Annotated in this window: 56 protein-coding genes (1 of these 56 running past the window's edge); 24 read left to right on the forward strand and 32 right to left on the reverse strand. The window is 66.8% G+C overall.

The genetic code is table 11. The annotated features are described in order from the left end of the window. The first annotated feature begins 242 nt into the window (after window positions 1-242). The 4 genes from AC1DSF_RS22120 to AC1DSF_RS22135 are packed head-to-tail and all read left to right on the forward strand — an operon-like array spanning window position 243 to window position 4,628. The gene (locus AC1DSF_RS22120) at window positions 243-1,115 is read left to right on the forward strand and encodes a Tll0287-like domain-containing protein (protein ID WP_478127870.1); all 873 of its coding nucleotides are present in this window, start codon (window positions 243-245) and stop codon (window positions 1,113-1,115) included. A gap of 13 nt (window positions 1,116-1,128) precedes the next feature. Beyond that, window positions 1,129-2,619 (forward strand): serine/threonine-protein kinase, encoded by a 1,491-nt coding sequence (locus tag AC1DSF_RS22125; protein WP_478127869.1) that lies wholly within the window; start codon window positions 1,129-1,131, stop codon window positions 2,617-2,619. An 18-nt stretch (window positions 2,620-2,637) separates the two neighbouring features. Continuing rightward, a complete protein-coding gene (gene tagH, locus AC1DSF_RS22130; RefSeq protein WP_478127868.1) occupies window positions 2,638-3,906 on the forward strand; it encodes a type VI secretion system-associated FHA domain protein TagH in 1,269 nt (422 codons plus the stop codon). After that, entirely contained in the window at window positions 3,888-4,628 is a 741-nt protein-coding gene (locus tag AC1DSF_RS22135; protein WP_478127867.1) for a PP2C family protein-serine/threonine phosphatase, read from the forward strand. The genes tagH and AC1DSF_RS22135 overlap by 19 nt, the downstream gene beginning before the upstream one ends. Here the strand turns inward: AC1DSF_RS22135 and tagF are convergent. From tagF to AC1DSF_RS22185, 10 genes are all read right to left on the reverse strand, one after another. Then, the gene (gene tagF / locus AC1DSF_RS22140; RefSeq protein ID WP_478127866.1) at window positions 4,592-5,179 is read right to left on the reverse strand and encodes a type VI secretion system-associated protein TagF; all 588 of its coding nucleotides are present in this window, start codon (window positions 5,177-5,179) and stop codon (window positions 4,592-4,594) included. The genes AC1DSF_RS22135 and tagF overlap by 37 nt on opposite strands. Window positions 5,180-5,193: 14 nt before the next feature. Next, a complete protein-coding gene (tssM, locus tag AC1DSF_RS22145) occupies window positions 5,194-8,493 on the reverse strand; it encodes a type VI secretion system membrane subunit TssM (protein WP_478127865.1) in 3,300 nt (1,099 codons plus the stop codon). After that, window positions 8,490-9,587 carry a DotU/TssL family secretion system protein gene (locus tag AC1DSF_RS22150; protein WP_478127864.1) on the reverse strand — a complete coding sequence of 366 codons (1,098 nt, stop codon included), beginning with the start codon at window positions 9,585-9,587 and terminating at the stop codon, window positions 8,490-8,492. The genes tssM and AC1DSF_RS22150 overlap by 4 nt, the downstream gene beginning before the upstream one ends. Further along, the gene (tssJ, locus tag AC1DSF_RS22155) at window positions 9,584-10,798 is read right to left on the reverse strand and encodes a type VI secretion system lipoprotein TssJ (protein WP_478183436.1); all 1,215 of its coding nucleotides are present in this window, start codon (window positions 10,796-10,798) and stop codon (window positions 9,584-9,586) included. Before tssJ ends, AC1DSF_RS22150 begins: the two co-directional genes overlap by 4 nt. 139 nt (window positions 10,799-10,937) lie before the next feature. Continuing rightward, a complete protein-coding gene (locus AC1DSF_RS22160; RefSeq protein WP_478183437.1) occupies window positions 10,938-11,600 on the reverse strand; it encodes an OmpA family protein in 663 nt (220 codons plus the stop codon). Window positions 11,601-11,660: 60 nt separating this feature from the next. After that, window positions 11,661-12,383 carry a GIN domain-containing protein gene (locus AC1DSF_RS22165; RefSeq protein ID WP_478127861.1) on the reverse strand — a complete coding sequence of 241 codons (723 nt, stop codon included), beginning with the start codon at window positions 12,381-12,383 and terminating at the stop codon, window positions 11,661-11,663. A gap of 38 nt (window positions 12,384-12,421) precedes the next feature. After that, window positions 12,422-12,844 (reverse strand): hypothetical protein, encoded by a 423-nt coding sequence (locus tag AC1DSF_RS22170; protein WP_478127860.1) that lies wholly within the window; start codon window positions 12,842-12,844, stop codon window positions 12,422-12,424. Continuing rightward, window positions 12,828-14,405: a DUF4384 domain-containing protein gene (locus AC1DSF_RS22175; protein WP_478127859.1), complete on the reverse strand. Its 1,578-nt coding sequence runs from the start codon at window positions 14,403-14,405 to the stop codon at window positions 12,828-12,830. Before AC1DSF_RS22175 ends, AC1DSF_RS22170 begins: the two co-directional genes overlap by 17 nt. Window positions 14,406-14,431: 26 nt before the next feature. Continuing rightward, a complete protein-coding gene (locus tag AC1DSF_RS22180; RefSeq protein WP_478127858.1) occupies window positions 14,432-14,761 on the reverse strand; it encodes a hypothetical protein in 330 nt (109 codons plus the stop codon). A 72-nt stretch (window positions 14,762-14,833) separates the two neighbouring features. Continuing rightward, a complete protein-coding gene (locus AC1DSF_RS22185; RefSeq protein WP_478183438.1) occupies window positions 14,834-15,406 on the reverse strand; it encodes a hypothetical protein in 573 nt (190 codons plus the stop codon). A 148-nt stretch (window positions 15,407-15,554) separates the two neighbouring features. Here AC1DSF_RS22185 and AC1DSF_RS22190 point away from each other — a divergent pair, with 148 nt between their 5' ends. Next, entirely contained in the window at window positions 15,555-16,514 is a 960-nt protein-coding gene (locus AC1DSF_RS22190) for an alpha/beta fold hydrolase (RefSeq protein WP_478183439.1), read from the forward strand. Between the two features lie 10 nt (window positions 16,515-16,524). On the opposite strand, the gene AC1DSF_RS22195 is transcribed toward AC1DSF_RS22190, so the two are convergent. From AC1DSF_RS22195 to AC1DSF_RS22205, 3 genes are all read right to left on the reverse strand, one after another. After that, complete coding sequence (locus AC1DSF_RS22195) at window positions 16,525-17,370, reverse strand: caspase family protein (protein WP_478127855.1); 846 nt, start codon at window positions 17,368-17,370, stop codon at window positions 16,525-16,527. Window positions 17,371-17,374: 4 nt separating this feature from the next. Next, a complete protein-coding gene (locus tag AC1DSF_RS22200) occupies window positions 17,375-17,992 on the reverse strand; it encodes an anti-sigma factor family protein (protein ID WP_478127854.1) in 618 nt (205 codons plus the stop codon). Between the two features lie 142 nt (window positions 17,993-18,134). Continuing rightward, a complete protein-coding gene (locus AC1DSF_RS22205) occupies window positions 18,135-18,731 on the reverse strand; it encodes an RNA polymerase sigma factor (protein WP_478127853.1) in 597 nt (198 codons plus the stop codon). 117 nt (window positions 18,732-18,848) lie between these two features. On the opposite strand from AC1DSF_RS22205, the gene AC1DSF_RS22210 reads away from it, so the two are divergent. Beyond that, complete coding sequence (locus AC1DSF_RS22210) at window positions 18,849-19,082, forward strand: hypothetical protein (RefSeq protein ID WP_478127852.1); 234 nt, start codon at window positions 18,849-18,851, stop codon at window positions 19,080-19,082. 36 nt (window positions 19,083-19,118) lie between these two features. Here AC1DSF_RS22210 and hmpA read toward each other — a convergent pair whose 3' ends face one another. Further along, window positions 19,119-20,312 (reverse strand): NO-inducible flavohemoprotein, encoded by a 1,194-nt coding sequence (gene hmpA, locus AC1DSF_RS22215; protein WP_478127851.1) that lies wholly within the window; start codon window positions 20,310-20,312, stop codon window positions 19,119-19,121. 199 nt (window positions 20,313-20,511) lie between these two features. Between hmpA and norR the strand changes: the two genes are divergently transcribed. Beyond that, entirely contained in the window at window positions 20,512-22,113 is a 1,602-nt protein-coding gene (gene norR, locus AC1DSF_RS22220) for a nitric oxide reductase transcriptional regulator NorR (RefSeq protein ID WP_478183440.1), read from the forward strand. Here the strand turns inward: norR and AC1DSF_RS22225 are convergent. Beyond that, complete coding sequence (locus tag AC1DSF_RS22225) at window positions 22,092-22,436, reverse strand: hypothetical protein (protein ID WP_478183441.1); 345 nt, start codon at window positions 22,434-22,436, stop codon at window positions 22,092-22,094. The two genes, norR and AC1DSF_RS22225, sit on opposite strands and share 22 nt — an antisense overlap. A 172-nt stretch (window positions 22,437-22,608) precedes the next feature. On the opposite strand from AC1DSF_RS22225, the gene AC1DSF_RS22230 reads away from it, so the two are divergent. From AC1DSF_RS22230 to AC1DSF_RS22265, 8 genes are all read left to right on the forward strand, one after another. Next, a complete protein-coding gene (locus AC1DSF_RS22230) occupies window positions 22,609-22,797 on the forward strand; it encodes a hypothetical protein (protein ID WP_478127848.1) in 189 nt (62 codons plus the stop codon). Window positions 22,798-22,931: 134 nt separating this feature from the next. Beyond that, a complete protein-coding gene (locus AC1DSF_RS22235) occupies window positions 22,932-23,537 on the forward strand; it encodes an ABC transporter ATP-binding protein (protein ID WP_478183442.1) in 606 nt (201 codons plus the stop codon). Next, the gene (locus tag AC1DSF_RS22240) at window positions 23,534-24,340 is read left to right on the forward strand and encodes an ABC transporter permease (RefSeq protein WP_478183443.1); all 807 of its coding nucleotides are present in this window, start codon (window positions 23,534-23,536) and stop codon (window positions 24,338-24,340) included. Before AC1DSF_RS22235 ends, AC1DSF_RS22240 begins: the two co-directional genes overlap by 4 nt. 88 nt (window positions 24,341-24,428) lie before the next feature. Next, the gene (locus tag AC1DSF_RS22245; RefSeq protein ID WP_478183444.1) at window positions 24,429-25,052 is read left to right on the forward strand and encodes an alpha-ketoglutarate-dependent dioxygenase AlkB; all 624 of its coding nucleotides are present in this window, start codon (window positions 24,429-24,431) and stop codon (window positions 25,050-25,052) included. A 30-nt stretch (window positions 25,053-25,082) separates the two neighbouring features. Next, window positions 25,083-25,322 carry a hypothetical protein gene (locus AC1DSF_RS22250; RefSeq protein ID WP_478127844.1) on the forward strand — a complete coding sequence of 80 codons (240 nt, stop codon included), beginning with the start codon at window positions 25,083-25,085 and terminating at the stop codon, window positions 25,320-25,322. Window positions 25,323-25,387: 65 nt separating this feature from the next. Further along, the gene (locus tag AC1DSF_RS22255; RefSeq protein WP_478183445.1) at window positions 25,388-26,884 is read left to right on the forward strand and encodes a sensor histidine kinase; all 1,497 of its coding nucleotides are present in this window, start codon (window positions 25,388-25,390) and stop codon (window positions 26,882-26,884) included. Next, complete coding sequence (locus AC1DSF_RS22260) at window positions 26,881-27,501, forward strand: response regulator transcription factor (protein WP_478146199.1); 621 nt, start codon at window positions 26,881-26,883, stop codon at window positions 27,499-27,501. The genes AC1DSF_RS22255 and AC1DSF_RS22260 overlap by 4 nt, the downstream gene beginning before the upstream one ends. A 116-nt stretch (window positions 27,502-27,617) precedes the next feature. Beyond that, window positions 27,618-28,133, forward strand: coding sequence for a GlcG/HbpS family heme-binding protein (locus AC1DSF_RS22265; RefSeq protein ID WP_478146200.1), 516 nt, complete (start codon window positions 27,618-27,620; stop codon window positions 28,131-28,133). Window positions 28,134-28,145: 12 nt separating this feature from the next. On the opposite strand, the gene AC1DSF_RS22270 is transcribed toward AC1DSF_RS22265, so the two are convergent. Genes AC1DSF_RS22270 through AC1DSF_RS22280 form a run of 3 tightly spaced genes read right to left on the reverse strand, consistent with a single transcriptional unit; the run spans window position 28,146 to window position 31,317 of the window. Continuing rightward, window positions 28,146-28,571 carry a GlcG/HbpS family heme-binding protein gene (locus AC1DSF_RS22270; protein WP_478127840.1) on the reverse strand — a complete coding sequence of 142 codons (426 nt, stop codon included), beginning with the start codon at window positions 28,569-28,571 and terminating at the stop codon, window positions 28,146-28,148. Between the two features lie 16 nt (window positions 28,572-28,587). Continuing rightward, window positions 28,588-30,327, reverse strand: a complete 1,740-nt coding sequence (locus AC1DSF_RS22275) for a thiamine pyrophosphate-binding protein (RefSeq protein WP_478183446.1) — start codon at window positions 30,325-30,327, stop codon at window positions 28,588-28,590. Between the two features lie 3 nt (window positions 30,328-30,330). Continuing rightward, window positions 30,331-31,317 (reverse strand): Bug family tripartite tricarboxylate transporter substrate binding protein, encoded by a 987-nt coding sequence (locus AC1DSF_RS22280; protein ID WP_478183447.1) that lies wholly within the window; start codon window positions 31,315-31,317, stop codon window positions 30,331-30,333. 129 nt (window positions 31,318-31,446) lie between these two features. Here AC1DSF_RS22280 and AC1DSF_RS22285 point away from each other — a divergent pair, with 129 nt between their 5' ends. Together AC1DSF_RS22285 and AC1DSF_RS22290 are read left to right on the forward strand one after the other, a co-directional pair. Next, window positions 31,447-32,367, forward strand: coding sequence for a helix-turn-helix domain-containing protein (locus AC1DSF_RS22285; RefSeq protein WP_478183448.1), 921 nt, complete (start codon window positions 31,447-31,449; stop codon window positions 32,365-32,367). Between the two features lie 33 nt (window positions 32,368-32,400). Then, entirely contained in the window at window positions 32,401-33,507 is a 1,107-nt protein-coding gene (locus tag AC1DSF_RS22290) for an SGNH/GDSL hydrolase family protein (protein WP_478183449.1), read from the forward strand. Window positions 33,508-33,534: 27 nt separating this feature from the next. Here AC1DSF_RS22290 and AC1DSF_RS22295 read toward each other — a convergent pair whose 3' ends face one another. The 5 genes from AC1DSF_RS22295 to AC1DSF_RS22315 form a co-directional block, all read right to left on the reverse strand. Next, window positions 33,535-33,747 (reverse strand): hypothetical protein, encoded by a 213-nt coding sequence (locus AC1DSF_RS22295; protein ID WP_478127835.1) that lies wholly within the window; start codon window positions 33,745-33,747, stop codon window positions 33,535-33,537. A 40-nt stretch (window positions 33,748-33,787) separates the two neighbouring features. Next, entirely contained in the window at window positions 33,788-35,437 is a 1,650-nt protein-coding gene (locus tag AC1DSF_RS22300) for a GMC family oxidoreductase (RefSeq protein WP_478183450.1), read from the reverse strand. Next, window positions 35,427-36,071 (reverse strand): gluconate 2-dehydrogenase subunit 3 family protein, encoded by a 645-nt coding sequence (locus tag AC1DSF_RS22305; protein ID WP_478183451.1) that lies wholly within the window; start codon window positions 36,069-36,071, stop codon window positions 35,427-35,429. Before AC1DSF_RS22305 ends, AC1DSF_RS22300 begins: the two co-directional genes overlap by 11 nt. After that, window positions 36,064-36,867, reverse strand: a complete 804-nt coding sequence (locus tag AC1DSF_RS22310) for a hypothetical protein (protein WP_478183452.1) — start codon at window positions 36,865-36,867, stop codon at window positions 36,064-36,066. The genes AC1DSF_RS22305 and AC1DSF_RS22310 overlap by 8 nt, the downstream gene beginning before the upstream one ends. Window positions 36,868-36,951: 84 nt before the next feature. Next, window positions 36,952-38,127, reverse strand: a complete 1,176-nt coding sequence (locus AC1DSF_RS22315; protein WP_478183453.1) for an alpha-hydroxy acid oxidase — start codon at window positions 38,125-38,127, stop codon at window positions 36,952-36,954. A gap of 254 nt (window positions 38,128-38,381) precedes the next feature. On the opposite strand from AC1DSF_RS22315, the gene AC1DSF_RS22320 reads away from it, so the two are divergent. Next, window positions 38,382-39,425, forward strand: a complete 1,044-nt coding sequence (locus AC1DSF_RS22320; protein ID WP_478146208.1) for an SDR family oxidoreductase — start codon at window positions 38,382-38,384, stop codon at window positions 39,423-39,425. A gap of 22 nt (window positions 39,426-39,447) precedes the next feature. On the opposite strand, the gene AC1DSF_RS22325 is transcribed toward AC1DSF_RS22320, so the two are convergent. From AC1DSF_RS22325 to AC1DSF_RS22335, 3 genes are all read right to left on the reverse strand, one after another. Beyond that, window positions 39,448-40,230, reverse strand: coding sequence for an SPW repeat domain-containing protein (locus tag AC1DSF_RS22325; RefSeq protein ID WP_478183454.1), 783 nt, complete (start codon window positions 40,228-40,230; stop codon window positions 39,448-39,450). A 63-nt stretch (window positions 40,231-40,293) separates the two neighbouring features. Next, the gene (locus AC1DSF_RS22330) at window positions 40,294-40,698 is read right to left on the reverse strand and encodes a hypothetical protein (RefSeq protein ID WP_478183455.1); all 405 of its coding nucleotides are present in this window, start codon (window positions 40,696-40,698) and stop codon (window positions 40,294-40,296) included. Window positions 40,699-40,777: 79 nt separating this feature from the next. Beyond that, window positions 40,778-40,987 carry a hypothetical protein gene (locus AC1DSF_RS22335; RefSeq protein ID WP_478183456.1) on the reverse strand — a complete coding sequence of 70 codons (210 nt, stop codon included), beginning with the start codon at window positions 40,985-40,987 and terminating at the stop codon, window positions 40,778-40,780. Window positions 40,988-41,328: 341 nt separating this feature from the next. Between AC1DSF_RS22335 and AC1DSF_RS22340 the strand changes: the two genes are divergently transcribed. The 6 genes from AC1DSF_RS22340 (at window position 41,329) to AC1DSF_RS22365 (ending at window position 47,834) form a co-directional block, all read left to right on the forward strand. Further along, window positions 41,329-42,216 (forward strand): helix-turn-helix domain-containing protein, encoded by an 888-nt coding sequence (locus AC1DSF_RS22340; protein ID WP_478183457.1) that lies wholly within the window; start codon window positions 41,329-41,331, stop codon window positions 42,214-42,216. A 62-nt stretch (window positions 42,217-42,278) separates the two neighbouring features. Then, entirely contained in the window at window positions 42,279-43,337 is a 1,059-nt protein-coding gene (locus AC1DSF_RS22345; protein WP_478183458.1) for an ABC transporter substrate-binding protein, read from the forward strand. Window positions 43,338-43,381: 44 nt separating this feature from the next. Beyond that, complete coding sequence (locus tag AC1DSF_RS22350; RefSeq protein WP_478127824.1) at window positions 43,382-44,203, forward strand: ATP-binding cassette domain-containing protein; 822 nt, start codon at window positions 43,382-43,384, stop codon at window positions 44,201-44,203. After that, on the forward strand, window positions 44,200-45,459 hold the full coding sequence (locus AC1DSF_RS22355; protein WP_478183459.1) for a sugar ABC transporter permease: 1,260 nt from the start codon (window positions 44,200-44,202) through the stop codon (window positions 45,457-45,459). The genes AC1DSF_RS22350 and AC1DSF_RS22355 overlap by 4 nt, the downstream gene beginning before the upstream one ends. Before the next feature lie 21 nt (window positions 45,460-45,480). Next, a complete protein-coding gene (locus tag AC1DSF_RS22360) occupies window positions 45,481-46,209 on the forward strand; it encodes an SDR family oxidoreductase (RefSeq protein WP_478183460.1) in 729 nt (242 codons plus the stop codon). Continuing rightward, window positions 46,209-47,834 carry an FGGY-family carbohydrate kinase gene (locus AC1DSF_RS22365; protein WP_478183461.1) on the forward strand — a complete coding sequence of 542 codons (1,626 nt, stop codon included), beginning with the start codon at window positions 46,209-46,211 and terminating at the stop codon, window positions 47,832-47,834. The genes AC1DSF_RS22360 and AC1DSF_RS22365 overlap by 1 nt, the downstream gene beginning before the upstream one ends. 22 nt (window positions 47,835-47,856) lie before the next feature. On the opposite strand, the gene AC1DSF_RS22370 is transcribed toward AC1DSF_RS22365, so the two are convergent. The 6 genes in view from AC1DSF_RS22370 to AC1DSF_RS22395 are tightly spaced (at most 42 nt apart) and all read right to left on the reverse strand, a layout consistent with a single transcriptional unit that may run on beyond the window. After that, complete coding sequence (locus AC1DSF_RS22370; RefSeq protein ID WP_478183462.1) at window positions 47,857-49,287, reverse strand: amidohydrolase family protein; 1,431 nt, start codon at window positions 49,285-49,287, stop codon at window positions 47,857-47,859. 1 nt (window position 49,288) lies between these two features. Next, a complete protein-coding gene (locus AC1DSF_RS22375; protein WP_478146217.1) occupies window positions 49,289-50,392 on the reverse strand; it encodes a BMP family ABC transporter substrate-binding protein in 1,104 nt (367 codons plus the stop codon). 42 nt (window positions 50,393-50,434) lie between these two features. Further along, window positions 50,435-51,367, reverse strand: coding sequence for an ABC transporter permease (locus AC1DSF_RS22380; protein WP_478183463.1), 933 nt, complete (start codon window positions 51,365-51,367; stop codon window positions 50,435-50,437). After that, window positions 51,352-52,443 (reverse strand): ABC transporter permease, encoded by a 1,092-nt coding sequence (locus tag AC1DSF_RS22385; protein ID WP_478183464.1) that lies wholly within the window; start codon window positions 52,441-52,443, stop codon window positions 51,352-51,354. The genes AC1DSF_RS22380 and AC1DSF_RS22385 overlap by 16 nt, the downstream gene beginning before the upstream one ends. Continuing rightward, window positions 52,433-54,001, reverse strand: coding sequence for an ABC transporter ATP-binding protein (locus AC1DSF_RS22390; protein WP_478127816.1), 1,569 nt, complete (start codon window positions 53,999-54,001; stop codon window positions 52,433-52,435). Before AC1DSF_RS22390 ends, AC1DSF_RS22385 begins: the two co-directional genes overlap by 11 nt. A 1-nt stretch (window position 54,002) precedes the next feature. Next, window positions 54,003-55,211, reverse strand: partial view of a nucleobase:cation symporter-2 family protein gene (locus tag AC1DSF_RS22395; RefSeq protein ID WP_478127815.1) — the 3' portion only. Its footprint extends 189 nt past the window's final position; the window shows 1,209 of its 1,398 coding nt (coding positions 190-1,398); its start codon lies off the right edge, out of view — the gene reads right to left on this strand; the stop codon is at window positions 54,003-54,005.

Genomic DNA, 55,211 nt, shown 5'->3' on the forward strand with positions numbered 1-55,211 from the left:
CGCCAAACGCGCGGCTGCCGCCGCCGCTGCCGCTGCCGCTGCCGCTGCTGGCTCGGCTTCGGCGGCACCCGCACCCGCACCCGCGTCCGCACCCGCAGCGGCGCTCAGGTTGACGCCGGCACCCGGACCCGCGCCGGCAGCCTCGGACACGAGCGCCGGGCGGGGCGGCGGCAAATCTCAGTGAACCGGACCCCGTCGTAGCGCAACTCAGCGACGAACGACAGCCAGGACTGGAGACTCCCATGCGCCTTCTATTCAAGTTCAACCTGATCTTCCTGGTGGTCTTCGTGGCCGGCGTCTTGGGCACCGGGAAGATTTCGTATGACCTGCTGCAAAGCAATGCCAAGCAGGAAGTGCTGAACCAGTCGCGCCTGACCATGGAAAAGGCGCTGGCGATTCGCGCCTACACCAACGACCAGATCCGGCCGTTGCTCGAAACGCAGATGAAGTACACCTTCCTGCCCCAGACCGTGCCCGCGTATTCGGCCACCGAAGTGCTGGCGACGCTGTCCAAGAGCTTTGCCGACTACACCTACAAGGAAGCGACCCTGAATCCGACCAATCCGCGCGATCGTGCGGTGGACTGGGAAGCCGACATCGTGAATCGCTTTCGGAGCCAGGCAGACCAGAAGGAGTTCGTCGGCGAGCGCGAATCGGGCACCGGGCGGACGCTCTACATTGCACGCCCGATCCGCATCACGAACGCCGCCTGCCTGGCATGCCACAGCACGGTCGAAGCCGCGCCGCACACGGTGATCGACAAGTACGGCCCGGCCAACGGCTTCGGCTGGCAGATGAACGAGGTGATCGGCGCGCAGGTCGTCTCGGTGCCCATGTCGGTGCCGCTGGCGCGCGCCGAGCAGACCTTCAAGGTCTTCATGGCTTCACTCATCGGCATCTTCGTGGCCATTGGCATCGTGCTGAACCTGATGCTCTACCTGCTCGTGATCCGGCCCGTGGTGGCGCTCTCGAAGGTGGCGAACCGCGTCAGCCTGGGCGAGCCCGACGTGCCGGAGTTCGACACCCGTGGCCGCGACGAGATCGGGACGCTGGCGCATTCGTTCACCCGTATGCGACGCAGCCTCGACCAGGCCATCAAGATGATCGACACCTGAAGCACGCATCCCTATGTCGACGCCCACGCATGTCGGTCCGTACCCCATTCGCGGGGTGATCGGCTCGGGCGCGATGGGCATCGTCTACCTCGCGCACGATCCGGGGATCGACCGCGAGGTGGCCGTGAAGACGATCCACCGCCGCCTGCTCGATTCAAGCGACGACATGAGCGTCGCGGCGCGCTTCCGGGTCGAAGCCAAGGCGGCCGGACGGCTGACTCACCGCAACATCGTGTCGATCTACCAGTTCGGCGAAGACGAGGACTTCGCCTATATCGTCATGGAGTACGTTGCCGGACGCAACCTGCGCGACTACCTGCAGGCGCCGCGCAAGCTCGACGTGCCGCAAGTGCTGTGCGTGATGACGCAACTGCTCGACGGCCTGCACTATGCGCATGAGCGCGGCATCGTGCACCGGGACATCAAGCCGGCGAATCTGCTGATTGCCGACGATGGCCGCCTCAAGATCACCGATTTTGGAATCGCGCGGACCGAAACGTCGAACCTGACCCGCGCCAGTTCGATCGTCGGCTCACCGGGCTACATCGCGCCCGAGCAATACACCGACCGGGAGATCGATCGCCGCGTCGATGTCTTCTCGGCGGGCGTGCTGCTCTACCGGATGCTGAGCGGGACCACGCCCTTCGTCGGCACGGACGACGCCATCATGTACAAGATCGTCTACGAGCCGCACAAGCCGCTCAGCGAGCTGACGAACAACCCCGCACACAAGCCATTCGATGCGGTGCTCGACCTGGCACTGGCGAAGGACCCGGCGCAGCGCTTTGCGACCGCGATGGCCATGCGAACGGCGCTGCATGCGCTCGCCACCGAGACGCTGCCTGAAGTGCTCCCGGCGCAGATCCTGATGTCGCCTCTTCTGGAGGACATCAGGGAGAGCCCGACGCTGCGGGACCGGCCGGAGGGTCCCGATGCGTATCCGCCCATCGTGCCAACGGTGCCCGACTCTGCGCGGGTTCCCCAAGCCGCCGCGAAGTCGCTGCCGGGTAGCAGCCCCCCTTCGATTCCCACGCCGACCGGATGGGACAGCGCCGCGCTGGCCGAGGTCGAACGCGAACTCGCCCAGCATGTGGGCGCAGTCGCGCGCGTGCTGGTGCGTCGCGCCGCGCGTGGGTTGTCCACGCTGGCGGAAGTGCGCCATGCCGTCGCGAGTGCCATCGTCGACATCGAAGCGCGAGAGCGCTTCCTCGCCAAGGCCGGCGCGCTGCCGACGCATGGTGCGGTCTCTTCAGGAGCCTCCGGCTCCCAAGCCCCGCAAACCCGCGGCACGATGCTCAATGGCTCTCCGATGCGTGAAGGCGACGTGGAAAAGGCAGCCGCCGCGCTGCTTTCCTCACTCGGGCCGATTGCGCGCGTCGTTGCCAAGCGCTGTGCGGCGACCTCGAACACGCGCGAGCAGTTCGTTGCCAGCGTGATGGAACAGCTCACGCCAACGATCGATGCCCGCCGTGTGCAGGCCGACCTGTGGCGCGCGCTGGGCTGAATGCGGACGGAGCCGCACTTGATCGCGCTGCACGTCATGCGCCGCCCCGGGACCAGCGAGCCCGACGCGACGGCGCTCGCGCTGCCGCCGCAGGGCCTCGTCATCGGCCGATCGCCCGATTGCGACCTCGTGCTGGCGGATCCGTTGCGAAGGGTGTCGCGCCAGCACGCGGAGGTGGCCATGCTCGGCCAGGACGCGCTCGTGCGCTGCATCAGCAGCACCACGCCTTTGTGGGTCAACGACGCGCAGCTCGCCCCGGGTGACCAGCGGGTCCTTGCCGTCGGCGACTGCCTGCGCATCGGCGCGTTCGAAGTGGCCGTCGAGTGCGTTGCGGCGCCGGAACCGCCGCGCGCGAGGCTGGATCGCTGGTTCGATCTGGACGGCGCGCACGATCCGCTTGCCGCTCAATCGCCTCTTCCCGCGCTGGCGCCGGGGCTTGCTCCCGCACTGGACCCGCCGGAAGAAGTGACACCGGCGAGCGCAAGCGCAAGCGCCGTGGTGTCGTGGAAGACCGACCTCCTGGTCGTGCGAACCGGCACGCCGATGGTCCACAGCGCTTCAGCCGAGCCGCCGGCGGCCGCTGCCGCGTCCGCGACCGGATCGATGACGCCGGAGTCTGTTCCATCGAGCTCGGCTGCGGCCGCGGAAGCCGGGTCGCCGGACCTGACCGAGCTTGCTGCCGCGTTCTGTCGTGGCGCCGAACTGACCGGCCCCCAGGTGCCGCCGTTGACGCCGGAGTTGATGGAGCACCTCGGCGCGCTGCTGCGCGCGACCGCCGAAGGAACGCTCGCCTTGCTGAAAAGCCGTTCGGTCGCCAAACGCCACATGCGCGCCGAAGGCACGGTGATCGCGCCGCGTCACAACAACCCGCTCAAGTTCTCGCCGGACGCCACCGAAGCGTTGACCCGAATGTTGCAGCGCGTACCGAGCCCCGGCTTTCTCGGCCCGGTGGCGGCATTGCGCGATGCGAACCGCGATCTCCTGGTGCACCAGGTCGCCATGGTCGCCGGCATGCGCGCCGCGGTGTTCGAGCTTTTCTCCCGCCTGGGCCCTGAAGCCGCCGAGAACGCGGAGGGGCCGCCGCGCGACATTCTTTCGCGTCTTCCCAAGCGTCGCGCGGCCGCCTTGTGGGAGCGCCATCGGCTGCAGCACGCCCATCTGCTCGAACACCTGGACGACGACTTCGAGGCCATCTTCGGGCGCGAATTCCTGCGTGCCTATGAAGCCCAGTCGCGCGGCGACGCCGACGCGCCACCACCGGAGTCGCCATGGCACAGCGTGCGTTGAACGTCTCGGTCGCTGCGCTGTCGCAAACGGGCCGGCGCGGGTGCAACGAAGACGCCTTCGGCTATTGGCAGGGCGCCGACTCCCTCATCGCTACGCTGTGCGACGGCGCAGGTGGCCACGGCGGCGGGCAGACGGCGTCGCGCGCGGCCGTGACGCATGTGCTCGAGGCCTTCGCCCTGCGCCCCGAAGTCAGCCCGGGCGCACTGAAACGGCTCGTTCAGGGCGCCAACGACGCGGTGCTCGCGCAGCAGGTTGCGGGCACCATGACAGCGGACATGCGCACCACCATCGTCGTGCTCCTGGTCGACCTGCGCAGCGGCGCCGCCATCTGGGCGCATGCCGGCGACTCGCGCCTGTACCGTTGGCACGATGCCCGGTTGCTCGGACGCACGCGCGATCAAAGCCTCGCGCAGAGCCTCTGGGATGCGGGATTGAACGCGAGCGATGCCGCCCCGGGCCAGCTGACTTCGGCACTCGGCTCGCGCGAAGGCTTCGATGTCGAGGTCCTGGAGACGCCGCAGGTGCTGGCGTCGCGCGATGCGCTCCTGCTGTGCAGCGATGGCCTCTGGTCGGTCTTCGACGATCTGGCGATGGAGCGCAGCCTCGATGGCTGCAGCGGCATCCAGGCGTGGCTCGACCGCCTCGAAGCGGGTGTGCGGCGAGCCGATCGCATCGACCAGGACAACTATTCGGCGCTCGCGATCTGGTGCGAGGCGGGTTGAAGGTCGAGCAGTTCAAGCAGGAGTGCGGGTTCCGGCGGCCAGGCTGATGGCCGTGCAACGGCATCATCTGCAGCGGTGAGCGGCCACCAGAGGCTGGCAGGCTCCGGAGGCCACTCCCGTGTGGGTCCGGATGCCTTCTCGGGACGCGGCGGCAAGACGGCGATCGCAGCCTCCAGCGCTTCCGGTCCTTCTGCGATGGCGTCAAGGAGCGACGCCAGCCGTGCGGCGCTTTCTTCGGATGAAGACGGCGCGTCGAGTCGTTCCACCAGCGTCATCGGAAACACGCGTCCGACCCGATCGCGTGACGCCGTGATGATGCCGCACCAGAATTCGCCGGGCATCGGATGCGCCAGGTATCGCCACGGCGCAAAGCTGCCCAGACGATCACGCAGCGTGGCGGCGTCGACGTGCGTGGCGGCGAGGGCGATACCAGCCTGCAGCCAGCCATCCCACTCATTGCGCCAACGCGCAGGGAGGCCACGGCCCACGAAGTCGCCGCGCGCGGGCAACTTTCCATACCAGGAGACGCGACGCGACAGCGATCTGGCCATGTTCTTCACCATGTTCACCACGAGGCCTGCGGGCAACGAAAACGTGCCAGCTCCCGGAGGGTCCAGATGTCGGAGCCGGGCGTTCCCGCCGCGCTTGCCTCGACTTCGAGCGCGCGCGTATCGACGACGAATGTCAGCCGCGCCGGCCCGCCGTGCTCGCCTTTCCAGTCGCCGCGCAGCAATACCCGGACCCAGGCGAACGGACCTTCGTGGACTTCGGCGGCAACCCCGCTTGGCCCGGGTGGCAGCACGCGCATCAGGACCTTTTGCGTCGAAGCCGGTCCCGGCCAGACCAATTCCTTGGCGCGTCGCGGGCCGTTCTCGAAGCGCAGGAGCTGGCCGTCGACGTCGATGCTGAACTGCAGCAGTTCGGCATCCATGCGCTGCGGCGTCAGGCGCAGCCTGAGTTCAGGCAGCGGCGCGCCTTGGGGAAAGAACAGGCTGCCGATTGCCGCTGCCCGCTCGAATGCATCCGAATTGTTCGCATTGGCGCCTGCGCCGCGCCCTTTCAACTCCTTCAATTGATTGCGCCGGAAGTCGTCGAACAGGCCACCCGGGCCGAACAGGCGTGCAAAGTCGGAGGGCGCCATGTCCCGTGTCGCCGTGGTGCTGAACGGAAAGCGCTCGCGCGTCAACGTGCTGCAGGCTTGCGAGAGTTCGATCAGCGCGGCGTCGAAGCTCTGCTTCGCACCGCCGCGCGAGCGGATCAGTGTCCCGAGATCCAGGTAGAGCCTTCGCAGAGCCGCCGGCGCTTCGGCCGCCTCGGTGCGCAAGAGCGCATCGAGCTTGGCACTTTCAGTCTGGCCGCGCCCGCCTGCGGCGAGGGCCTGGAGCCTGTCGAGCGCTTGCGGGCCCGGCCCTGCCGCGTAGTCGCCGAGAGAACCGAAGCGCGCCCGCAGTGCGGTGTCGAAGGCAATCTCGGCCGCGCTGTTGCCCTGCGAGGTGGCGCTGAAATCGTCCGCGAGCCTTGTCAGCAGGCGGCGCAGCGGTGAATCGGGTGCCGTGAGCTCGGACGCCTGTCGGGATGCGTCGATTGCATCGCTGTCGGGCGCCAACGCCAAGGCATCGAGTTGGCGCGACCATGTGGCGATCACCCGTTCGGCCTGGCGTCGGCCGACCTGGGTGGCGATTTCATCGCGCCATGCGCGGTCTTTCTGCAGGCGTCGTACATCGCCGCCGCTGTCGCCGAGCACCCAATCCGCTTCACTCGCGAGGTCGTCCATGGAGGATTCGAGGGCAGGCGCCAGATTGCGCCGCCAGTCGCTGGCGCTCGAATGCGCCGGCATCGTCCCGGCGCTCGAGGCCGCGAACAGAAGCGCGCTGGCCGCGCCAAGCCGCGTCGGCAGATCCTGGGGCGGTTCGGGATCGGGAACGTGTCGCAGCAAGTGCTCGTGGACCCGCTGCGCCACCGGGAGCGCCGCGAGGGCGCCGCGCGCGATGCGTACGCCGTCATCGTCGGGGCGCATCGCCTCGGGCAGCCCATTGCGTTCGAGCAAATTCTCGGCATGGCGCGCCACCTCGCCGTGCTCACCCGCGCCGCTGGCCTGTGCCAGCGTCTGTTCGACCCAGCCGCGCAACTCGCTGCGGACCAGGCGTGGCGGATTGGCGAGCATCAACGAAGTACGCAGCGCGTCGTAGCGGGTCGCGCCGTCCTCGGCCTGGCGCAGGTCGCGATGCAATCGTTCGACGAGCAGCGGCGCGAGGCTCCGGTCGAGCATCTCGCGGTAGACCTGTTCGGCCGAGCGCGCCAGCCGTGGTCCCTGAAAGAGCCCGAAGCCGAAGCCTGCAGGCGGTTGATCGGGATCGATGCCGTCGTTCGAGGCCAGATGCTCGAGCATCGAATAGAGCGGCAACACTTGCTCCAGACTTGCCGATTCCAGCGGGCCGATGCGCCGCGTCAACCGCTCGACGCGTGTGCGCACGGCTTCGATGTAGTCGAGGTTGCGCAGATAGCTCTGCCACCAAAGGCCGGACACGGCGAGCAGCGCGGCACCCGCCAGGGCCGCGCCGGCGATGCCGATGCGCCGACGCCATTGCAGCCGCTGCAAGCGCTGGCCTGCCAGCGGCGCTTCGACGATCACCAGGCGCTTGAGCAGCGCAGTCAGGAAGAACGATTTGCCGCCGGCATCCGGGCGTGGCAGCGGCTTCAGCGCGAGGCCGTGGCTGCGCGCGAGTTCGCCGATGACCCGGTCGATCGGGTTGCCCTCCTGCGTGCCACTCGTCAGTGCGATCGAGCGCAGGCGTTGCGCCGGTGCGGCGGCGATGTCGCCGAAGGCGTCACGCACGAATGCTTCGAGCGGCGCGAGCAGGGCCTTGAACTGCGCCGCGAACGCGTAGATCGGCAGGCGCCGCTGCGGCATGCGTTCCTGCTGCAGCAACGCGGGACTGCGCTGCGCCAGGCGGTGCCCGAGGTCGTCCAGGCGTGCTCCAAGGTCGGCCGGGATGCCCGCCACGTCGGCATCGAACACCAGTCCCCAGAGCTGCTCGCGTTGCGCGACGTCGAGATCACCGAAGGTTTCGACGAAGCCGGCAAGCAGGTCGGCCTTGGTGACCAGCAGGTAGATCGGAAAGGAGAGACCGAGCTCCCGGCGCAACTCTGCGAGGCGCGCCGCGACCGCCGCCGACTGGCGCGCGAGTTCCGCGCCGCCTTGCAGCAGGTCGGGCACGCTGACGCTGACGATCACGCCGTTGATCGGCTGCACGGGCCTGTGGCGCCGCAGGAGCGCGAGGAACTGCTGCCATTCGCCGGCGTCGGCCGTGGCGTCGCTGTCCTGCGTGGTGTAGCGCCCGGCGGTGTCGATGAAGACAGCGTCCTCGCTGAACCACCAGTCGCACTGGCGCGTGCCGCCGATGCCTGCGAGCGGGTCGCGTCCGAGCTTTTCTGCAAGCGGAAAGCGCAGGCCCGAATGCAGGAGCGCGGTGGTCTTGCCGCCGCCGGGCGCGCCGATGATCAGGTACCAGGGCAACTGCTGCACCTGTCGCCGACGCTGCCACCATCGATGTGCGCCTTGTGCGTCGACGCCTTGCCGCAACATCGCAAGCGCCTCGCGAAAACGCTGGCTCAGCTCGACGGTGGCATCGCCCGCTTCGAGGCTCTTCAGGAGCCTGTCGTTGCGCCGACGCGCCCACAATAAGCGCAGCCCATACAGGCCGGCCAATACGAGCGAGACCAGCACCAGCAAGGCCACGCGCGCGCGGATGCTGTCGAATGGCTGCCAGTTGCCAAAGGCCACCAGTGGTGCCGCAAACCACACCAGGACAGCCGCCGCGCCGAGGTTGACGGCGCGCTGGACGATGCGTGGCGAGACCGTCATTGCGGAAACAAAACGATCTCGACGCGCCGCAGCGGCGCGCCGGCCGTGGGATCGACACGCGCCTCGACGGCCAGCCGCTCACTGCCGAGTTGCGGCCGCAAGGCATCGGCCGCACCGCGGGCCCATTCCATCGCCTGATGCCAAGCCGAAGGCGTGCGCGCAGTCGGGGGATCGCTGCCGTCGGTATAGCCGACGACGAGCACCTTGCCCGGCACCTTCTTCAACGCTGCACCCACGCGCGTCAAGGCGCCAGTGGCGTCGCCGAGCGCATCGGCGCCGATCACCACCACGCTGCGCAGCGCTTCGTCGCGCACGGACAGCCGGCCTGCATCGATGTCTTCACGCAGGCTCGAGGCCAGCCGCGGAGGCACCGGCATTGCGCTCACGGCTGCTTGCATTCCGGGCGCCTGCGCCGGTACGAGCCGCTGCAAGGACGCCAGCACCCCGTCGACGCGCGCTGCAAGCTGCAGTTGGCTTGCGGTGTAGATGCCCATGGCCAGCACGCCCAGGAGCAGGACCGCAGGCAATGCGATGCGCGACGCACGCGGCGGGCTGGCCGCGGCGGGCGCGCAGTGCCACGGCGCCACCAACGCCGGGGTAGCAGACGCCTGCTCCAGCGCGAGATGCACGCGTGCGCGCAAGGTCTCGTGGTCGCGGCTGCCGGGCGACAGGCCCGCGCGCAGGCCGAGACTGAGGCAGGTATGGAAGAGTTCGAGCAGGGCGCGATGCTCGCGCGGCCTTTCCGCGAGCCGCGACAGCAGGCGCAAGAGCTTGCCGCTCCCGTCGGCCTCGCCATGGAAACGCTGCAGGAGTCCGGCGGCCCGCGTGCCCGAGGGCGTGGCGCCCAACTGTTCGTCCGCCCAGGCGCACAGCACATAGCTTGCCGCTGCGACGCTGGGCTCGTCGACTCCCGCAACGCGTGCGTTGGCTTCGAAATGGGCGACCGCGGCAGCGAGCGTTCGGCGCAGCTCGGCCGGGTCGACCGGCGCCGAGTCGCGCAAGCGCGACAGCAGGGCGACGAGCGGGAGCGCCTCCACGCGCAGTGCGCGAGCGGCACTCGGCTCGTCGACGGCTTGGGAATCCGTTCGCGTCATTTGGCCCATCCCAACTGCAGCCGGCGGGCCTGCGCGTCAAGGCGCGCGCGCGCCAGCGATCCACCGGGCAAGGGCAGGACCGCCCGCCACTGCGAACTCTCGATCTCGCGAAACGCACCGAACACCGCGACGGCACGTGCGTCGCCGCGCAGCTCGAGGTCCAGTTCCCGCGCCTCGCCGGGGCGCAGAAAGAGGCTCTGGCGCGCGAGCATGTTCGATCCGAGCGTGCCTTCGTCATCGTCATAGAGGCTGTCGAAGCTCGCCTTCTCGAATTCGCTCGCATCGCTCAGCACATAGACGCGCACCGCCAGCGAGGCCGATGCATCGCGCGCGTCGGTGTTCAGGCTGCGCTGGGCCTGCACGAGCAGCTGCAAACTGCGCTTCGGTCCGGCGAGTGTGGGCGCGGGGCCGGGGTTGAACATGAAGTTCACGACCATCGAGGTGTTGACCCATGGGATCTGGCGCTCCGCGGTATCGCGCAGCACCTTGATGCGCACGGTCTTCATCATTTCCTCGACGTCGACGCCCGGCGTGTGCATCTCGGTGGCGAGGTAGCGCGTGTAGATGCTGTTGCCGCCGACCGGACCGTCCTCGGCGACACGACCGGGCGCGGCGGAGAAGGCGATGAGCGCCCCCGGCGCCGCCATCTCGGCCAGCCCATTGGCGTTTCGCGAAGCGCCAGCACGCGACGCGAACGGGTCGTTGCGGCAAGCGTCGATGATGAAGATGCGCGCGCGCGCCCGCACCCGATCGACATGCGTGAGCAGTGCTTCCTGCAAGTCGATGGCTTCGTCGCGCACTTCAGCCTCGTCGCGCAAGGCGATGTCGACCGGCAGCAGGAAGTTGCGGCCCCCGATCTGCACGCCGTGGCCCGCGTAATAGAAGACCGAGGCGACTTGGTCGTCGTCCATGCGGCGCCCGAATTCGCGCAGCACACGCTTGAATTCGCGCGCGTTGAGATTGAGATATTCACCCACCTCGAAATTGAGGCCGCGCAGTGTCTGCGCGACCAGCCGCGCGTCATGCTCGGGATTGTTCAGTGGGAGTTCGGGGTAGCGCCCGTTGCCGATGACCAGCGCGATACGGCGTTGCCCCGGCGATTCGACCGCGGACCGCTGCGCTTGCGCCTGGGCCTGCGCAACGTCGGCCCGGCTCCACCACACAGGAATGAGACCGAAGCCAAGGCAGGAGAGCAGGCGACGGCGAATCATGGTGACGGCGCTGAGAATGAATGCTGCGGACTTGGGGGACTCCACTGGCGGTCGCACGCCATTCTCGGTTGAGCGCTGCGGCGGCACAAGGGGAGAGCGGGGAGGGCGGAGGGACCTGCGCCCGCTCGGCAAGGACTGCTCAGGCGCCCCGGAATTGCACGCGGCGGTTGATGGCGGCGTAGGGGTCGGTGTCCTGGAGCGGGCGGTCTTCGCCGTAGCCGACTGTCTTCAGGCGTGCGGCGTCGATGCCGTGGTGCACGAGATAGTCGCGCACGGCGCGGGCTCGGTTGCGCGACAACTCGAGGTTGTAGGCCGGATCGCCGGCGGCGTCGGTGTGGCCTTCGATGGTGACCTTGCTTCCGGGCGCCATCAGCTCGATGCCCTTGGCGAGCGCGTTCAGCTGGGTGCGCGCGGCCGGGAGAATCTCGGCGGAATCGAAGCCGAAGCGCACCGGCAATGAGAGCGCGGAGGCATTGGCGTTGGCGTCATTGCGCGCAACACGGGCGGTTTCCGAGGGACGCGCCGATGCGTTCACGCGAGAGCCCGCCGCCATTGCTGTGACCTTGGCCGGTGCTGCGGCGGGTGCTTGGGGGCGGGCTTGGGCTTGGGCTTGGGTTTGGGCTTGGGCTGCCGGCGGCTCGTCGAGCAAGCGGATCGACCGGTTCAGCACGTCCGCCACGTCCTGCGGAACCACAAGCTGGCCTTCGTGATAAATCATCACCTTCTCGGCCCTCGCGGCGGGGGCGATCATTGCAACGGCGGCGGCGAGGGCCAGTGCGAGAGTGCTGAGGTAGCGGATCATTTGAGGGCTCCTTGGGCGGTGGGGTTGATGCCCATGGGTTGCGCGTGCCGCTGGCCCGGTTCAATCTTTATCGACGCTGCCGATGCCGCTGATCGAGCGTGTCACCACGGGGTCGCCGTGATAGCGCACGTGGCCTACACCGCCGATGCGCACCGCCAGCGCATTGCGCGCGGCGAGCTGCGCTTCGCCGTTGCCGTCGATGGCGACCTCCGCACGCTCGCTGGCGAGCTTGGGCGCCGAATAGCTGCCGATGCCGGTGATGGCAACCTGCTGCGCCGCCACCTTGCCGCCGCCGACCGCGACATCCCCGGCTCCGGTGATCCGCACGTCGAGATTGCGCGCGTCTTCCAGGCGGTCGACACGGATGGAGCCGCCGCCTGCAAGCACCAGCGCGAGCGTGTCGCTGTGCAGCGGTCCGATGGTGATGGCGCTGATCGCGCGCGAATCGATGGCTCGCAGCTTCTGGACGCCGAGCTTCATCCGAATGGGCTGCTGCGTCTCGACCTTGCCGGGTGCAAGGCCGATGATGAGTCGCCGGCCATGCACCTCGGTCGTGATCTTGCTCAGCACCGCAGGTTCGGCCTCCAGGGTCAGTGATTCGCGCGGTCCCTGTTCGACGTTGATTTCGGCCGACACGGTGGACACCACTTCGTCGAAGCCGGCGACGTTGCGCGGTTCCGTCGCGGCCCGTGCGGGTGTGAACGGCGCAGCTGAAAGCAGCGCGGCGCAGGCTGCAGCGCGGATCCAGGAGGGACTCGGAAACACTTGTTCGAACCAGTTCATGGCGAACTCCGGAGGGTGGCGAAGGGGCGAAGGCGCTCTCAGCGCGGCAGCGCGAGGCTGGGCGGGGGCGGGGCAGGGCGGGCCAGGCAAGTGGTGCCGCCGAGATCGGCAGTGACGATCAAGGACCCGCCACGGCGGTCGGTCGCCACCATGCGTGCACCTTGCCGTGCATCGGCGCCGAGGGTGACCGGCCCCTCTTCGAACAGCAGCCGGCCGTTCTGCCAGCAGCGCAGTTGGTAGGTGGCCGGTGCGCGCCCGCTGGGTGAAGGCTGTAGGGGCTGCGCAGGTGGGCCCTGGACTGCGACGCGGTCGTCAGCGCCGATGGCAGCCACGCCTGCGGTGGCGCCGCGGGGCAACTGGAGCAGGCCGGTCACGGCAGCAAGCGCCACCAGGGAGACCACTGCCAAGCGGGCGCCGCGCCGCTTCAGGCCATCGGGAATGAGATCACTTGGCTTGGACACGGAAGTTCTCCTGGGCGAGCATGCCGCCGCTGGCTTTGTCGAAGGCGGCGCGGATCATCTCGAGCGTCACGCCGGGCAAGGGTTCGAAGTCGATGCCGACCAACGATTGCGGCAGCGAAGCCATCACATCGCTCGGCGTTGCGAAGCAGGTCACGGTCTCGGGCACGCCCTTCGTGTTCATCGAGAGCTGGAAGCGCATCGCGCCGGGCAGCGTGATCGGCTTGGCCGCTGCAACGCGGGAGTCCTGCGTGAATCGGTTGGGGAAGAAGCGCACCACCTTCGCGTCCTCGTCGCGGAGGTAGCAGTAGACATGCGCATCCTGCGAAGGCGCAAGGGAGAGGTTGATCGACTCCCCGCGGGCAAACCGCGTCTGCTGGTTGGGGGCCGAGACTGCCAGCTTCAGTGGCGTTGCCGAAGGGCCGGGAGCCGCCGCTGTGGGCGATCCAGCCGACGTGGCGAGCGAGCCGGGCGGAACGTAGCGTGCCGGTTGCGCCGGTCGCTTGATCTTGCTGTGGTCCGCAGCGAGGAAGGCGCTGAAGAACTTCTCGTCGAGCAATGCCGCGCGGCTGAGGCCGAGCTGCTCGCGATAGTTGGAAATCGCCTCGTCCATCGCAGGATTGAATTCGCCGTCGATCGGTCCGTCGTAGAACCCGCGCTGGCGCAGCTGGTTCTGGAAGTAGGCAATCAGCTCGACGCGCGTCGAGGCCATCGCGCTGTACCAATCGAGCATCTCCAGGCGCGTCTCTTCATTCGCTTTCGGATCGGAAACGCCCAGGCAGGTCCAGTAGGGGGTCTTCGTCAGCTTGCCGATGAGCTCCACCACCGCGAGTTCAACCAGCCCGCGCAGCGCCTGCGACTGGCCTTCGGAGCGGGCAAGGTTCATGCTGTAGTTGATGCCGAACTTGTGATATGCGGCATCGCCGTCGATACCCTTGCCCTGCTTCATGATCACCACGGAGTTGCGTGACGTGACGCCCGGCAGCACGCCCATGTCGCTGGTTGTCAGCACGCTCAGGTCGAGCCCCAGCATGCTGGTGGATGCGTCGTTTGCGCTACCCAGGTTGAGGTAAGGAAAGAAGCCGAAGCCGAGGTCCTTCTGGTTCTTGATCAGGTTCTCGTCGAACTGCGACACGGACCCCTTGATGTCGTAGCGCGGAATCGCCTGGTAGACCGCCGTGGTCTGCGCCGCCGACAGGAAGCTGACGACGTTCAGCGTGTCCTTGCCGAAGGCCACCAGGCGCACCGCACGGCTGCGGCGCGACATGTCCGACACCGCCGAAATCAGCATGTCGCGCGTTCCGGCGTTGAGCTTCTTCGTTTCGTCGTTGATCTCTTCGGTCAGCATCGTCACGTCATGCACGCCGTAGTCGAGCATCAGCGTGTCCATGCAGCGCAGCGCCGGCGAAAAGCCCGTGATCGAGCGCTGTGGGCGTTGCTCGGGGCCGACGCGGATCTCTGCGGTCTGTTCGATGGTGGGCTGCTTGACCTCCAGCGTCTGGCAGCCCGCGAGTGCTGCAAGTGCGGTGAGCGCCAGGAAGCGCGCGATGCGGGGCGGTTTCATGACATCTCCGTGGGGTGGATTTCAGGTCACTGGCAACCGCCGCGGCCGACGATGTTGATGGCATTGGGCGCAAACACGAACACTTCGCGCGGGGCGGTTCCGATGCGCCCGCCGGTGTCGAGATTGCCGATGTTCTGGCTCCCGCAGGTGCCCTGGTTCTGGATCTGGTCCTGGGTCCTCCCTTGCTCTTCAGCCTTGCGCTCCTGTGCGCTGATGCGGATCTTTTCCTTGGCGATCTTTGCGCGGAACCGCGAATCGACCTCCAGCAGCTCCTGCCCCGCGAATGCGCTGGCGCATGCGCCCAGCGTGATGGCGACAACGGCGATGCGGGTGGCGCGAACGAGGATGGCATTCATGAGGGGTCTCCTTGCTGGAAGACCGCCAGCGCCACAGGCGCTGGCGGATCAGGGGCGAAAACGCGGCACTGCTTACTTGGCGACGCCGATGCTTTGGGCGGCGGTTGACAGGAAGCCGCTGGCGCTGTTGTTCGAACCGTTGGCGATGACCGTCGCGTTGGTCAGCTTGCCGTTGCCTTGTGCGCCGCCGATCTGCTGCGAGGCCGTGGACAGGAAGCCGCTGGCGCTGTTGCTGGCGTTGGTGGCTCGCACGACGGAGTTGCTCACCACGCCATTGCCCTTGGCAAAGCCCACTTCCTGCGTGGCGGTGCTGAGGAAGCCGGAAGCAGAGTTGTTCAGGTTCGTGCCCTGAATGTTGGTGTTGGTGATCTGGCCCTTGCCTTCGGCGTGGCCGACGTTTTGCGTTGCCGTCGAGAGGAAGCCGGAGGCGGAGTTGTTGGCGCCGTTGACCGTCACCGTGCTGTTGGAGATCTTCGAGTTTTGCTCGGAGACACCAATGTTCTGGCGGGCCGTGGCCAGGAAGCCCGACGAGTTGTTGTTGGCGTTGGTGGATTGCACCGTGGTGTTGGCGATCTCGCCGGCCATTGCGCCACCGAAGGCGAAACCGAGGGCGATGAGGATGGATGCTTTGCGAACGACTTGCATGACGATCTCCTAGGGATTGATGACAGGGATTGAGGTCGGGCTTGCCGAATTGCTTGCCTTCCCGCCCATGGGTTGCGGCCGCCGGTCAATCGGTTCAAACAAATTTCCGGTGAACGGCGGGCGTCGTGCAGGCGTAGGATCGTTCGCGATGCCCGACAGCGCGCCGCCTGATCCGCCTGCGAAGCCCGCACGCCTGACGGGCGTGCGCGGTGCCTTCGACGTTTTGCGCAACCTGGGGTTGATGGGTCTCGGCTCGACGGGTGCGAGCGACTACGACAGCTTCACCGCCAGCGATGGCCATGTGGTTCCGGTGTGCGTGCTGGGGCGCGGATCCCCGCTGGTGCTGGTGCATGGATTCGGATGCACCCACCGCGACTGGATGCCAGTCGCCAGGCGGCTGGCGCGGCGCCATTGCGTTCTCGCGTGGGACGCCCGGGGCCATGGCAGTTGCCGGGCGGCCAGTGGCAGCATCACGCTGGCTCGGCTGGCGAACGATCTGGCCGAGGCACTCGACCACTTCGGGCTGCAGCGCTCGATCCTCGTGGGGCATTCGATGGGTGCGCTGACGTTGATGCAATACCTGCATCAGCATGGCACGGAGCGAGTGGCTGCCGTGGCACTGGTCGATCAGTCGCCGCGCATCGTGACGGACGACGGCTGGCGGCTGGGGCTGTTCGGCGGCTGCAGCGCGTCAATGCTGTCCGCAATGATCGCTGGCGCGCGCCAGGACCTGGCCGGCATGCTGTTGAACGAGGTCGGCGCGCTCGGAGGTGCCTGGTTGCAGCGCCGGTTGGATGTCGAAGCGCCGCTCGGACGCATGCTGCGCCAGCGCCTGGGGCGCATCGACGTGCGGCCGTTGCTCGATCTCGCCGAATCGATGGCCATGGCGGACTTCCGCGCTTCGCTGGCGCGCCTGGACACCCCGCTGCTGGTTGTGCTGGGGGCGCGCAGTCCGCACTACGCCGGTGTGCCGCTCGATGGCTGGTATCGCGACACGGTCAAGCATGCGCAGATTTCGGTCTACCCGCGCGCCGGCCACTCGCCGCACGTCAGCGAGCCGCTGCGCTTCGCGCGCGAGCTCGAACGCTTCATCGACGACCACGCCTGAGCGGCCCGGCTCAACTGCCGCAGCGCCCCTTGTCGTCCGACTTGAAGCAGAAGTCGGCGGTCAGGCTCGACGATTCCCAGGGCACCTGCACGCGGCCGGTGTCTTCTGCGACGCCGATTCGCACGCGCTTGAAGAGCTGCTCGATCTGCAGCCCCGGCATGGACATGTTCGCCAGCAGGTGGCGTGCGTAGACGCTGTGGTCGCTGTTGGCGCTGTCAAGTGCCACGCCGTTGGGCGCCGTCGAGAAGGCCACCAGCGTGCCCACCGGCGCATCGAGCGTCGCCAGGCCACCCGGAGTCGCGCCGCGGAATTTGAGGCGCCGCCCGTCCGGACCGACGATGACACCGCCGGCAAAGGGGTTCACGCGGCAGGCATCGAGCACCACGATGTTGGCGCCGGTGCCGATGGCGCTGAGCCGGTCGACGAACTCGCCGACGTCCGCGCTTTGCCGCTGTATGTCTTCTTCGGATTGCGGATCGGCATCGATCGGCACCAGATAGTTGCGCCCCTTCACCTGGACTCCGTGGCCTGCATAGAACAGCACGCGAACCGCTGCCTTGGGCGCCCGGATCGAGAACTCGCGCAGGGATTCGATCAGGTCCGGCAGCCGCGTGTTCTGGCGCAGGGTCACCTCGTAGCCAAGGCCGCGCAACGCGTTCGCGACGGCCATCGCATCGGCCGGCGGGTTCTTCAGGGGCGCACTGCGGTAGGCGCCGTTGCCGATCACCAGTGCAATGCGGGACCCGGGCGCCTTGACGTCCTTCAACTCGGCGGCGGCCATGGCGGCACCGAAGGGCAGGGCTGCGGCACCCAATGCGCCGCGCAGCAGCAGTCGGCGGGTCAGCAGTGTGGCCATGGGACTACTCCCTGGGTGGCACGCCCGGTGCGAGCGCTGCGGCCTGCACGATCGGAGCGGCCTGCACCTGTGCAAGCGCCGCCGCTTCGCTGCCGGACGGCACGCGCAGGTAGTAGTCGCCGAGCTGCCCGGGCCCGCCAGCCAGTTCGGCATGGATCCGGACCATCAGCATTCGGATGTCGGATTCCTTCGCGTCCGGCGCAAAGCTGACCTTCAGCATCGGGCCTTCTTCGACGCGAACCGAGTTCAGCGCGCGGATTTCGTCGGCGCTTTCACGCGCATCGCCCAGCAGCGCCGCGATGAGGCCGCCTTGCACTGCAATGACTGCCAGCGCGCCCAGCGCATAGCTCGGGCGCATGCCCAGGTTCCCGAAAAAGGCGCTGAAGCGCTCCGCCAGCGTCGGACGGTCGCCCTGGATCAGGCGCATGGTGCGAGCCAGGCCGATGGTTGCCGGCACGGGTGGGACGTTTTCCTGCACGCGCGCCTGCAACGACTGGTACCACTCCAGCTCGCTGCGAGCCTCGGGATGCTGTTCGATGTATGCGTCGACCCAGGCACGGTCATCGGCTCCCAGCGAGCCGTTGGCATACCAGGGGAGCAGTTCTTCGAAGCGTTCTTTCATGATGAGGGTGCTCCCGAATGCCGCGCGCTTACACAATATCGACTTGCGCGGCCGACCGCACCGAAACGCGATCTTCGTGCACGGGACATGCCCGTGTCCGCCTTGAGTTGCGCGAGCCCGCGGGAAGGTTCAAATTCATTTCTCAGGACGCGAGAGCGCCTCTGGCGCCGGGGGCACCGCCCTCACTGCGCAGCAGCGCCTGCAGGCAATTCTTCATCTTCTGGCGGGCGTGGAACAGGCGGGTCTTGACGGTGCCCTCGGGACAGCCTTGCACCTCGGCCACCTCGGCCAGGCCCATGCCCTCGTAGAACACCAGGTGCAGGCATTCGCGGTGCTCGTCCGACAGCTTGTCCATGCAATGCTGGACGCCTTCGCGCCGTTGCTTTCCCGCCAGTTCGGCGTAGGCGTCGGGTGCGTCGGAGGCGGTGGTTTCGGCGATGTCGTCGAGGTCTCCATGCACCTCGTCGGGCCGGCGCGCGCGGTACACCATCAGCGCCTTCCTGCGCGCGATGCCGATGAGCCAAGTGGAAAACTGCGAATCGCCGCGAAAGCGTTCGGGGTGCCGCCACACCTCGTAGAAAGAGTCCGCGAGGACTTCCTCGGCCCGCGCGTGGTCACCCAGCATGTTGAAGACATAGGCGTACACCTTGCGGCTGAACGCCTTGTAGAGCTGACGAAACGCTGCCTGGTCTTCGCGGCCGATGCGTACCAGCAACTGGTTGAGCTCGTCTTTGTCCATGCGGGCGGATGCCGTGGCGGTTGCGGTGAAGAAATATAGCGTTTCTGCCAATCAAGCAGAACCCATTTCGAGCTTCCTGCAACCCAGTGCCAGACAAGGACTAAGTAGGAGAGCGACATGGAACACGATCTTCGCCCCATCAACGTCATTCGTGCGGAACTGGCCCGCGCCAAAGATGTGCTTGCAGCCCTGGGCCCCGACTACGCCGGCGGCAGCGTTCATCTCGCTGCCCGCCGCCGCGTCAAGTGCCTGGCCGACGAGCTCCGCGTTGCCGAGGCCGCAGCCGAGCGCCTCGCGGAGGAGGTCGCGTTGAAGTGGATCAGTCGCTATGCGCGCATGGCGAGGGCCTGAGCCGCAAGACTGCTCACGTGGCCCTGGCCCCCGATTTCATTCCAGTGCCGAAGCGGGCCCGAAGAACTCGTAGCGAACTTGCTTGTCCGGAACGCCCAAGGTCCGCAGCGCCTTCTTCGCTTGCTGCATGAACGGCTTCGGACCGAGGAAGTACGCATCGACGTTGCGCGTCCCGGGCGGCAGCCACTTGGCGAGCTTGTCCGCGTCGATCCGGCCGACGGCGTGGGGTTCATTGCCGACGCTCGACGGCTCGGGGGCCTCGTCATAGCAATAGAAGCGCATCAGCTGCGGATGCTTGTGCGCCAGCGCCTCGATGGCATCGCGAAACGCGTGCACGCTGCGAGTGCGCGCGAAATGAATGAAGTGCACCACGCGCGAAGTCTTCAACGCGGCCTCGAGCATCGCCAGCGTTGGCGTGATGCCCACGCCGCCGCTGATCAGGACCACCGGCCGGTCGCTTTCCTGGAGCGTGAACGCACCAGAGGGCGGGAACAGATCGAGCGCGCTGCCCACCTGCACGTGGTCATGCAAGTAGTTGGAAGCGAGACCACCGGCTTCCCGCTTCACGCTGATGCGATAGGTGCGACCATTCGGCGCGGCCGAAAGCGAGTAGTTGCGGCGGATGTCCTGCCCCTCGAAGCGCAGACGCAGCGTGATGTACTGGCCCGGCTGGAAGTCGAGCACGGGCTTGCCGTCGATCGGCGCGAAGTAGAAGGACGTGATCTCGTCGCTTTCGACTTCCTTGCGCACGACGGTGAACTGGCGCTCACCGCGCCAGCCGCCGGGCGCCGCGGCCTTGCTGTCATAGATCTGCTTTTCAGCGCCGATCAGTATGTCGGCCAGTTGCCCGTAGGCGGCAGCCCAAGCGTCGATGACCTCGTCCGTCGCGACCTCGGCACCCAGCACTTCGCGAATGGCCCGCAGCAGGCAGGCGCCGACGATCGGATAGTGCTCCGGCAGTACCTGCAACGCGACGTGCTTGTTCACGATTTCGCCTGCCAGGTCGCCCAGCGCTTCGAGCCTGTCGATGTTCTTCGCGTACATGAGCACGCCGTTGGCAAGCGCGCGGGGCTGCTCTCCATTGGATTGGTGGGCCTGATTGAAAAGGGGGCGGACTTCGGGATGTTCGCTCAGGAGCATGGAATAGAAGTGCTTCGTCAGCGCTTCTCCACCGGTTTCGAGCAAGGGAACAGTGGCGGTCACGATGGCCTTGTGTGAGGCGGAAAGCATAGGAGAGTCTTTCGGTGATGGGAAATGGGTGGGAGATGGGTGGGAGATGGGTGGGAGATGGATGGTAGATCCCCTCTGGCATGCAAATGGTGCAAAAGGCGTTCCAGCCCCGCGCTTCAAACGAATCAAAGACTTGCGTGGCTATGATGTCTTTTTGACGCGGCTAGGATGGCGTCAAACCGACACGTTTTGAGTCAAAATGACAACACACCCCTTGCTCCAGGCCATCATCCCGCTCGTGGCCGATATTGCGCGCGAAATGCCCAGCGCCGAGCGCTACCGGCGCTTGCTGGAGGCTTTACGGGTCGTGCTGCCCTGCGATGCCGCGGCCCTGCTGCAACTCGACGGCGAATGGCTGCTGCCGCTGGCGGTGGACGGCCTCAGCAGGGACACGCTCGGCCGCCGATTCCGCGTCGATGAACATCCGCGGTTCGCGGCGCTGCTCCAGGCGAACGGCCCGTTGCGATTTCCCGCGAACAGCGACCTGCCCGACCCCTACGACGGTCTGGTCGAGGGCGTCAAAGGTCATCTGCCGGTGCACGATTGCGTGGGTTGCGCAGTACGCGTCGACGACAGAACCTGGGGCCTGCTGACGCTGGACGATCTCTCGCCGGAGCGGTTCTCCCGGGTCGACCTGAAAGTCCTGCAGTCCTTTGGCAGCCTGGCCGCGGCAACCGTCAGTGTCGCGGGCCACATCGAGCAACTCAAGTCCCGCGTCCGCGATGAGAGCATTCGCGCTGAAGGCTATCGGCTGGCGGCGGTTCCGCGCGCGCGCGAACTCATTGGCCGCAGCCCCGCCATGAGGCAGCTCCAGAAGGAAATCGACCTGGTCAGCGGCAGCGAACTGCCGGTGCTGATCCAGGGAGAGACGGGCGTCGGCAAGGAATTGGTCGCCGAAGCGCTGCATGCGGGTTCGACCCGGGCGACGCGCCCCATGATCAGCCTGAACTGCGCCGCGCTGCCCGAGACATTGGTCGAAAGCGAACTCTTCGGGCATGTGAAAGGGGCGTTCACCGGGGCCGTCGGCGAGCGTCCTGGCAAGTTCGAATTGGCCGACGGCGGCACGCTCTTTCTCGATGAAGTGGGTGAACTCGCGCTGCCGGTGCAGGCCAAGCTGTTGCGCGTCCTGCAAAGCGGACAGCTGCAGCGGCTCGGTTCCGATCGCGAGCACCGGGTCGATGTGCGGCTCCTCGCTGCAAGCAATCGCAATCTGGCCGATGAGGTGCGGGCAGGGCGCTTGCGCGCGGACTTCTACCATCGCCTGAGCGTGTATCCGCTGCAGGTGCCACCGCTGCGCGAACGTGGACGCGACGTGCTGCTGCTCAGCGGCTTCTTCCTCGAAGAGAACCGCTCGCGCCTGGGGCTCAGCGGCTTGCGCCTCGATGCGAGTGCGCAGGCCGCGCTGCTCGCCCATGACTGGCCGGGAAACGTGCGCGAGCTGGAGCATCTGCTCGGCCGCAGCGTGCTGAAGGCGATGGGGCGGCATCCGCAGCGGCCACGCATCCTGAGCCTGACGTCGGCGGATCTCGATCTTGCGGGCGAACGCATGGGCGTCGAACCCCTCGAGATCGACGACGCCCGGAAGGGACCGTCGGCGTCGGCAAAACTGCGCGAGGGCGAGGGCCTTCGCGATGCGGTGATGCGCCTGGAGCGTGAACTGGTGACCTCTGCATTGGCGAAGAACAACCACAACTGGGCCGCGGCCGGCAGAACACTCGGCATGGACCGCGGCAATCTTGCGCGGCTTGCCAAGCGGCTGGGGCTTGGCAAGCCGGCAAGTCAGTCGGTGCGTGGCGCATAGCCCTTGTTGGTCTGGCAGCCGAAACGGTCACAGCGCTTGACTGTCAACGGCGCATTTCGAACGCGCTCCTCGTACTCCCAGCGCGCGCGCGCTTCCGCATGCAGTTCGGCTTTTCGCTTCGCCATGTTCCGCTCTTCCTGCTCTCTGATGCGCTGATTCGGATCGTGATCCAGGATGACGGGGCCGGCGCCAGTCTGCGGTTGCGCTTGCTCGGGCATCGGGGCTCGCACGGCCGCGCGACGGGTCGTCGCGCACATCGTTGCCGCAGGGCGCATCGCATTGACAGCCTGCCGTCCGATGCCTTCCACCAAGGCAGTTTCCACTTCACGCTCCTCCTGCGTTTATTGCTTTTCGCTTGGCGCTCGAGCTCCTATAGTTTACATAAGATAAATTGTGTGATCATTCTATGTAGCGGCTGAATAGTAATGTCGCGTTTTGGCCAAGTAGAAATGTCGCAAAGTCTGCGCCTCCCGGGGCCGAGTTTGAGGTGCAGGGATGACGATGCTGAACAACACCATCACGATGACGATGCGTGCGATGGTGCTGGCTTGCGCGGTGGGCGCCGGTGCGGCGCCGGAACGTCCGCGGCGGCATGCCCTCGGCGCGGCGTTGCTCGTCGTGATGCTTCTGTTCTCGTCCTTCGAGACGATTCGCCTCCTGCTCGATCGCTACTACCTGGCTTAGCAGACTGCGGCGCCTTCGACAGCGCGACGGTTTCTGCCGCGGGGAATCACAATCGGCGGTGCAGGCGGATCTGGCGAGTATCGGCAGCATGGGTTGCCGGCGTCTTGCTCCAGCCTCACTGAAGGAAACCCGACATGTTGAGCATCCGCGGCCTGCGGTCGGCCCACGCAGGCCCGTTCGACTTCGATCTCGGACACGGCGAGTGCGCAAGCATCGTCGGTCCGTCCGGCGTCGGCAAGAGCCTGTTCCTCCGACTGATCGCGGACCTGGACCCTGGCAGCGGCACGCTGACTCTGGAGGGCCGGCCGCGCGATGCGTGTCCCCCTGTGGCGTGGCGCCGTCAGGTCATCTATCAGGCGGCAGAGCCCGCGTGGTGGGAGCCGACGGTGCGCCCGCACTTCCTTGCCGACTCGATCGAAGCTGTTGAGGCCGTTGAGGCCGCCCTGCCCTTGCTCGACCTGCCCGCGGCGATTCTCGATGCCGAGGTCGCGCGCTTGTCGACCGGCGAGCGCCAGCGCCTGGCGCTGTTGCGCTCGCTCTCGCGCAAGCCCGCTGTTCTTCTCCTTGACGAACCTACCGCATCGCTCGACGAAGCGTCCACCTTGGCGATGGAAGCGCTGCTGAAGGCGCGCCTGCGCAAGGGGCTGTCCATCATCTGGGTGACGCATTCGACCCAGCAGGCGGCGCGCGTGAGCCAGAGCCGCTACGCGATGACACGTGAAGGCTTGCAGGCACTGTGAACACCGTCGTACACCTCGGCGCGCTCGACGTTGCACTGGCGGCGGCGCTGGTACTCGCCAGCGCGGTGGCGTCGCTGCTGCTGCATCTCGACCTGCACCGACAGGTCCTCTGGGCCGCGACACGCATGGTCGTGCAATTGCTGCTGGTCGGACTGCTGCTGCGCGCCGTGTTCAAGGCAGCCTCGCCGGCCGTGACGCTCGCGATCGTCGTTCTGATGATCGCCGCTGCCGCGCGCGAAGTGGCTGTGCGGCCGACCCGGCGCCTTCGTTCGGCGGGCAATCACCGTATCAGTGTCGCGGTCGTCGGCATTTCGAGCGTCACCACGGTCGCGCTGGCGCTCATGACGGCAATCCGCCCGCACCCGTGGTACGACCCCCGCTACGCGATCCCGCTGATGGGCATCGTGCTCGGCAGCGTGCTCAATTCGGCAAGCCTCGGCCTCGACAGCTTTCTGGAAGGCGTCGTGATCCGGCGTCCTGCGATAGAGGCTCAACTCGCGCTCGGCGCCTCCATCCACCAGGCATTGCGCGACCTGCTGAGATCGTCGATCCGGCGAGCGATGATCCCGATCGTCAACCAGATGTCGGCGGCCGGCATCATCACGCTGCCGGGAATCATGACGGGTCAGTTGCTCGCGGGCATGGACCCCATCGAAGCCGTCAAGTACCAGATCCTGCTGCTCTTCCTGCTCACCGGCGCAGGCGCCCTGGCCGCTGCGGGGGCGGTTTACCTGGCTGCACGCGCGATCACGGACGAGCGCCAGCGCCTCCGGTTGGACCGGCTGGCAATGAAGCAGGCCTGACCGGCCGAGTCGCGGGCACGTCGGGCCGACAGATCGGCCAAAACCCTACACATTCATTTCTTGCGGAGCGCATCCTTGGTCAATGCCGATGCCCTTGACTGCGAACCAGGCCAGTCTTTTCGAGGACCGCCCCGAGGACGGCGCGCCGGAAGGCTGGCGCTATGAGCCGGACTTCCTCGAGCCTGGGGAGGAAGCGTCGTTGATCGCATTCATCCAGCAGTTGCCTTTGGCGCCGATGCGCTACAAGCAGTTCGTGGCACGGCGGCGAGGCATCAGCTTCGGCGGCCACTACGACTTCGATGCCAACCGGCTGGAGCCCTCGCCGCCGCTGCCCGATGAGTTGCTGCCGCTGAGGGCGCGGGCCGCGGCATGGCTGGGTTGTCGGGCCGAGTGGTTCGTTCACGCTTTGGTTGCCGAGTACCGGCCCGGCACGCCCCTGGGCTGGCATCGGGACGTGCCGGACTTCGAGGATGTCGTGGGCATATCGCTCGGCGGCGAAGGCCAGATGGAGTTCCGTCGCTATCCGCCGCGGCCTCGATCCCATCCACTCGGCGGGCGGCTTCGGGTCACCCTTGCGCCACGCTCCATCTATTGCATGAGAGGCCCGGCGCGATGGGAATGGCAGCACGCCGTCGTCGCCTCCGATGCGCTTCGCTATTCGATCACGCTGAGGACGGCGCGCCGGCCGTCCGGCTTGCCGAGGCTCGCCTGAGACATGCATCCATCCATGAAGGGAATCACGATGACTGACAGCATCCCGAACAACCATCCGGCTCCGACACCCGAAGACTTGAAGAAAGCGGCCGATGCAATTCCTGAGGGACCGAATGTCGAGTACAGCCCGAACGAGTTGCAGGCAGCGAAGGGCGAAACGCCCCTGGAGGGCCCGCGTGCCGGAGACGAAGACGCTGAGGCTCGACTCAGTCCGAAGCCGACGAGCCCCACATCCGACGATGCCGAAGATGCCGAGGAAAAGGGCTGACGCGATACCTCGTCCCTCTCGATAGCTGGAGATCGCTGCCCGAAGGCACAGGCACAATCCGCGCCATGAGGCAATGGTTGCGTACGCAAGGTGGCTGGTGGCTCGCATGGCTGCTGGTCACGGGCGCCGGCGCGGTCTGGATCGCGCGCGCCGAGATCCAGCAACTGCACGAGGATTTCGAAGTCAACGGGCGCATCGCGCACCGGCTGATGAGCCAGCAAGTCGTGCAGTACGACGCCGTGCTCGCGACGCTCGCGCTGCTCGAGCCCATGACCGGTGCCAACCAGCCCGAGCGGCGGTTGCCCTCGGTGTATCCGTCGATCCTGGACGTGCAGCGGCGCGAGGCCGGTGCGTCCTGGGCGGACCCGGCCCTCGCGAAAGCCGAGTCCCGATCGCGCGAACTGCGGCGCCCTGAACTCGCGACGGCCGATTTCGCGAGCGGCCGATACCGCCTGGTCATGGGCGCGGTGCCGACAAGCTACGCCCTCGACATCGATCTCGCGACCGCCGTGCCCTGGCGCGACTGGCCGATGGACCCGAAGTCCAGTCCGGTTCGTGTGACGCTCGAAAATGCGGGGCAGTCCTTTGTGGTGCAGCCGGGGAATTCGACGGTGCCCGATGGCTGGCGCTTCGAATTCCGCAAGCCGTTGGCTTCCGAAAGCCAGTCTTTCGATCTCGTGGCGGAGCGCCTCGTGTCCTGGCGCGAAATGCCCTGGGGCCTGATGGCCGCATGGGCTGTCGCTGCGGGTGTCGTGCTCGGTGGCGCCTACACGCTGCTGCGCCAGCGCATCGCACGCCGGCGCGTCGAAGAATTGCTGCGACTCGGGCAGGTGGCGCGGCTCAATGCGCTCGGCGAGCTTGCGGCCGGCATGGCCCACGAACTCAACCAGCCACTGACAGCCATTCTGGCGAACACGCAAGCGGCCCAGCGACTGCTGAATGACGATCCGCCCGAACTGGCGACCGCGCGCACGGCCATGCGACACGCCTCGGAGCAGGCACGCCGCGCTGCGGACGTGATCGGCCGCCTTCGCCGGGTCATCGCAAGACCCGACCGGCAGGCAGAGACGCGGCCCATCGTGCTGCAGGAGGCGCTGCGCGGTGCGCTCCATCTTCTCGCACCCGAATTCGACCAGCGGGCGGTGACGCCGATCGTCGACGACACCACTCATGCGCCCGTCAAGGTGCGTGCAGATCCGGTCGCGCTCGAACAGATCCTGCACAACCTGCTGATGAATGCATTGCAGGCACTGGAGGAAATTCCCGCGAGTGATCGCGGCCTGCGCGTTTCCGCCAGCCGCGAAGGGGCACAGGGAGTGCTGGCCGTGACCGACAACGGACGCGGCATTTCGCCGGAAGCCCTGCCGCGCGTTTTCGAGCCCTTCTTCAGCACGCGAGAAGGCGGGCTGGGGCTCGGCCTGAGCCTGTGCGAAACGCTGGCCGTCGGCATGGGCGGCTCGCTCAGCGCCGAGGCAGCCTCGCCGCGAGGCGCGCGGTTCACGCTGCGGCTGCCGCTAGCGCTGCCGGCCAATGAACATGCTTCGCCGGAGCGGCACGCATGAGCCAGCCTCAATCGCCCCTCATCCACCTGATCGACGACGATTCGGCCGTGCGCGAGAGCCTCGCCCTGCTGATCGGCACGGTCGGCCTCCGCACTCAGGCTTGGGCGGAGCCGCAGGCTTTCATTGACGGCTTCGATCGCGGCGGCATCGGCGCCATTGTTCTCGACGTGCGCATGCCGGGCATCAGCGGCCTCACGTTGCTCGACACACTGATCGCGCAGGGCGTCGACCAGCCGGTGATCATGCTCACAGGCCACGCCACCGTGGACATGTGTCGGCGCGCCTTCAAGGCCGGCGCCGCGGAGTTTCTCGAAAAGCCCGTCGACGACGAGCAGTTGCTCGAAGCCTTGCAGCACGCGGTGCGGCAACACGTCGACTCGCGCGAGCGGAGCCAGGCCGACCAGGCGGCGCGTGAGCGCTTTCAGCAGCTTTCCGAGCGAGAGCGCGAAGTGCTCGGCTTCATCGTGACTGGCCTGACCAACAAGGAAATCGCGAGATCGCTGTCGTTGTCGCCGCGCACCGTCGAGACCCACCGCGCCAATCTGTTCGCGAAGCTGGAGTGCGATTCGCTCGCGCAGTTGATCCGGTGCTACGCCGTGCTGGTCGCCGCTCCGTAGTTCTACGGAGCTGCGGGCGTAGCCGCACGAATGGTCTTCGGGCCCGGCAATTTCTACAGTTGCCACGTCGTCGGCGGAATGCCGGCGCAAGCAACCCACCATCACCGGAGAACTCAATGCATTCGACCTTTCGCGTCGGCGGCCTCGCCGTCCTGCTCGCCGCTTCCGCTATGGCCGCGCAGGCGCAAGCCCAGGCGCCAAGCCCCGCCGTGCGCACCGAAAAGAGCATGTCCCTCGAACTCGCCAACCAGATCGCCGCCGCGAGCGTGGCCGCCTGCGCCGCGAACGGTTACGCGGTGGCCGCAACCGTGGTCGACCGCTCGGGCACCGTGCGTGCCGTGCAGCGCGCCGACAGCGCCGGTGCGCACACGCTGGCTGCCAGCGAGCGCAAGGCATGGACCTCGGCATCGGCCAAGACACCGACGCTCGCCATGATGGAAAACGCACAGAAGAACCCGGGCGCGGCCAACCTTGTCAACATTCCGGGCTTCCTGCTCTTGGGCGGCGGCGTTCCCGTGAAGTCCGGCAATGAAGTGATCGGCGCGGTCGGCGTGGGCGGGGCACCGGGCGGTCACCTGGACGAGCAATGTGCCAACGCAGCGCTCGAAAAGGTCAAGGGACAACTGGGCTGATCGCGACGCTTTTCAACCAGCGGTCAGTCCGGCTGCCTGCGCCCCGGCGATGCAGATGGCCTCGTCCTCGTCGCCGGTGCCGCCACTCGCGCCTATCGCGCCCAGCAGTTGGCCGGCAGCATCGCGGATCACCACCGCGCCAGTCTGCGGCAGAAATTTGCCGTTGGCCGTGGCGGCCAGTGCGACGAAGAAGTTGGGGTTGTCCTTGGCCCGCTCGGCCAGCTTGCGGCTGGCCACGCCCATGCCCACCGCGCCCCAGGCCTTGGCACGCGCGACGTCGAAGCGGAACATGCTGGCGCCGTCTTCGCTGGCAAAGGCCTTGAGGTTGCCTGCGGCATCGAGCACCGCAATTGCCATGGGCTGGTAGCCGGCTTCCCTGGACTTCTTCAAGGCGGCATCGATGATGGTCTGGGCTTGCTGCAGGGTAAGGCTGGACACGGGCTTTTCCTTTGCTTTATGGAGTGGCGTCGGAGCGCGCGAGGGCCCCAAAGCCATAGCGGTTCATGCTCGCAAAGGCGGGCATGGCAGGGTGCGGCACGAAACGCGTGTGGCAATCGAGCACGGCCGGCAGGCCTGAGGCGAGCGCACGTCGGATCGCAGGGCCGACCTCGGCGAGCGCTGTCACGCGCTCGCCGTGACAACCGAAGCCGCGCGCAATGGCCGCGTAGTCCGTCTCGTCGAGTGTTGTTCCAAGTTCAAAGCCAAGTGCATTGCGTTGCCCGGCGCGGATGATGCCCCAGGCGGCGTTGTTGTGCAGGATGCAGAGGACCGGCAGCCGATGGCGCCGTGCGGTATCCAGTTCGTTGAGCGTGAAGCCGAAGGACCCGTCGCCCGTGATGAGAGCAACGGCTCGTCCGGGCTGCTGCGCCTGCAACGCGATGGCATAAGGAAGCCCGAACCCCAGGTGGCTCATGCCCGGTTCATGGAAGCGCGTGCGCGCCTCCCGTACCGGTGTCAGGTCATTGCTCCAGAAGCTGGTGTGCCCGCCATCGAAAACAGCGAGGCAGTCTTGCGGCAGCGCCTGGCCGATGGCAAGTGCCAGAGCCGCAGGATGCATGGCTTGGCCAGGCTCGCCCTCCTCGCTCATGGCGACCAGGTGCGACTCATAAGCCGCGCGTGCCTGGCGCAGGCCCGGAAGCCACGCAGGGTCCACCTGCCGACCCAGATCCGCGTCGCTGACGGCCAGCAGATCGTCCAAGGCGGCGTTTGCGTCAGCCTGCAGCGCAACCTCGTGCAGCGCTGGCTGCCCGAGCGCCGAAGAGTCGATGTTGATGCTGACCAGCCGCTGCGAGCGCCGCACCAGCGGCCCGCGCTCGTCCCACATCCAGGATGACCAGCGGCATCCCACCGCCAGAACCAGATCCGCGCGCTCGAAAGCCAGGCGCACCGGCTCGCCGGCAATGAGACCTCCATGACCGATGAAGTGCGGGCTGTCGGATGCCACCACGCCCAACGCCATCTGCGTCGGTAGCACCGGGGCCTGCCAGCGTTGCGCCAGTGCGCGAACACTTTGGGCAGCGCCGCTCGCGATCACGCCGCCCCCCGCCACGATGAGCGGGCGCTCGGCTTGGCCCATGAGCGCTGCTGCCCGACGCGCGTCAGCGGCATCCGGCCGCACACGACCGAGAGCGCGATAGCGACAAGGCGAAGCATCGAACTCCGCCTCATCGAAGCTGCAGGGCTGGCTCAGCACGTCCTGGGGGATGTCCAGGTGCACCGGACCGGGCCGACCGCTCAAGGCTTCGCGAAAGGCCCGACGCACGAGCTCGGGCATGCGGCGCGCGTCGTGCACCACGGCGTTCCACTTGGTGAGGGAGCGGGTCATGGCCACTGCATCCAAGTCCATGAACATGCCAAGATGCGGATAGCTCGCTGCGCGATGCTGGTTCGTGGTGACGGCCAAGAGCGGCAGATTGTTGTTGAAGGCCACGCCCAGGCCGGAGATCAGGTTCAGGCCGCCCGGCCCCATTTCCCCCAGTGCCACCGCGATGCGTCCTGACGCGGCATGGACTGCGGCCGCCATCATGGGACCCGCAGCTTCGTGGCGCACGCCGAGGAACCGCATCTGCTCCTGCGCCGAGATGGCGTGCAGCAGCGGCCCGAGCTTGCCGCCGACGATGCCGAAGATGTCCCTCACCTGCTCCGCAAGCAGCAGCCGCACCAGCGCCTGGGCGCCATTGATCTGCAAGGCCACGTGCTAGTCCTCCGCAGTGAAATTGGTGGCCTTGACGATCGGTGCCCAGCGCTGCCGGTCCGCACGCACGAGGCGGGCGAACTCGTCGGCGCTCTGGTGCATCGGTTGCAGCCCGACCTTCGCCAGCGCCTCGACGAATTCAGGTGCCGCCAGCTCCTCGCGCACCAGCGCGTTCAGGCGCTGCACGGTCTCGGCCGGAGCACGCGCCGGCAAAAACCAGCCCAGCCATTCCTGAACCACGATGTCGGGGAATCCCTGCTCCACGAAGGTCGGCACTTCCGGCAAGAAGGGAGAGCGGCTCGCGCTCGACACCGCCAACCCGCGCAGCTTGCCAGCGCGGATATACGGCATCACTTCGCCCAGCACGCTCACGCTCACTGGCACTTGCCCGCCCAGCACGTCGTTGAGCAGCGGTGCGCCGCCGCGATAGGCCACCGCGGTGAGTTCCGCGCCGCTGGCCTTCTGCAGCATCATGCCGACGAAATGCAGCGCGGAGCCGGCCGCCGGCACGCCGTAGCTGGCCTGCGACGGATGGGCCTTGGCCCACGTCACGTAGTCCGCCACGGTCTTCACCTCTGCGGGCAAGCCTGGTCCGGCCGTTAGCACGAAGGCATAGTTGACGGTGCTCGTCACTGGCACGAAGTCGGCCAACGAGTCGTAGTTGAGCTTCTTGTAGGTGTTCGGATAGAGCGTCATCGGCGAACTGGGAATCTGCAGGATGGTCAGGCCGTCGGGTGCTGCGCGCTTGACGTATTCAACCGCGATGCGGCCGCCCGCCCCTGTCTTCGACTCCACCATCAGGTTCGCGGCGTACTTGCCACGCAGCTTCTCGGCCAGCGGGCGGGCGACGTGGTCGCCCATGCCGCCCGCCGGAAAACCGGAGACGATGGATGCGTTGCCGCTGAGTTGCGCCAGGGCACGTCCTGCGGGCACGAGCGCGGTCATTGCGGCGCTCGCCTGAAGAAGATGAAGGAAGTCTCTGCGATCCACGGTGTGTCTCCTGGGTCTGCTGCCCTTTGGCTGTCGATGCCCTGGATCGTGCGGCCTCCCGGGGCTGACGCGAATGGACAAATGCCACCGCGACAGGTAGTTTTCCGGCATCGATCTTTCCTGCCCCTCATGAAGCCTGCCACCGCGCCCCTGCTCGTTGTTCCTTTCCGGGAAGTCCGCCACGAACAGCCCGACGATTGCCTGCACTATGAGCCGGTGGCGGTGCGTGGCCATGAGATGGACTGGACGATTCCGGCACACCGCCACGAGGGCCTGCACCAGATCCAGTTCCTGGAGCAAGGCGGCATCAGCGGCACGGTGGACGCACGGCCGGTGCAGGCGACGGCACCCGCGATCCTGATGATCGCGCCCGGATCGATGCACGGATTTCGTCACACGCACGATAGCTCTGGGCACCAACTCACGATTCCCAGCGCCACCCTGCAACAGCTCTTGGGAGGCACTGGCCTGGCAGACACGGATCTCGGAAATTCTTTCGTGTTGACGGACCTGTCAGCCGAAGCACGAACGGAATGCACCACCCTCTTCAGCATGCTGGCGCGCGAGTTCCATGGTCAATCGCCCGGACGAGTTGCGGCCCTTTTGGCCGTCGCCACCCTGCTGGCGGTGCGATTGCTGCGCTTGCGGGTCGAGCACATTCAGAGGGCGCAGACGCCAGGTCAGCGCGACGTTCTGGTGCAACGCTTTCGCGCATTGGCCGAGCAGCATTTTTGCGAGCATCGCGACTTGCTCTTCTACGCTCAGGCACTGGGCGTGTCGGCCGATCACCTGAGCCGCTGCTGTCGCAACATGACGCGGCAATCGGCTTTGCAAATCCTCCATGAGCGCCTCATGCTCGAAGCACGACGCCTGATCGCCTACACACCCATGCCTGTTTTGGAGGTAAGTGCCGCTCTTGGCTATCAAGACCCGGCCTATTTCAGCAAGTTCTTCGCCCGGGCCGTCGGCCATTCGCCATCGGATTACCGCAAGTTGGCGACACAGGGAGTCAAGGCGCCCCCGGTAGGCGAGCCGCAGCGGCGCAGGTGACGCAACGGCCGGGGGTTGATAGGATCCGCACCTGTGACGCTTCAAGGACTCGCTCGCTTCGCCATCATTGCTCTCGTGCTTGCGGCGGCTTTGGCCTTCGCAGTGATCGCGCTCTGGGGCGACGGCGCTCCGCCAGGGACCACCCGCTCGTCGGCCCCGCCCAAGGCCATCCCGCTGGCCGTGCTCGGTGATTCCAACAGCCACTCCTATCAAGATCGCGTTTCCTTTCCGCTCGGCAGCAGCGAACGCGGTGGCGCACAGCGCGCCCAGACTTTCCAGTGGACCGAGGTGCTGGCGCGGCTGCGCGGCAACGAAATCGACCTTGGCCCCTGGGTGCGCTGGGGACGGCCATGGCCGATTGCCTGGGCCCGCGAAACCATCGGGCTCTTGCCGTCGCGCTCACCCATCAAGGAGGACTATCTCTACAACTTCGCCTACTCGGGCGCCGCCTGCCGGCACTTGATGGGGGAGCGCCGCGGACAGCCTTTTCGCCAGGCGCCGCGACTGGTGGCGCTCATGGACAAGAGTCCCGAGCAATGGCGCCGCGGCGTGGTCGTCATCAACATGGGTGCCAACGACTGGTATCCGACGCTGGACCTGCAGGCGAGTGATCCGTCGGCACCTCAACTGCGCAGCGTGATCGACTACTGCGCTCAGCAGATTCGAGAAGCCATCGATCTGATCCATGCATCGCATCCGTCCACCCGCATCCTGCTGACGGGATGGGGCAACGAAGCTGACGACCCCGAGAACTTCGGCAAGTACAGGGACGCCACCTCCATGGCCAACATCCGAAAGGCTCTTGCAGGTGCCAACGCCGAGCTTCGCAAGATCGCCGAGTCCGATCCGCGGCGGATCGCCTACGTCGACTATGACGCGTGGTTCATGCAGCGATGGGGACAAAGAGGCCCTGACGGCGAGCCTGACTACAAGACGGTGCAGATGGGCCCCAAGCTGCGCGTCACCAACACTGCCGGAGACACGCTCGACAACGCCCTGGTGGACGACCACCACGGAGGTACCGCATTCAACGCCATGTGGGCCCAGGCCATCGTGCAGTCGTTGCGCGAGAGCTTTGGGATCCCGCTGACGCCGATCAGCGATGAGGAATTGGTCCGCTTCGTCAACGCTGAACCCTGAACTCTGAAGGGACTCGCTGTCGGCGGGTCAACGCTCGTCCTTGGGCGTCAGCTGCCCCGCCGCACCGCCTGCCGTCGAGTTGCCGGCGCGCCCGGTGGACGCGCCTTCGTGCACTGTTCCGACGGTGGTCGGCTCTTCGCGCTTTGCCTGTGACGCGGGGTTCACCCTGAAAGGCTCGCCCACCGTCCCCGCACGCTTGCGAGTCTGCCGCTCTGTCTTCGTGTCCGTCTTTCGTGTCATCTTGAACTCCTTTCTCGTTGAATAGGCCGGCAGCAGCTGACTACAGTTCGCCGCGCAGGGCCATGGCCTTGACGCGATCGGCGGTGCGACATGCGATCGCCTGGATGGTCAGCGACGGATTGACGCCGCCCACCGTCGGAAATACGGAGCCATCGCAAATCCACAGGTTGCGGATGTCCCAGCATCGGCAATCGGCATCGACGACGCTGTGCGCGGCATCGGCGCCCATGCGCGCAGTGCCGTTCAGATGGCAGGTGTCGTTCTCCTGGCGCCACAGTTCGGTCGCGCCGCTCGCCTGCAGACTCAGCGACATGAAATCCAGCGCGTGCGCAATCATGGCGCGGTCGTTGGCGCCATAGGAGAAACGCACGCGCGGGATGCGAAGGCCCAGGGCGTCGCGCTCGTCCGCCAACATCACGCAATTGCGCTCGTCGGGCAGCACCTCGCCCACCATCTTCAGCCCGACGCTGTGGTTTGCCCGGTTCATTTCGTCGACCAGGGCCTGCCCCCAGAGGTGGCGCCCGCCCGAGAGTGTCTGGGCCCACGTCACCGGCAGCGGGCCCTGGCTCATGTAGCAGTAGCCGCCGAAGAAATCCTTGCCCTCGTCGACGTAGTTCCAGTGCTCCGTCAGCGCGAGACTGGGTGGTGCCTTGTACGAGCGGATCTCCTGTTTCATTTGTCCCCATACAGCCTGGTTCAGTTGCACCATCAGGTTTTTGCCGACGAGCCCGGAGCTGTTCGCAAGGCCATCGGGAAAGCTGCTGTTGGCAGAGTTCAGGAGCAGCCGCGGCGTCTCGATGGCGTAGCCGGCGACCACCACGTTGCGCGCACGCTGAAAGCGCCATCGCCCTTCACGGTGGTAGAGCACGCCGGTGGCTCTTGCGCCGTCGTCCACCTCGACGCGGCCGACCATCGCGAGGTCACGGATTTCCGCTCCGGCCGCGAGTGCGCGCGGCAACCACGTGACGAGCACCGACTGCTTTGCATTGGTGGAGCACCCCGAGACGCAGAAGCCGCGGTAGACGCACGGATGCGCCTTGCCGCGCGGCGCCGACAAGGTCGCCAGCGGTGTCTCGCTCCAGCGGATGCCAAGCGCCTCGGCGCCGCGCGCCAGTACCTCTGCCGCGGCATTCAGGGGATGCGCGCGATAGGGGTATCGCGGACGCGGCGGTCCCCACGGATAAGTCAACGGACCCGAGATGCAAAGTGCGCGCTCGACCTGCGTGTAGTAGCGCCACATCTCTCGCCAGTCGAGCGGCCAGTCCACGCCATAGCCGAGTGTGGAGTGGGCGCGAAACCATTCGGGTCGAAATCGAAGGGACACCATCGCGAAATGCACGGTGCTGCCGCCGACCGAGCGGCCCGAGTTGTTGGTGCCCAGCATGAGTGGGTTGTCGCCTTCGACGATGCGCTCGTCGTTCCAGAAGAGCTCGGCTTGGTGGTGCTCGTCCGACGCGAAGTCCTCCAGTGGCCGCCACCACGGACCCGCGTCGAACCCGACAACGGAGAAGCCCTCTTCCGCGAGGCGGCACGCCAGCGTGCCTCCACCGGCGCCGGTCCCGACGATCGCAAAATCGACGGGCTCGTCGTCTCTGTATTCGCGCATCGGTACCCAACCGCCCGGTGTGAAGACGTCAGGCGCGCGGCCGTCTCGTGCGCGCGGCCTCGTGTCTTCGCCGTCACCCCACATGGCGATTGCGCCATTGCACCGGAATGAGCTTGCCGTCGCCCTCCTCGGCCGCTTCCCACGGATCGCGGCCATCAGCCCGCAGGCGCACATAGCCGCGCGGTGATGCAGGTCCGCCGAAGCCCATCGCGCTCCAGGCGGACGGATGCGCGTAGTACGCGGACACGATGTCGGGCAGCAAGCGCCACGCAAAGAAGTCGGCCGGCGGAATGTCGCGCCAAGCATCGGCTTTGACCTCACCGCGCTCGACGCAAGCCAGAAGGGCGGTTGCCTCTTGCGGATCGAGGAAAGCAAAGTGACGCGCATGGCGCGCCAGTGCCTCAGTATCCAGTGCGTCGAGACCCAGGCGCCACGCTTCATCGCGCACCGGCAGCGAGGCGGGACGGAAGCCAGTGCCGCGCTTCGCCTCCAGCTCGGCGACCAGGATGGCCGCCGTGTCGATGCGCGGGCGCCGCGCCGGCTGCGGAACAACGCAATCGACCAACCTGCGCAGCGTGTCGCGTTGCCGCTCATTCAAGGCGCTTGTGCCTATGGGCTGCGCAATGCGATGCTCGATCACGCGGCGAGTAGCGTCGTTCCAACTGGGCGAGTCGCGCTTCGAAAGCACGTCATAGCCGGGAAAGCGTTCTTCACTCATGGCGGACCTCCCGCATCAACAACAGCACCCCGAGTGCCGCGATGGCAAGGCCGGTGAAGGCCGGCGGCGCCGGCAAGGGCGGCCCGGCCAGGAGGTTCTGGCGCCAGTTGCGCCAGCCGCCCATCCGTCGGGAGATGCCGAAGGCGTGCAGGCCGGCCCCAGCGAGTCCCAACGATGCGGTGGTGGCCATCAAGGCAGTCGTCGTTCGATGCGGCGCGCCTTGCGAAAGATCGCGCACCAGCGACGCCGCGGCCACCGGCGGCACTGCAATCGGAAGCCACATCGCGGGATTGTGGAACGCACCCCGGAAATGCAGCAGCGCGGCTTCGCCCACGGTGCCCAGAAGACCGACGGCCGAGATCCAACCGGTGGCGCGCACCAGCGACGTGCTGCGGGCCAAGCGGTCACCGGCCTCGCCGAACGCACCTGCGAGCACCAGCGCGGCGGGCGCACCGGCCGGGGCGCCGTAGAACAAATTGTTCCAGCGCGACTGGTGCGGCCGGTGCAGGATGTTCCACGCGTGGAAGCCCAGGCCGGCGAACCCTACCGCAGCGACTGCACGATGCAGGATGCGAGGGAGCTTGCTTCGAGCGCGCACTTGCCCAAGAGCGTTCCATGCCACGGAGGCGCTCGATGCGAGCAAAGGCAGCACCATCGCGGGATTGCGAAAAGAGCCGCGATAGTGCTCCATGGCGCTGTCGAGAAGAACAGAAACGCCAAGCATCAGCGCTCCGGCCCGAACAAATCTGCGGGCGCGATCCGCGTGCGCGGCATTGCCATGGGCCTGCGTTGCCATGTCTCATCGTCGGCCCGACGACGTCGGATGGGGTCGGAGGCAAGACCTGCATCGTGCAAGACGTGGACGACATTCCGAAGTTCGTCAGTCTTGTCCTAGCGTTTTGTCTGTGTGTGTCCATGGAAGGTCCTTCGCGCGCACGAGCAATTCAGGGCCGAGCTCGTCGATGCTGGCAACGCCGATCTGGCCCAGCGCATTCATCATTTCGCTGCGGAGAATCTCGAGCGCGCGAGCCGCGCCGTCGGCGCCACCCGCGCAGAGTCCATACAGCGGCGCGCGCCCTGCGAGCACCGCATCGGCTCCCAATGCGAGCGCCTTGAGGATGTCCGTGCCGCGCCGAATGCCGCCGGACATGAAGAGCAGGACGCGGCGCCCGACGATGCCCCGCGCGGCCGGCAGCACGTCGAGCGCGGACACTGCCCAGTCGAGCTGCCGGCCGCCGTGGGTGCCGAGCATGATGCCATCCACGCCGCTGTCGCACGCGCGCCGCACGTCGTCGGGATGCAAGACTCCCTTGATGAAGAATGGCTTGCGCCACCTGGACCGTATCCTCGCGACGGTGTCCCAGGTCAACGAGAGCGACATCTGGTCGCGGATCCAGAACGCGCTCTGAAAAAAGCCGCGCTGACTCTTCGGGATGAAATCGACCACGTTCGCGAACACGGGCATGCCGTGCGTGAGCAGCGTGGAGGCGAGCCAGTGCGGATGCATCGCGGCGTCGAAGACCGAAATGGCCGACGGCCGCGAGCGCGACACCCGCGTGCGCGCATCCCACTCCCGGTTGCCATAGATCTGCGCGTTGGTCGTGAGCACGAGCGCTTCACAGCCGCAGTCCTCCGCGCGCTTCAGCAACTCCTGCCAGACTTCTTCGCCGCCGAACACGTAGAGCTGCCACCAGTGCCGCAACCCGGGAACCCTGGCGACCTCGGCCATGTTGTCGTTGGACATGGTGCTCTGGATGAACGGAACGCCCGCGCGTGCTGCGCCTTCGGCCAGCGCGACGTCGGCGCCATGCACGAAGAGGCCGTTCAGGCCGGTGGGCGCGATGAACAGCGGCATCGCGGGCGGCCGACCCGCAATGTCGCGCTCGACACTGCGGTGCGCCACGTCGACGAGGGTTCGCGGCATGAAGCGCCATTCGGCAAACGCCTCGAGTTCGCGCTGCAGAGTGGCCTCATCCTCAGCGCCGCTTTCCAGGTACTCCAGCACGAAGCGTGGCATCCGCCGGTGCGTGCGTGCGCGCAAATCGTTGATGGTCAACGCTCTCTCCAGATCTGGCCCGCTGTAGTAGCTGCGGCCAGGCGCTGGGCACCGCGGGGCGGGATCGGATGGACGTTCTGGCATCGTCGTGGGGGTCACTCGCGGTCACCCGCTCATGCGATGAAGCGATCTTCCGTCGCCGGCTCGGGACGGCCGCGTAGGCCTGAGAGAACCGCCATGGTGGCGTCTTGTCCGACGCATCCCGTGGCGGGGTTCGGCCATAGGGGCGTACTTCGGAGGCGTTTGATGGACCGATGCCAGAACTCGCGCACTCTCATCACACCGCTTCGACGGGCGGCGAGCCCAAGGAGCGTCGACGCGTGGTCGTCGTCACCGGTGCTTCGGCCGGCGTCGGTCGCGCCATCGCGAAAGAGTTCGCCGGCCATGGCTGGCGCGTCGCGTTGCTGGCCCGAGGGCACGATGGACTGGAAGGGGCGCAGCGGGATGTGCAGCGGCTCGGCGGGGAAGCGCTTGTCATCCCCACGGATGTCGCCCGCGAGCAAGAGGTCGAGGCTGCCGCCGCACAGGTGGAAGCCACCTGGGGCTGCATCGACGTCTGGGTGAACGACGCCATGGCGACGATCTTCTCGGACGTGCTGCGCATCGCGCCGGAGGACTTCAGGCGCGCCACCGAGGTCACCTACCTCGGCGCAGTGTGGGGAACACTGGCCGCGCTGCGCCGGATGAAGCCGGCCCGTCGCGGATGCATCGTGCAGGTGGGTTCGGCCCTCGCGTATCGCTCAATACCGCTGCAGGCGCCCTACTGCGGCGCCAAGGCGGCGCTGCGCGGCTTCACCGATTCATTGCGCTGCGAACTGGCGCACGACGGCAGCAGCGTTCATGTGACGATGGTGCACCTCTCGGCTTTCAACACGCCGCAGTTCGAGTGGGGTCGCACGACCATGGACCGACGCCCCCGCCCCATGGGGAAAATCTTTCAGCCCGAGATCGCCGCGCGCGCCGTGTATTGGTCGGCCACGCACCGCAGGCGCGAGCTGTGGGTGGGCTGGCCGGCCGTGCAGGCGATTCTCGGAACACGCCTGATGCCGGGCCTGGCCGATCGGCTGCTGGGCCACTCCGCGGTGGATGGACAGCACACCGACGAACCCTTGCCATCCGGACGGCTCGACAATCTCTACGCCCCGGTGCCCGGCGACCACGGAGCGCACGGGCGCTTCGACGCGCAGGCTGTGCCGACGAGCGCGCAGCTGTGGCTCTCGACGCACCGAGGCTCGATGGCGCTCGCCGCTATCGCATTGGTGGCGTTCTCGGGCGCGGCGCTCGCTTGGGTGCATTGAACGCGGTCTCGACTCACCGGACTCACCACCGCAGCGCCGCGTTCCAGCGCCCGTACTGGTGCCGTACCGGGCCGCGAGGCAAGGCGAGGCCGATCAGTGCGGCGCCTGCAACCATCACTGCGACCGCGCCCGTCGGCGTCGCGCCTTCCAGGACCCACGGAGCGATGAGCAACCAGGCGCCGAACAATCCGTTGGCAAGCCGCATCGGTCGCACCACTTCGGCGAAGGCGCAAACCGAAACCGTGAAAACCAGCGAGCCCACCAGGTGATCGCTGTCGGCCATCGCCCCTGTATGGCCGAGGGACAGCCGCGTGAACATCAGCCAGATGCCAATCGACGCCGAAACAAGGAGCGCCAGCGGCAACGCCATGGCCTGTTCGTGCAATGCGCGCCAGCGGCCCTTGTTCATTTCGAGCGGCGGGGAGTCATCGGTGCTGCCGCCTTGGACCACCCCGCCATGCCAGAAGACCGGCCACAGCCCCACGGCGCAGGTTCCCCATTGGGCCCAGCGCTGGCGAAACCAGAGCGACAGGCTGCCGAAGACGATCATCGCAACGCCGCTGGCCATGTCGCTCCACGCCATCCACTGCAGGCGCTCGGCGATCGGCTGCAGCCCCCGCGACCGAGTCACCTCCGCAACGCGTACCGGAAGCTCGCCGACCTGCGGCATGCCGAAGGTCACGGGTGACGTGAGCAGCCAGATCCCGAGCAGGACCACGCCGAAATGGACCCAGAGCAATTGTTGATGTTGCGCGCGCATGCCCTCCATGTGGTGCTGCATTTCGCTTTGGTGTGCCGCATCCATGGCGCATCCTTTCAGCGGCAGTGAAGAGCCAGCCGGTCACCGGGGCCGATCAGCTGCACGCTGTCATTGCCGCGCGGGGTCCTGCTTGCAAGGTGCGGCGGAGCCAGCGCAGTTGTCTCCGGGCGATCGCGCCGATGGAGCCGATGGAGCCTGGCGAGGCTTGCTGCCGTTGCGGTTGCCTTTGCCATTCGAACTGCCGTCGCTTGCGCCGGCATCGGCAGGCGGCTTCTCCACCATGCCTGGATCGACGTCGCGAGGCGCGGGCGCAGGCTGGGTCATCTGTGGATCCGTCCTGGCAGGCGGCTTGACGATCATGTGCGGGTCGGTCTGGGAAGGCGGCGCCTGTTCGCGGGCCGGCTGAGCGTGAACGGCCGCAGGCCATGGCGCGGCGAGGCTCAATGCCGAAACCGCGAATCCGGCCGCCGATCCGAACCGGGCAGCGCGGACCGACAACAACTTGGGCAGCATCCTGTTGTCCCTGCGAAGCCTCACTCGTTCATCGTCGGTGTCTCTGTGGGCTGCGGATGAACGTTCGTGTAGGCATTCTTCACCGGCGGTCGTCCTTGACGACGAGCAACTGGCGCGTCAGGCTCGATCGGCTCGCGCGGCCGCAGTCTTCTCCGACGGGATCGTCATCTTCGTCTTCGTCGACCGGGGAAGCCGGGGTCGCTGGATCGTCTTCGATGCGAGCATCCAAAGCTCTGAATTGAAGGCTCGGTGCGTCCTCGAAGTCAGGCTGGGGTATGGCAATCGACATGATGAGCACTCCTTCCAACTGTGCATGCAGACAAGATACGTTGGCGGGATTGCACGCGCTGTAGGAAGCCGCGCGCGGCACAGAGTCACAGAATGGCGCTTGGACGCGTCGATTGGTCCTACGGATGCATCCGCGGCTTGACCGCCTTCGATACCCGAAGCGCCCCTGCGCGGGCCGGAAAGAGCAAAAAAATATCGGTCGACATGGGGAAATGCAGTTGCGGCCCGGGTGGCGACGCTCCTACCATGCGTCCAAAGGTGCGCGAAACCAAGCGAAACCAACCTCGAGACAACGGGTGCCAAGCCAACGATGGCTGGGTGCCCGGCGAAGGAGAGATGCCGATGAAGCCGGACCTGGAAGTTGTTCAGATAGGACGAGCGCAATCCTTCAAGGCTTGGGAGCACGGCTATCCGTTCCGGACCGTTCGGTGGCACTTCCACCCCGAGTGCGAACTGCACCATGTCGTCGCCACGACCGGCCGTTATTTCGTGGGCGATTTCATCGGCGAGTTCGCGCCGGGCAACCTGGTGCTCACCGGGCCCAATCTCCCGCACAACTGGGTCAGCGACGTGCCTTCAGGCGCCTTCGTGCCTCTTCGTGGGCGCGTCCTTCAGTTTGGTGAGCAGTTCATCCGCGATGCCGCCACGCTGCTGCCCGAACTCACGGCATTTCTTCCGGTGCTCGAAATGAGTCGGCGTGGCGTCCTGTTCACGCCGGAGACAGCCGCTTTGGTGGGGCCGATGATCAAGGAACTCATCGGTGCGACCGATATTCGCCGCATCGAACTCTTCGTGTGCATCCTGGGCACGCTGACCCGTGCGCAGGGAAGCAGCCGCGCGCTGACCAGCAGCGCGTACCTGCCCGATCCATCGGGCTTCATGGCCACCGGAATCAACGAGGCGCTCGAATACATCCGCGATCACCTGACCGAATCCTTCGGCGAGAAGGAGTTGGCTGCGATCTCGCGGCTCACCCCCAGCGCGTTCTCGCGCAGCTTCCGCCGCCACACAGGGATGGCGCTCAGCCGCTACGTGAATCGGCTCCGCATCAATCTCGCCACGCAGCTGCTCATGAGCGGCGAATCGGCCTCGGTTGCGGACATCTGTTTTGCCGCGGGCTTCAAGAACATCTCGAACTTCAACCGGCAGTTCCTCCGTGAAAAGGGCATTCCGCCTTCTCGCTTCAGGGCCTTGCTTGCGGAGAACTCGGTCGTCGCGAAGGCCGCCTGATCGATTCGCAAACCCCACGGCATTTTTCAATGTGCCGAGATCGCAAAAAAAGGAGACAGTCCATGACCCAGCTATCCAACCCCATCGCGGCAGCAAGCTTGCTCGCATTCGGCCTCCTGGCCTCTACAGCCACCTCCGCGGCGCCGTCGGGCACGGTGGCGTTCCTGATGCCCGACCAGGCATCGACGCGCTATGAACAACACGACTATCCGGGCTTCAAGGCAGAAATGAGCAAGCTGTGTCCGGAGTGCAAGGTCCTCTATCAGAACGCAAATGGCGATGTCGCGCAGCAGCAGCAACAGTTCAACTCGGCCTTGTCTCAGGGCGCGAAGGTCATCGTGCTCGACCCGGTGGATTCCACGTCCGCGGCCTCGCTGGTCAAGCTCGCGCAGAGCAAGGGCGTGAAGGTCATCGCATACGACCGCCCCGTGCCTTCGACGCCGGCCGACTACTACGTCTCCTTCGACAACGAAGGCATCGGCAAGGACATCGCGCAGTCGCTCGTCAAGCATCTGAAGGACAACAAGGTGCCCACGGACAAAGGCGGCCTCCTCGAAGTCAACGGCTCGCCCACCGACGCTGCCGCGGGGCTGATCAAGAAGGGCATCCACGCTGGATTGCAAGGCAGCGGCTACAAGACGCTGGCCGAGTTCGACACGCCGGAATGGGCGCCCCCCAAGGCCCAGCAGTGGGTCAGCGGACAGATCACCCGCTTCCCGTCGCAGATCGTGGGCGTGGTGGCAGCCAACGACGGCACGGGCGGCGGTGCCATCGCGGCCTTCAAGGCAGCCGGCGTGAATCCGGTGCCGCCGGTCACGGGCAACGACGCGACCACTGCGGCTCTTCAGTTGATCATCGCCGGTGACCAATACAACACCATCTCCAAGCCGAGCGAGATCGTGGCGGCTGCTGCCGCGAAGGTGGCCGTCGGGTTCCTTTCGGGCCAGCAAGCGGCGTCGGAGGTGAAGCTCTACGACACGCCGTCGCAATTGTTCAAGCCTGCGGTCGTGACGGCGGAGAACCTCAAGGCGGAGATCATCGACAAGAAGATCGCCACCGCGAAGGAACTGTGCACCGGCCGCTATGCGCAAGGTTGCAAGAAGCTTGGGATTGCCGACTGAGTTTGGGACTTTGTGACGTCGGATATGGAGCAGGTTCCCAAGCAATGACTGATGCCAAGCGTCCCCGAAGCTCCCCAGGTGAACTGGTACTGAGCCTTCGCAACATCTCCAAGCGGTTCGGGGCGGTCTCCGCGCTGACGGACATCGACCTCGACGTACACGCCGGCGAAGTGGTCGCCCTGGTGGGCGACAACGGTGCGGGCAAGTCGACGCTCGTCAAGGTGCTGGCCGGCGTGCACCAGCCCACGGCTGGGACGATCACGTTCGGCGGCCGCGAGGTCACGCTGAACGATCCTGCCGCGGCACTCGACCTGGGCATCGCGACGGTGTTCCAGGACCTGGCGCTGTGCGAGAACCTCGACGTCGTGGCGAACATCTACCTGGGACGCGAACTCCAGCCGTTTCGCCTCGACGAGGTGGCGATGGAGGTCAAGGCCTGGACGTTGCTGAACGAACTCTCTGCCCGCATCCCGGATGTGCGCGACGTGGTCGCATCGCTTTCCGGTGGCCAACGCCAGACGGTCGCCATTGCGCGCTCTCTCTTGCTCGATCCTCAGTTGATCATGCTCGACGAGCCCACCGCCGCCCTCGGTGTCGCCCAGACCGCTGAAGTCCTGAACCTGATCGAGCGGGTGCGCGACCGGGGCCATGCGGTGATCATGATCAGCCACAACATGGAGGACGTTCGCGCCGTCGCGGATCGCATCGTCGTGCTGCGGCTGGGCCGCAACAACGGCGTCTTCTATCCCGACTCTTCCAACCAGGAGTTGGTGGCGGCCATCACCGGAGCGACGGAGAACTCGGTCTCGCGCCGTGCATCGCGCCGGCTGGAGCAGCCGCACGTGCAGAGCCAGGAGGCACCATGAGCACGAAAGAACAGGCCGCTGCACCGCCGCCCAAATTGCTCGACCGCAGCGACGTGCGGGTGAAGCACGCCGAAGGCTTCGCGGGCCAGGTCTCGGCGCTGATCGAGCGCATCCGCTCGGGGGATCTCGGATCTCTGCCGGTCATCGTCGGGCTGATCCTCATCTGTGCTGTCTTCACCACCCTGAACCCGGTCTTCGTGTCCGCGGACAACCTCGTCAACCTGCTGTTCGATTGCTCGACGACGGGGGTGATCGCGCTGGGTATCGTCTGCGTGCTGATGGTCGGGCAGATCGACCTTTCCGTTGGCTCAATGAGCGGCTTCGCCTCGGCACTCGTCGGCGTGCTTTGGGTCAACCTGGAGTGGCCGCTGGCTGCGGCCATCGTCTGCGCGCTGGCCGTCGGAGGGCTCATCGGCGCGCTCTATGCGCTGCTGTTCAACCGGCTGGGCATGCCGAGCTTCGTCGCCACGCTGGCCGGCCTGCTCGCCATCCTGGGCTTGCAGCTCTATCTGCTCGGCAACAGCGGTTCCATCAACCTGCCGTATGGCTCAGCGATCGTCGACTTCGGCCAACTCGTCGTGATCCCGGCCGTCGTCTCGCATGTGCTGGCGCTGTTGCCTGGCGTGATGATGTTGTGGATGGGCTTGCGCACGCGCGCGCGCCGGCAGGCCGCGAACCTTTCCGCGTCTTCGGTGAGCAGCCTGGCGGTACGCGCTATCGCCATCACCGTTCTGCTCGAGGCGGTCGTCGCCTACCTGAACCAGGGACGGGGCGTTCCGTTGATGTTCGGCCTCTTCGTCGCTCTCGCGGTGGCAATGGACTATGCGCTGCGACGCACTCGCTGGGGACGATCTATGACTGCGGTCGGCGGCAACCGCGAGGCTGCGCGAAGGGCCGGCATCAATGTACGCATGATCTTCACCAGCGCGTTCGTGCTGTGCGCCACTCTGGCAGCGCTCGGCGGTGTGCTGAGCGCCGCCCGCCTGGCCTCGGCAAGCCAGCAGGCAGGCACTGGCGACGTCAACCTCAACGCGATTGCCGCTGCCGTCATCGGCGGCACCAGCCTCTTCGGTGGCCGCGGCAGCGCCTATTCGGCCGTGCTCGGCATCATCGTGATCCAGTCGATTGCAAGCGGCCTGACCTTGCTCAACCTGTCGTCGTCGCTGCGATACATGATCACCGGCGCTGTGCTGGCGATCGCCGTCATCGTCGACTCGCTGGCGCGGCAGTCGCGTCTGTTGCACGGCAGGTCCTGACCCACTCCGGAGACTCGCACCATGACGGAATCCCTGAAGGGCCGCGTCGCGGCCATTACCGGCGCGGCGTCGGGCATCGGCCTCGAATGCGCGCGCGCGCTGATCGAAGCCGGAGCCAAGGTCGTGCTGATCGACCGCGACGGCGACAAGCTGGCGCAGGCATGCGCGCAACTCGGCCCCGATGCGTTGGCGCTGCAGGTCGACCTGCTCCAGCCGCAGGAGAACTCGTCATTGCTGCCCCGGATCATCGCGCTCGCGGGCGGCCTTCACATCTTTCACGCCAATGCGGGCGCGTATGTCGGCGGCGATGTGGTCGAAGGCAATCCCGACGAGTGGGACCGGGTCATCAACCTGAATGTCAGTGCGGCGTTCCGTTCGGTGCATGCGGTGCTTCCGCACCTGGTCGCGCAAGGATCGGGCGACATCGTTTTCACCAGTTCGATCGCCGGCATCGTCCCCGTGGCGTGGGAGCCGATCTACACGGCATCCAAGTTCGCGGTGCAGGCCTTCGTCCACACGACTCGCCGGCAGCTTGCCAAGCACGGCGTGCGCGTCGGTGCGGTGGCCCCGGGGCCGGTCGTGACCGCTTTGCTCGACGATTGGCCCAAGGCCAAGATGGATGAAGCGCTCGCCGCCGGCAGCCTGATGCAGCCGAAGGAAGTGGCCGATTGCGTTGTCTTCATGCTGACGAGGCCGCGCAACGTGACCGTTCGCGACATCGTCATTCTTCCGAACAGCGTGGATCTCTGATGGCCTCGACGACGACTGCGATGCAACGCGACCACGTCATCGGCGTCGACGTGGGCACCGGCAGCGCGCGCGCCGGTGTGTTCGACAGCGTGGGGCACATGATCGCTTCGGCCCAGCGCGACATCCACCTGTTCCATGCGCCGGGTTCCATCGTCGAACAGTCGAGCAACGAAATCTGGAACGCCGTGTGTGCATCGGTGCGCGAGGCGCTCGCAGTTTCGGGAATCGCGCCTGACCGGGTGGCCGGGGTCGGCTTCGACGCGACCTGCTCGCTGGTCGTCGTCGGCGAAGGCGGCCGGCCACTGCCGGTGGGGCCCAGTGAAGACCCCGAGCGCAACATCATCGTATGGATGGACCACCGCGCAGTGAAGCAGGCGGAGCGGATCAATGCCGGCGGCCATGACGTGCTGAAGTATGTCGGCGGGCGGATTTCACCCGAGATGGAAACGCCGAAGCTGCTGTGGTTGCTGGAGAACAAGCCCGAAGTCTTTGCCGACGCATCGCACTTCCTGGATCTCACGGATTTCCTCACGTGGCGGGCCACAGGCGACCTCGCCCGCTCCACCTGCACTGTGACTTGCAAGTGGACTTACCTCGCACACGAGGACCGCTGGGACCCGGGCTATTTCCGCTCGATCGGCCTGGGCGTGCTGGCGGATGAAGGCTTCGAACGCATCGGGCGCCACATCGTCGCGCCAGGGACTTCGCTCGGGAGCGGACTGACGCCGGTCGCTGCGGCCGAACTGGGCCTGCGCGCGGGAACGGCCGTTGCCGCCGGCGTCATCGATGCGCATGCCGGCGGTATCGGCACGGTCGGCGTCGGCGGCGATCCCTTCGCTTCCTTGGCGTATGTCTTTGGCACGTCGTCCTGCACGATGACCAGCACCCGCGAGCCGGTCTTCGTGCCCGGCGTGTGGGGGCCCTATTTCTCGGCCATGGTGCCGCAGACGTGGCTCAACGAGGGCGGGCAGTCGGTCGCGGGCGCCGCCATCGAGCAACTGTTGTCGATGCATCCGCTGGCCCCCGAAGCGCGGCGCGAGGCTGAGGCTGCGGGGCAATCCTTGCCGACGCTGTTGGCGGGGCTCGCCGCGCAACATTCTCGCAGCCTGTCAGAGGTGGTCGGCCTCGCAGCCGGTCTGCACGTGGTGCCGGAGTTTCTCGGCAATCGCGCGCCGCTCGCGAATCCGCATGCGAGAGCCGTCATTGCCGGCCTTGGCATGGAGCGCGACATCGACAGCCTGGTCGCGCTCTACATCGCCGGCATCTGCGGCATCGCCTACGGACTGCGCCAGATCATCGAAGCCCAGGCCGCCGCCGGTGCGCCCGTCGAGCGCGTGATGATCAGCGGCGGCGCGGGCCGGCTCGATCTGGTGCGGCAATTGCTCGCCGACGCCACCGGCAAGCCCGTGATCGCCATCGAGGCGGAAGAGCCGGTCCTGCTCGGCGCTTCCATGCTGGGCAGCGTGGCGGGTGGCTTGTTCGGCGATATCGAGAGTGCGATGGCCGGCATGTCGAGGATCGGCAGGGTCTTCGAGCCTGAGCGCGGGACCATTGCCGAGACCCATCAGGCGCGTTTCAGCGCCTTCGAACAACTGCAGCGACTCGCCAGCAGCTTGCACGGATGAGGATGCGTCAGCCCACCATTGCCTATCCGAACGATTCGACCATAGCGCGCACTTCCTGCCGCGCCTGCGCTTGCAACTGCGCCAAGTCCAGCCCGGGAATGGCATCGTCCTCCGCGATCACATCGCCGGCGCACAGCAGCCAGCGCAAGCGCGGTCGGCCCCCGCTGACGATGGGGCCGATCGCGGGGTCGTGCAGTCCGAAGTAGCGAGGGTCGTCCAGGCTGTAGACGGCGAGGTCGGCCGCCTTGCCCACTTGCAGCGCGCCCACGCCTTCGAAGCCCAGCACGCGTGCGCCGCCGCTGCTCGCCCAGTGCACGAGCTGCTCCACCGTCACCGCGTCGGCGCCGGTTTCGCCCTCGCCTTCCGGATGCGGCTTCGCTTGCGCGCCAGCCTGCGCTCGGTGAACCAGCCACGCGAAGTGCAGCTCGCTGATCATGTCGGCCGCCTCGTTGGATGCAGCCCCATCCACGCCGATGGACACCGGCGAACCGAGCCGAGCCAATGCGGGAGCGGGTGCGATGCCATCGGCCAGGCGCGCGTTGCTCTGCGGGCAGTGCGCGATGCCGGTGCCGGTTTCGCCCAACAGCCGCATCTCGCCCGGCTGGAGGTGCACCAGGTGCGCAAGCCATACGTCCGGTCCCAGCCATTCGTTCTCGGCGAGATATTCAATGGGCAGGCATCCGTGCACTTCGCGGCAGTATTCGTAGTACGCCACCGATTCGGACATGTGACTATGCAGCGGAATGCCCATCGCGCGAGCGGCCCGTGCAGCCACCTTCAGCTCTTCCTTGCGCAGTGAGACATGCGCCGAGGTGGGCGCCATTGCCACACGCGTGCGTGCGCCCGGGCCGCTCTGGTGGTGGCGCGTGACGGTGCGCTCCACGGCGGTGAGCATCTGGTCGAGCGTCTCCGGTTGCTGGTGCAGGCGTTCGCTGTCTTCGAGCTTGCGCGTGACGGTGCTGCCGCCGCGCAGCAGCATGAAGCGCAGCCCCAGGGCATCGGCTTCCTCGAACAGCAGCGCCGCCGCATCGTGCTCGGCGCCGGGCTGGAACAGATAGTGATGGTCGGCCACCGTCGTGCAGCCGGAGCGCAGCAGTTCGACCAAGCCAATGCGCGCGGCGAGCCGCATGCGCTTCTCGTCGAAGCCGCGGCGCAGCGCGAAGGGCACGGCCTGCAGCCAGGGGCTGAGCGTCAGGTCGATACCCGCCGGCACGCCCTTGAGCAGCGACTGGAACAGATGGTGGTGCGTGTTGACCCACCCCGGGTAGATCACGCAGTCAGTGGCGTCGAGCACCCGTTCTCCATCTTCTGGCGCAAGGCCCCGGCCCATCTCCGCGATCAAGCCATTGGCAATGCGCAGGTCGGTCGCGCTGCTGCGCGCCGCGTCGCCGGGCATGCCTGTGAGCACGGCCTGCGCATGTCGAATCAGGACTCGCGATGTTGTCGTTGGCATGCTAGGGCTTTGGCAGCAGGCCTTCAACGCCGCGCACCAGGTAGTTCATGTTGGCGAGATCGGCTTCGGAGATGGTCTGGCCCGCGGGCACGCGCACCTTGCCGTCCTGGTCGATCACCGGGCCGGCGAAGGGCTGCAGCCGGCCTTGCGCGATGTCCTCACCCATCTTCGTCACCTGCGCACGCACGTCGGGGGGGATGGCCGGGTTGAGCGGCGCGAGCTTGATCATTCCTTCGCGCATGCCGCCTTGCACGTTGCCAGCCTTCCAGCGGCCGGCCAGCACGTCCTCGACCACGTTGATGTAGTAGCTGCCCCAGGTCTGCACCACTGAAGTCAGGTTGGTCTTCGGACCGAACTTCGAAACGTCGGAGTAATAGCCCAGCGTGTAGACGCCCTTCTCCTCGCCGGTCGTGACGATGGACACGCCGGATGTTGCGTAAGCCACGACGTCGACGCCCAGCTTGATGAGCGCATTCGCTGCATCGCGTTCCTTGCCCGGGTCGTACCACGCATTGACCCAGATCAGGCGCACCTGCGCATTCGGGTTGACGCTGCGCATGCCCTGGGTGAAGGCGTTCACGCCCTGCAGCACCTCGGGGATGGGGAAAGCGCCCACATAGCCTACCGAGCCGGACTTGCTCATGTGCCCGGCGATCACACCTTCAAGGTAGCGGCCTTCGTAGTAGCGCGCGTTGTACACGCCCACGTTGGCCGCGGTCTTGTAGCCGGTGCCGTTCATGAAGATCACCTTGGGGGCCGTGCGCGCCACCTTCAGTGTGGGCTCCATGAAGCCGAACGAGGGTGTGAAGATGAGCTGGCAGCCGTCCTGCACGAAGTTGCGGATCACTCGTTCAGCGTCCGGTCCCTCGGCGATGTTCTCGACGTATTTGGTCGTGATCTTGTCGCCCATCGCGGCGACCAGTTCCTTGCGGGCGAGCTCATGCTGATAGGTCCAGCCGCTTTCGCCGATGGGATTCGAATAGAGAAAGCACACACGCAGCGGCTCGGCCGCAGCTACCGAACCGCTGAGTGCGGCCAGGATCCCGGCGCCGAGTGCGACTCGGCCGAGAGCGCGGCGCAGCCGCGGCAACATGAAAGCGTTCATCGTCATCTCCGTTGGGTTGTGGAAAGCAAGCGAAAGAAGCGCTCAGCGCTCGGGCCGGTAGGGCTGTCCGAGAGAGGCTGGCGAGTTGAGCCGGATGGTGGCCGGGTTGCGCGAGATCAGTACCAGCACCGCGATCGTGGCCAGATACGGCAGGGCCGTGAGCCACTGCGCAGGCACCTCCAGCGACATTCCGGAACCCTGCACGAAAAGCTGCGACACCAGCACGCCGCCGAACAGATAGGCCCCCAGCATCACGCGCCAAGGCCGCCATGTGGCGAACACCACCAGCGCCAGCGCGATCCAGCCGCGGCCAGCCACGATGCCCTCGGCCCATAGGGGCGTGTAGAACACCGACAGAAACGCACCACCCAATCCCGCCATGGCGCCGCCGAAGGCGACCGCTGCATAGCGGATCGCGATCACCGGATAGCCCACCGCGTGCGCGGCCGAAGGCGATTCGCCGACCGCGCGCAGCACGAGCCCCGGACGGCTGCGGTCGAGGAACCAGGCCACGCCGGCCACCAGTGCCCATGACACGTAGACCAGTGCGGGCTGATTGAACAGCGCTGGCCCCACGAGCGGCAGATCGGCAAGGCCCGGGATGTGCAACGGCGGCACCGCGTTCAGCGGCGCCGATTCGTAAGGCTTGCCCAGGAAGGCCGACAGGCCCACGCCGAAGATGGCGAGCGCGAGCCCCGAAGCGACCTGGTTGGCCTGCATCGTCAGGCTCAGGTAGCCGAACATCAGCGACATGGCGCAACCCGCTGCCATTCCCACTGCCGCTGCGGTCCAGGGGCCGGACCCGCCGTGCGCCGCCGCGAAAGCCGCAACTGCGCCGACGGCCATCATGCCTTCGGCACCCAGGTTGAGCACGCCCGAGCGCTCGACGACGAGCTCGCCGACGGCCACGATGATGAGCGGCGTGCCCGCGACCAGCGTGGCCGCCACCACCGACGAGATCAGCGACGCATCCATACCCGCTCCTTCCATGCGCTGCGCTCCCAGCGCAGCCGATAGCCGATGAACAGCTCCGAAGCCAGGAGGAAGAACAGCAACATTCCCTGGAACACTTTCGAGATTGAAGAAGGCAGGTTCAACTGCTGCTGAGCCTGTTCTCCGCCCAGGAAGAGCAGCGCCATCAGCAGGCTCGCGAAGAAGATGCCTACCGGGTGCAGACGGCCAACGAAGGCGACGATGATCGCCGCGAAGCCGTAGCCGGCCGAGATCTGCGCCGTGAGCTGGCCCATGGGGCCGGCCACCTCGGTCATGCCGGCAACGCCCGCCAGGCCGCCGCCGATCAGCAGCCCCAGCCAGACGGCACGCCGAGCCGAGAAGCCCGCATAGCGCGCCGCATCGGCTGCCTGCCCGCCCACCTGCATCTGGAAGCCCTGGAAGCTGCGCTGCAAGAACACATAGCCGGCCGCAAGCATCACCAGCGCGAGCAGAAAGCCCGCGTGCAGGCGTGTGCCTTCGACGAGCACGGGCAGCAGGGCACTGTCCCCGAAGCTGCGCGTCTGCGGAAAGTTGTAGCCGTTCGGGTCCTTCCACGGCCCGTATACCAGCCATGAAGCCATCAGTTGCGCGACATAGACCAGCATCAGCGACGCCAGGATCTCGTTGGTGCCCCACCGATTGCGGAGCCATGCCGGAATGGCGGCCCACAGTGCGCCGCCCAGTGCGCCCGCCAGCACCATCGCCGGAAGCGCCCACGGTGCGGCATGGTCGCCGACTTGGAGGCCCACGCCGGTGGCGAACAACGCGCCCACAATGAACTGGCCCTCGGCGCCGATGTTCCAGACGCCGGCACGAAATCCCGCCGCCAGGCCCAGGCCGATCAGCATCAGCGGCGTTGCCTTGAGCAACAGTTCGCTCCAGCCGTACAAGTCACCCAGGGGCGCGAGAAAGTAGACGCGCAGGCCGTGAAGCGGGTTCTGCCCCAATGCTGCGAACAGCGCCAGGCCGCCCGCCAACGTGAGCAGTACCGCCAGCAGCGGTGAAAGCCAGCGCATGAGCCGCGAGGACTCGGGACGCACTTCTAATCTAGGCCACATGACGCACCTCCTCTTCCGAGCCGTTCGTGGCACACGCTGCTGCCGCGCCGCCTTCGGGCCACATGCCGCTCATCCACAGGCCGATGGTTTGCGCATCCGTTTGCTGGGTCGGAACGGCGGGCGAAAGACGGCCGTTGGCGATCACGGCGATGCGGTCGCACACCTCGAACAGCTCCTCCAGTTCCTCCGATACCACCAGCACTGCGGCACCCACGTCGCGCAGTGCCACGAGCTGCTGGCGGATGAAGGCCGCGGCGCCGACGTCCACGCCCCAGGTGGGCTGCGCGGCGACCAGCACCCGTGGCTGCTGCAGCAGTTCACGGCCGACGATGAACTTCTGCAGGTTGCCGCCCGAGAGCGAGTTGGCGGGCGCCTGCGCACCGGAGCACTTGACGTTGAAGCGATCGATGCAGCGCTGCGCGAACTCGCGTACCGCCTCGCGCCGGATCAGTCCATGGCGCAACAGGCCCTGCCGATGCGCCGTGAGCAGGAAGTTGTCGGCGAGGCTCATGCCCGGCACCGCGCCACGCCCCAGACGTTCCTCAGGCACGAAGCCCAGCCCGCGAGCCCGCCGCGCCGCGCTGCCCAGATGGCCCACGGGCTTTCCGACAAGGCACACCATGCATGACGAGCCAGTGGGCAACGGCGCTTCGCCGGAGATGGCGCGAAGCAACTCCTGCTGCCCGTTGCCCGAGACGCCCGCAATGCCGACGATCTCGCCCGCCTTCACATCCAGCGAGACTTCGTGCAGCGCGGTGCCGAAAGCGTGCGGCGCCGGCCGGCTGAGCCGCAGCGACAGGCGGACTTCGCCCACGGCAGTCGCTTGCCCGCGCTCGCAGCCGACGAGCTGCTTGCCGATCATCATCCTGGCCATCGAGGCCGGCGTCTCGCGCGAGGGCGTGCAGTGCCCCGTCACGCGGCCGCCGCGCAGCACCGTCGCGCTGTGGCAGAGCTCACGGACCTCATCGAGCTTGTGGCTGATGTAGAGGATGCTGCAGCCTTCGCCCGAAAGTTGACGCAGGGTCTCGAACAGCTTTCGCACCGCTTGCGGAGTCAACACCGAAGTGGGCTCGTCCATGATCAGGAGCCGCGGGTTCTGCAGCAGGCAGCGAACGATCTCCACCCGCTGGCGTTCACCGACAGACAACGTATGCACGAGGCGCCGCGGATCCACCGGCAAGCCGTAGCGGCGGCCGACGGCATCGATGCGCGTCGCCAGGTCGTGAAGGTCGGGCCGACCCGGCAAGGCCAGCGCAACGTTCTGTACGACCGTGAGCGTCTCGAAGAGCTGGAAGTGCTGGAACACCATCCCGATGCCCAGGCTGCGCGCACGGCTCGGGCTCGCCACCTGCACTTCATCGCCGCGCCACCGAATGCTGCCGGAAGTCGGCGCGGTGACGCCATAGATGATCTTCATCAACGTGGACTTGCCCGCGCCGTTCTCGCCGAGCACCGCGTGAATCTCGCCGGGCTGCACCGAAAGATCGATGCCGTCGTTGGCGACCACCGGCCCGTAGACCTTGCGGATGCCGCAAAGCTGCAATTGCGGCGCGGCCATCTCAGACGGCCTCGCGCAGTTGCTGCTGCGGCTCGGCCTCGGCCGCACGATCGCGCCCGTTGAGCATCAGGTTCAGCAGCACTGCCGACAGCGTGCCCAGCAGGATGCCGTTCTGGCAGAACTTGGCGAGCAGATCGGGCAGTTGCGAGAAGAAGCGGTCGGCCAGCAGCGGGATCATGCCCAGGCCGAGGCTCAGCGCCACCACGTAGGCGTTCCTGCAGTTGCCGACGAAATCGACGTGACTGAGGATGCGAATGCCCGCGGCCGCCACCATGCCGAACATCACCAGCGCGGCGCCTCCAAGCACGTACTGCGGCACCGATGCGGCCACGAAAGCCAGTTTGGGCAGGCAACCGAGCACGATCAGCATGGCGCCGGCCGTCACGCACACCCAGCGGCTGCGAACACCGGTGACCTGCACCAGCCCCACGTTTTGCGCATAGGAGGTGTAGGTGAAGGTGTTGAAGATGCCGCCGACGATGGCGCCGACGCCGTCCGCACGCAGGCCGCGCGCGATGTCGTCTGCGTTCAGCGGCTTGCCGACCACCTCGCTCAGCGCCAGGAACTGGCCCACGCCCTCGATCATGATCACCAGCATCACCACGCACATGGTGATGGCGGTCATCGCGTCCAGTGTGGGCAACCCGAAGTGAAAAGGCGTGATCACGCGCACCCACTGCGCGTCCGCCATGCCGGCGAAGCTCACCCCACCCAGGGCCGCAGCGATGCAGAAGCCGACTCCGATGCCCACCAGTGCGGCGATGTTCGCCAGGAAGCCCCGACACCACGCCACGATGGCCAGGATGATCAACAGCACGAGCCCGGAGATGGCGATGTGCATCGGCACGCCGTACGCCGGGTTGGGCATGGGCCCCGACGGCCCGTTGATGGTCGGATTGCCGCCGGCCGCCCAGTTGATGCCCACGCGCATGAGCGAGATGCCGATGATCAGCACGACCGAGCCGGTGACCACCGGCGGAAACCATCGCACCATGCGGCCGATGTAGGGTGCGACCAGCAGCGTGAAGACCCCCGCCACGATGACGGACCCGAACACCGCCCGCATGCCCAATTCAGGATTGGAGCCCGTGGCAATGATGGGCGCGATGGCGGTGAAGGTGACGCCCATCATCATCGGCAGGCGGATGCCGACCTTGCCGATTCCCATGCTCTGGATGATGGTGACGATGCCGCAGCAGAAGAGATCCGC

The sequence above is a fragment of the Variovorax sp. 01N429 genome, from assembly GCF_056399425.1.

Bases quoted from the DNA above. Each gene is read 5' to 3' on its own strand.
- AC1DSF_RS22190 (WP_478183439.1), top strand. From the start codon at position 15,555: ATGCCCGACAGCGCGCCGCCTGATCCGCCTGCGAAGCCCGCACGCCTG.
- AC1DSF_RS22380 (WP_478183463.1), bottom strand. From the start codon at position 51,367: ATGGATGCGTCGCTGATCTCGTCGGTGGTGGCGGCCACGCTGGTCGCG.
- AC1DSF_RS22200 (WP_478127854.1), bottom strand. From the start codon at position 17,992: ATGAAAGAACGCTTCGAAGAACTGCTCCCCTGGTATGCCAACGGCTCG.
- norR (WP_478183440.1), top strand. From the start codon at position 20,512: ATGACAACACACCCCTTGCTCCAGGCCATCATCCCGCTCGTGGCCGAT.
- AC1DSF_RS22340 (WP_478183457.1), top strand. From the start codon at position 41,329: ATGAAGCCGGACCTGGAAGTTGTTCAGATAGGACGAGCGCAATCCTTC.
- AC1DSF_RS22370 (WP_478183462.1), bottom strand. From the start codon at position 49,287: ATGCCAACGACAACATCGCGAGTCCTGATTCGACATGCGCAGGCCGTG.
- AC1DSF_RS22135 (WP_478127867.1), top strand. From the start codon at position 3,888: ATGGCACAGCGTGCGTTGAACGTCTCGGTCGCTGCGCTGTCGCAAACG.
- AC1DSF_RS22295 (WP_478127835.1), bottom strand. From the start codon at position 33,747: ATGACACGAAAGACGGACACGAAGACAGAGCGGCAGACTCGCAAGCGT.
- hmpA (WP_478127851.1), bottom strand. From the start codon at position 20,312: ATGCTTTCCGCCTCACACAAGGCCATCGTGACCGCCACTGTTCCCTTG.
- tssJ (WP_478183436.1), bottom strand. From the start codon at position 10,798: ATGATTCGCCGTCGCCTGCTCTCCTGCCTTGGCTTCGGTCTCATTCCT.
- AC1DSF_RS22250 (WP_478127844.1), top strand. From the start codon at position 25,083: ATGACTGACAGCATCCCGAACAACCATCCGGCTCCGACACCCGAAGAC.
- AC1DSF_RS22255 (WP_478183445.1), top strand. From the start codon at position 25,388: ATGAGGCAATGGTTGCGTACGCAAGGTGGCTGGTGGCTCGCATGGCTG.
- AC1DSF_RS22180 (WP_478127858.1), bottom strand. From the start codon at position 14,761: ATGAATGCCATCCTCGTTCGCGCCACCCGCATCGCCGTTGTCGCCATC.
- AC1DSF_RS22230 (WP_478127848.1), top strand. From the start codon at position 22,609: ATGACGATGCTGAACAACACCATCACGATGACGATGCGTGCGATGGTG.
- AC1DSF_RS22330 (WP_478183455.1), bottom strand. From the start codon at position 40,698: ATGCTGCCCAAGTTGTTGTCGGTCCGCGCTGCCCGGTTCGGATCGGCG.
- tssM (WP_478127865.1), bottom strand. From the start codon at position 8,493: ATGACGGTCTCGCCACGCATCGTCCAGCGCGCCGTCAACCTCGGCGCG.
- AC1DSF_RS22310 (WP_478183452.1), bottom strand. From the start codon at position 36,867: ATGGCAACGCAGGCCCATGGCAATGCCGCGCACGCGGATCGCGCCCGC.
- AC1DSF_RS22175 (WP_478127859.1), bottom strand. From the start codon at position 14,405: ATGAAACCGCCCCGCATCGCGCGCTTCCTGGCGCTCACCGCACTTGCA.
- AC1DSF_RS22150 (WP_478127864.1), bottom strand. From the start codon at position 9,587: ATGACGCGAACGGATTCCCAAGCCGTCGACGAGCCGAGTGCCGCTCGC.
- AC1DSF_RS22385 (WP_478183464.1), bottom strand. From the start codon at position 52,443: ATGTGGCCTAGATTAGAAGTGCGTCCCGAGTCCTCGCGGCTCATGCGC.
- AC1DSF_RS22125 (WP_478127869.1), top strand. From the start codon at position 1,129: ATGTCGACGCCCACGCATGTCGGTCCGTACCCCATTCGCGGGGTGATC.
- AC1DSF_RS22320 (WP_478146208.1), top strand. From the start codon at position 38,382: ATGCCAGAACTCGCGCACTCTCATCACACCGCTTCGACGGGCGGCGAG.
- AC1DSF_RS22390 (WP_478127816.1), bottom strand. From the start codon at position 54,001: ATGGCCGCGCCGCAATTGCAGCTTTGCGGCATCCGCAAGGTCTACGGG.
- AC1DSF_RS22160 (WP_478183437.1), bottom strand. From the start codon at position 11,600: ATGATCCGCTACCTCAGCACTCTCGCACTGGCCCTCGCCGCCGCCGTT.
- AC1DSF_RS22185 (WP_478183438.1), bottom strand. From the start codon at position 15,406: ATGCAAGTCGTTCGCAAAGCATCCATCCTCATCGCCCTCGGTTTCGCC.
- AC1DSF_RS22325 (WP_478183454.1), bottom strand. From the start codon at position 40,230: ATGGATGCGGCACACCAAAGCGAAATGCAGCACCACATGGAGGGCATG.
- AC1DSF_RS22360 (WP_478183460.1), top strand. From the start codon at position 45,481: ATGACGGAATCCCTGAAGGGCCGCGTCGCGGCCATTACCGGCGCGGCG.
- AC1DSF_RS22305 (WP_478183451.1), bottom strand. From the start codon at position 36,071: ATGAGTGAAGAACGCTTTCCCGGCTATGACGTGCTTTCGAAGCGCGAC.
- AC1DSF_RS22355 (WP_478183459.1), top strand. From the start codon at position 44,200: ATGAGCACGAAAGAACAGGCCGCTGCACCGCCGCCCAAATTGCTCGAC.
- AC1DSF_RS22375 (WP_478146217.1), bottom strand. From the start codon at position 50,392: ATGAACGCTTTCATGTTGCCGCGGCTGCGCCGCGCTCTCGGCCGAGTC.
- tagF (WP_478127866.1), bottom strand. From the start codon at position 5,179: ATGGCCAGATCGCTGTCGCGTCGCGTCTCCTGGTATGGAAAGTTGCCC.
- AC1DSF_RS22285 (WP_478183448.1), top strand. From the start codon at position 31,447: ATGAAGCCTGCCACCGCGCCCCTGCTCGTTGTTCCTTTCCGGGAAGTC.
- AC1DSF_RS22300 (WP_478183450.1), bottom strand. From the start codon at position 35,437: ATGTGGGGTGACGGCGAAGACACGAGGCCGCGCGCACGAGACGGCCGC.
- AC1DSF_RS22195 (WP_478127855.1), bottom strand. From the start codon at position 17,370: ATGGCCACACTGCTGACCCGCCGACTGCTGCTGCGCGGCGCATTGGGT.
- AC1DSF_RS22345 (WP_478183458.1), top strand. From the start codon at position 42,279: ATGACCCAGCTATCCAACCCCATCGCGGCAGCAAGCTTGCTCGCATTC.
- AC1DSF_RS22350 (WP_478127824.1), top strand. From the start codon at position 43,382: ATGACTGATGCCAAGCGTCCCCGAAGCTCCCCAGGTGAACTGGTACTG.
- AC1DSF_RS22205 (WP_478127853.1), bottom strand. From the start codon at position 18,731: ATGGACAAAGACGAGCTCAACCAGTTGCTGGTACGCATCGGCCGCGAA.
- AC1DSF_RS22235 (WP_478183442.1), top strand. From the start codon at position 22,932: ATGTTGAGCATCCGCGGCCTGCGGTCGGCCCACGCAGGCCCGTTCGAC.
- AC1DSF_RS22245 (WP_478183444.1), top strand. From the start codon at position 24,429: ATGCCCTTGACTGCGAACCAGGCCAGTCTTTTCGAGGACCGCCCCGAG.
- AC1DSF_RS22120 (WP_478127870.1), top strand. From the start codon at position 243: ATGCGCCTTCTATTCAAGTTCAACCTGATCTTCCTGGTGGTCTTCGTG.
- AC1DSF_RS22165 (WP_478127861.1), bottom strand. From the start codon at position 12,383: ATGAACTGGTTCGAACAAGTGTTTCCGAGTCCCTCCTGGATCCGCGCT.
- AC1DSF_RS22335 (WP_478183456.1), bottom strand. From the start codon at position 40,987: ATGTCGATTGCCATACCCCAGCCTGACTTCGAGGACGCACCGAGCCTT.
- AC1DSF_RS22260 (WP_478146199.1), top strand. From the start codon at position 26,881: ATGAGCCAGCCTCAATCGCCCCTCATCCACCTGATCGACGACGATTCG.
- AC1DSF_RS22210 (WP_478127852.1), top strand. From the start codon at position 18,849: ATGGAACACGATCTTCGCCCCATCAACGTCATTCGTGCGGAACTGGCC.
- AC1DSF_RS22365 (WP_478183461.1), top strand. From the start codon at position 46,209: ATGGCCTCGACGACGACTGCGATGCAACGCGACCACGTCATCGGCGTC.
- AC1DSF_RS22265 (WP_478146200.1), top strand. From the start codon at position 27,618: ATGCATTCGACCTTTCGCGTCGGCGGCCTCGCCGTCCTGCTCGCCGCT.